The organism is Rhodoplanes tepidamans (genome assembly GCF_030813915.1).
GTDB lineage: Bacteria > Pseudomonadota > Alphaproteobacteria > Rhizobiales > Xanthobacteraceae > Rhodoplanes > Rhodoplanes tepidamans.
Window position 1 is genome coordinate 1 of sequence record NZ_JAUSUJ010000006.1, and the last position, 55,095, is coordinate 55,095.

55 protein-coding genes (1 of these 55 only partly in view) are annotated in these 55,095 nt (G+C 71.2%); 23 read left to right on the plus strand and 32 right to left on the minus strand.

The window, feature by feature from the left end:
- Positions 1–112 precede the first annotated feature (112 nt).
- The 9 genes from J2S22_RS08830 to J2S22_RS08870 all read right to left on the minus strand — a co-directional run bounded on the left by J2S22_RS08830 (position 113) and on the right by J2S22_RS08870 (position 7,261).
- Positions 113–796, minus strand: a complete 684-nt coding sequence (locus J2S22_RS08830) for a hypothetical protein (protein ID WP_272776866.1) — start codon at positions 794–796, stop codon at positions 113–115.
- Between the two features lies 1 nt (position 797).
- Positions 798–1,655: a DUF2092 domain-containing protein gene (locus J2S22_RS08835; RefSeq protein WP_272776867.1), complete on the minus strand. Its 858-nt coding sequence runs from the start codon at positions 1,653–1,655 to the stop codon at positions 798–800.
- A gap of 176 nt (positions 1,656–1,831) precedes the next feature.
- The gene (locus J2S22_RS08840; RefSeq protein WP_272776868.1) at positions 1,832–2,080 is read right to left on the minus strand and encodes a hypothetical protein; all 249 of its coding nucleotides are present in this window, start codon (positions 2,078–2,080) and stop codon (positions 1,832–1,834) included.
- A 69-nt stretch (positions 2,081–2,149) separates the two neighbouring features.
- On the minus strand, positions 2,150–2,539 hold the full coding sequence (locus J2S22_RS08845; RefSeq protein ID WP_272776869.1) for a VOC family protein: 390 nt from the start codon (positions 2,537–2,539) through the stop codon (positions 2,150–2,152).
- 64 nt (positions 2,540–2,603) lie between these two features.
- Positions 2,604–3,386, minus strand: coding sequence for a succinate dehydrogenase iron-sulfur subunit (locus tag J2S22_RS08850; RefSeq protein WP_272776870.1), 783 nt, complete (start codon positions 3,384–3,386; stop codon positions 2,604–2,606).
- A gap of 2 nt (positions 3,387–3,388) precedes the next feature.
- Entirely contained in the window at positions 3,389–5,224 is a 1,836-nt protein-coding gene (gene sdhA / locus J2S22_RS08855; RefSeq protein ID WP_272776871.1) for a succinate dehydrogenase flavoprotein subunit, read from the minus strand.
- A gap of 3 nt (positions 5,225–5,227) precedes the next feature.
- A complete protein-coding gene (sdhD, locus tag J2S22_RS08860) occupies positions 5,228–5,617 on the minus strand; it encodes a succinate dehydrogenase, hydrophobic membrane anchor protein (protein ID WP_272776872.1) in 390 nt (129 codons plus the stop codon).
- The gene (gene sdhC, locus J2S22_RS08865; RefSeq protein ID WP_272776873.1) at positions 5,614–6,024 is read right to left on the minus strand and encodes a succinate dehydrogenase, cytochrome b556 subunit; all 411 of its coding nucleotides are present in this window, start codon (positions 6,022–6,024) and stop codon (positions 5,614–5,616) included. Before sdhC ends, sdhD begins: the two co-directional genes overlap by 4 nt.
- A gap of 187 nt (positions 6,025–6,211) precedes the next feature.
- On the minus strand, positions 6,212–7,261 hold the full coding sequence (locus tag J2S22_RS08870) for a MaoC family dehydratase (protein ID WP_272776874.1): 1,050 nt from the start codon (positions 7,259–7,261) through the stop codon (positions 6,212–6,214).
- A gap of 303 nt (positions 7,262–7,564) precedes the next feature.
- Between J2S22_RS08870 and J2S22_RS08875 the strand changes: the two genes are divergently transcribed.
- Both J2S22_RS08875 and J2S22_RS08880 read left to right on the plus strand, forming a co-directional pair.
- Positions 7,565–8,071: a retropepsin-like aspartic protease family protein gene (locus tag J2S22_RS08875; protein WP_272776875.1), complete on the plus strand. Its 507-nt coding sequence runs from the start codon at positions 7,565–7,567 to the stop codon at positions 8,069–8,071.
- A gap of 105 nt (positions 8,072–8,176) precedes the next feature.
- Positions 8,177–8,917, plus strand: coding sequence for a GntR family transcriptional regulator (locus J2S22_RS08880; RefSeq protein ID WP_272776876.1), 741 nt, complete (start codon positions 8,177–8,179; stop codon positions 8,915–8,917).
- Here the strand turns inward: J2S22_RS08880 and J2S22_RS08885 are convergent.
- The 4 genes from J2S22_RS08885 to J2S22_RS08900 form a co-directional block, all read right to left on the minus strand.
- Complete coding sequence (locus tag J2S22_RS08885) at positions 8,876–9,616, minus strand: sulfite exporter TauE/SafE family protein (RefSeq protein ID WP_272776877.1); 741 nt, start codon at positions 9,614–9,616, stop codon at positions 8,876–8,878. The two genes, J2S22_RS08880 and J2S22_RS08885, sit on opposite strands and share 42 nt — an antisense overlap.
- Positions 9,617–9,735: 119 nt before the next feature.
- Positions 9,736–10,611, minus strand: coding sequence for an ABC transporter permease (locus J2S22_RS08890; protein WP_272776878.1), 876 nt, complete (start codon positions 10,609–10,611; stop codon positions 9,736–9,738).
- Positions 10,601–11,383 (minus strand): ABC transporter ATP-binding protein, encoded by a 783-nt coding sequence (locus tag J2S22_RS08895; protein ID WP_272776879.1) that lies wholly within the window; start codon positions 11,381–11,383, stop codon positions 10,601–10,603. Before J2S22_RS08895 ends, J2S22_RS08890 begins: the two co-directional genes overlap by 11 nt.
- 24 nt (positions 11,384–11,407) lie before the next feature.
- Positions 11,408–12,403, minus strand: a complete 996-nt coding sequence (locus J2S22_RS08900) for an ABC transporter substrate-binding protein (RefSeq protein WP_272776880.1) — start codon at positions 12,401–12,403, stop codon at positions 11,408–11,410.
- Positions 12,404–12,598: 195 nt separating this feature from the next.
- Here J2S22_RS08900 and J2S22_RS08905 point away from each other — a divergent pair, with 195 nt between their 5' ends.
- From J2S22_RS08905 to J2S22_RS08915, 3 genes are all read left to right on the plus strand, one after another.
- Positions 12,599–13,294, plus strand: a complete 696-nt coding sequence (locus J2S22_RS08905) for a cysteine hydrolase family protein (protein WP_272776881.1) — start codon at positions 12,599–12,601, stop codon at positions 13,292–13,294.
- Positions 13,295–13,416: 122 nt separating this feature from the next.
- Positions 13,417–15,075: a phosphoglucomutase (alpha-D-glucose-1,6-bisphosphate-dependent) gene (gene pgm, locus J2S22_RS08910; protein ID WP_272776882.1), complete on the plus strand. Its 1,659-nt coding sequence runs from the start codon at positions 13,417–13,419 to the stop codon at positions 15,073–15,075.
- Positions 15,076–15,281: 206 nt separating this feature from the next.
- Positions 15,282–16,781, plus strand: coding sequence for a phosphomannomutase/phosphoglucomutase (locus J2S22_RS08915; protein WP_272776883.1), 1,500 nt, complete (start codon positions 15,282–15,284; stop codon positions 16,779–16,781).
- A 132-nt stretch (positions 16,782–16,913) separates the two neighbouring features.
- On the opposite strand, the gene J2S22_RS08920 is transcribed toward J2S22_RS08915, so the two are convergent.
- Entirely contained in the window at positions 16,914–17,681 is a 768-nt protein-coding gene (locus J2S22_RS08920; protein ID WP_272776884.1) for a DUF429 domain-containing protein, read from the minus strand.
- A 161-nt stretch (positions 17,682–17,842) separates the two neighbouring features.
- Here J2S22_RS08920 and J2S22_RS08925 point away from each other — a divergent pair, with 161 nt between their 5' ends.
- Positions 17,843–18,718: an HpcH/HpaI aldolase/citrate lyase family protein gene (locus J2S22_RS08925; protein ID WP_272776885.1), complete on the plus strand. Its 876-nt coding sequence runs from the start codon at positions 17,843–17,845 to the stop codon at positions 18,716–18,718.
- A gap of 21 nt (positions 18,719–18,739) precedes the next feature.
- On the opposite strand, the gene J2S22_RS08930 is transcribed toward J2S22_RS08925, so the two are convergent.
- The 3 genes from J2S22_RS08930 to J2S22_RS08940 all read right to left on the minus strand — a co-directional run bounded on the left by J2S22_RS08930 (position 18,740) and on the right by J2S22_RS08940 (position 23,543).
- Positions 18,740–20,518 (minus strand): ATP-binding protein, encoded by a 1,779-nt coding sequence (locus J2S22_RS08930; RefSeq protein WP_272776886.1) that lies wholly within the window; start codon positions 20,516–20,518, stop codon positions 18,740–18,742.
- 4 nt (positions 20,519–20,522) lie between these two features.
- Positions 20,523–21,353 carry a substrate-binding domain-containing protein gene (locus J2S22_RS08935; RefSeq protein ID WP_272776887.1) on the minus strand — a complete coding sequence of 277 codons (831 nt, stop codon included), beginning with the start codon at positions 21,351–21,353 and terminating at the stop codon, positions 20,523–20,525.
- 129 nt (positions 21,354–21,482) lie between these two features.
- Positions 21,483–23,543: a hypothetical protein gene (locus J2S22_RS08940; RefSeq protein WP_272776888.1), complete on the minus strand. Its 2,061-nt coding sequence runs from the start codon at positions 23,541–23,543 to the stop codon at positions 21,483–21,485.
- Between the two features lie 202 nt (positions 23,544–23,745).
- On the opposite strand from J2S22_RS08940, the gene J2S22_RS08945 reads away from it, so the two are divergent.
- The gene (locus J2S22_RS08945) at positions 23,746–25,398 is read left to right on the plus strand and encodes an MFS transporter (protein ID WP_272776889.1); all 1,653 of its coding nucleotides are present in this window, start codon (positions 23,746–23,748) and stop codon (positions 25,396–25,398) included.
- Here the strand turns inward: J2S22_RS08945 and lepB are convergent.
- From lepB to J2S22_RS08975, 6 genes are all read right to left on the minus strand, one after another.
- Positions 25,395–26,615 (minus strand): signal peptidase I, encoded by a 1,221-nt coding sequence (lepB, locus tag J2S22_RS08950; protein WP_272776890.1) that lies wholly within the window; start codon positions 26,613–26,615, stop codon positions 25,395–25,397. The two genes, J2S22_RS08945 and lepB, sit on opposite strands and share 4 nt — an antisense overlap.
- A 60-nt stretch (positions 26,616–26,675) precedes the next feature.
- Positions 26,676–27,692, minus strand: coding sequence for an NADPH:quinone oxidoreductase family protein (locus J2S22_RS08955; protein ID WP_272776891.1), 1,017 nt, complete (start codon positions 27,690–27,692; stop codon positions 26,676–26,678).
- 124 nt (positions 27,693–27,816) lie between these two features.
- Positions 27,817–27,993 (minus strand): HepT-like ribonuclease domain-containing protein, encoded by a 177-nt coding sequence (locus J2S22_RS08960; RefSeq protein ID WP_272776892.1) that lies wholly within the window; start codon positions 27,991–27,993, stop codon positions 27,817–27,819.
- 172 nt (positions 27,994–28,165) lie between these two features.
- Positions 28,166–28,591: a response regulator gene (locus J2S22_RS08965; RefSeq protein ID WP_272776893.1), complete on the minus strand. Its 426-nt coding sequence runs from the start codon at positions 28,589–28,591 to the stop codon at positions 28,166–28,168.
- A 276-nt stretch (positions 28,592–28,867) separates the two neighbouring features.
- Positions 28,868–29,512, minus strand: a complete 645-nt coding sequence (gene fixJ / locus J2S22_RS08970; RefSeq protein ID WP_272776894.1) for a response regulator FixJ — start codon at positions 29,510–29,512, stop codon at positions 28,868–28,870.
- Complete coding sequence (locus J2S22_RS08975) at positions 29,502–31,037, minus strand: sensor histidine kinase (RefSeq protein WP_272776895.1); 1,536 nt, start codon at positions 31,035–31,037, stop codon at positions 29,502–29,504. The genes fixJ and J2S22_RS08975 overlap by 11 nt, the downstream gene beginning before the upstream one ends.
- 134 nt (positions 31,038–31,171) lie before the next feature.
- Between J2S22_RS08975 and J2S22_RS08980 the strand changes: the two genes are divergently transcribed.
- The 6 genes from J2S22_RS08980 (at position 31,172) to J2S22_RS09005 (ending at position 35,531) form a co-directional block, all read left to right on the plus strand.
- Complete coding sequence (locus J2S22_RS08980; protein WP_272776896.1) at positions 31,172–31,858, plus strand: helix-turn-helix domain-containing protein; 687 nt, start codon at positions 31,172–31,174, stop codon at positions 31,856–31,858.
- Positions 31,859–31,923: 65 nt separating this feature from the next.
- Positions 31,924–32,379 carry a phasin family protein gene (locus J2S22_RS08985; RefSeq protein WP_272776897.1) on the plus strand — a complete coding sequence of 152 codons (456 nt, stop codon included), beginning with the start codon at positions 31,924–31,926 and terminating at the stop codon, positions 32,377–32,379.
- Positions 32,380–32,627: 248 nt separating this feature from the next.
- Entirely contained in the window at positions 32,628–33,179 is a 552-nt protein-coding gene (locus tag J2S22_RS08990; RefSeq protein ID WP_272776898.1) for an Hsp20/alpha crystallin family protein, read from the plus strand.
- A gap of 132 nt (positions 33,180–33,311) precedes the next feature.
- On the plus strand, positions 33,312–34,136 hold the full coding sequence (locus J2S22_RS08995) for a universal stress protein (protein WP_272776899.1): 825 nt from the start codon (positions 33,312–33,314) through the stop codon (positions 34,134–34,136).
- Between the two features lie 57 nt (positions 34,137–34,193).
- A complete protein-coding gene (gene pncA, locus J2S22_RS09000; protein WP_272776900.1) occupies positions 34,194–34,820 on the plus strand; it encodes a bifunctional nicotinamidase/pyrazinamidase in 627 nt (208 codons plus the stop codon).
- A gap of 69 nt (positions 34,821–34,889) precedes the next feature.
- Positions 34,890–35,531 carry a phosphoribosyltransferase gene (locus tag J2S22_RS09005; protein ID WP_272776901.1) on the plus strand — a complete coding sequence of 214 codons (642 nt, stop codon included), beginning with the start codon at positions 34,890–34,892 and terminating at the stop codon, positions 35,529–35,531.
- Positions 35,532–35,552: 21 nt separating this feature from the next.
- On the opposite strand, the gene J2S22_RS09010 is transcribed toward J2S22_RS09005, so the two are convergent.
- Complete coding sequence (locus J2S22_RS09010) at positions 35,553–36,119, minus strand: TetR/AcrR family transcriptional regulator (RefSeq protein WP_307155817.1); 567 nt, start codon at positions 36,117–36,119, stop codon at positions 35,553–35,555.
- A 135-nt stretch (positions 36,120–36,254) separates the two neighbouring features.
- Between J2S22_RS09010 and J2S22_RS09015 the strand changes: the two genes are divergently transcribed.
- Together J2S22_RS09015 and J2S22_RS09020 are read left to right on the plus strand one after the other, a co-directional pair.
- A complete protein-coding gene (locus tag J2S22_RS09015; RefSeq protein ID WP_370878190.1) occupies positions 36,255–37,481 on the plus strand; it encodes an efflux RND transporter periplasmic adaptor subunit in 1,227 nt (408 codons plus the stop codon).
- Positions 37,482–37,708: 227 nt separating this feature from the next.
- Positions 37,709–40,912 (plus strand): efflux RND transporter permease subunit, encoded by a 3,204-nt coding sequence (locus J2S22_RS09020; RefSeq protein ID WP_272776903.1) that lies wholly within the window; start codon positions 37,709–37,711, stop codon positions 40,910–40,912.
- Positions 40,913–41,020: 108 nt separating this feature from the next.
- Here the strand turns inward: J2S22_RS09020 and J2S22_RS09025 are convergent, their stop codons facing one another.
- Complete coding sequence (locus J2S22_RS09025; protein WP_272776904.1) at positions 41,021–41,209, minus strand: hypothetical protein; 189 nt, start codon at positions 41,207–41,209, stop codon at positions 41,021–41,023.
- A gap of 248 nt (positions 41,210–41,457) precedes the next feature.
- Between J2S22_RS09025 and J2S22_RS09030 the strand changes: the two genes are divergently transcribed.
- The 4 genes from J2S22_RS09030 to J2S22_RS09045 all read left to right on the plus strand — a co-directional run bounded on the left by J2S22_RS09030 (position 41,458) and on the right by J2S22_RS09045 (position 45,545).
- Positions 41,458–42,615 (plus strand): alpha/beta fold hydrolase, encoded by a 1,158-nt coding sequence (locus J2S22_RS09030; protein ID WP_272776905.1) that lies wholly within the window; start codon positions 41,458–41,460, stop codon positions 42,613–42,615.
- A gap of 106 nt (positions 42,616–42,721) precedes the next feature.
- Positions 42,722–44,110 carry an ABC1 kinase family protein gene (locus J2S22_RS09035; RefSeq protein ID WP_272776906.1) on the plus strand — a complete coding sequence of 463 codons (1,389 nt, stop codon included), beginning with the start codon at positions 42,722–42,724 and terminating at the stop codon, positions 44,108–44,110.
- Positions 44,111–44,216: 106 nt separating this feature from the next.
- Positions 44,217–44,897 carry a TetR/AcrR family transcriptional regulator gene (locus tag J2S22_RS09040; RefSeq protein WP_272776907.1) on the plus strand — a complete coding sequence of 227 codons (681 nt, stop codon included), beginning with the start codon at positions 44,217–44,219 and terminating at the stop codon, positions 44,895–44,897.
- Between the two features lie 63 nt (positions 44,898–44,960).
- Complete coding sequence (locus J2S22_RS09045; protein ID WP_272776908.1) at positions 44,961–45,545, plus strand: DUF2478 domain-containing protein; 585 nt, start codon at positions 44,961–44,963, stop codon at positions 45,543–45,545.
- A 27-nt stretch (positions 45,546–45,572) separates the two neighbouring features.
- Here the strand turns inward: J2S22_RS09045 and J2S22_RS09050 are convergent, their stop codons facing one another.
- The 6 genes from J2S22_RS09050 to J2S22_RS09075 form a co-directional block, all read right to left on the minus strand.
- The gene (locus J2S22_RS09050) at positions 45,573–46,268 is read right to left on the minus strand and encodes a TerC family protein (RefSeq protein ID WP_272776909.1); all 696 of its coding nucleotides are present in this window, start codon (positions 46,266–46,268) and stop codon (positions 45,573–45,575) included.
- Positions 46,269–46,529: 261 nt separating this feature from the next.
- The gene (locus tag J2S22_RS09055) at positions 46,530–46,874 is read right to left on the minus strand and encodes a hypothetical protein (RefSeq protein WP_272776910.1); all 345 of its coding nucleotides are present in this window, start codon (positions 46,872–46,874) and stop codon (positions 46,530–46,532) included.
- Positions 46,875–47,158: 284 nt separating this feature from the next.
- Positions 47,159–47,776: a response regulator transcription factor gene (locus J2S22_RS09060; protein WP_272776911.1), complete on the minus strand. Its 618-nt coding sequence runs from the start codon at positions 47,774–47,776 to the stop codon at positions 47,159–47,161.
- Between the two features lie 13 nt (positions 47,777–47,789).
- Positions 47,790–49,496, minus strand: coding sequence for an ATP-binding protein (locus tag J2S22_RS09065; protein WP_272776912.1), 1,707 nt, complete (start codon positions 49,494–49,496; stop codon positions 47,790–47,792).
- A 10-nt stretch (positions 49,497–49,506) separates the two neighbouring features.
- A complete protein-coding gene (locus J2S22_RS09070; RefSeq protein WP_272776913.1) occupies positions 49,507–49,923 on the minus strand; it encodes a carboxymuconolactone decarboxylase family protein in 417 nt (138 codons plus the stop codon).
- 143 nt (positions 49,924–50,066) lie between these two features.
- The gene (locus tag J2S22_RS09075; protein ID WP_272776914.1) at positions 50,067–51,215 is read right to left on the minus strand and encodes a zinc-dependent alcohol dehydrogenase; all 1,149 of its coding nucleotides are present in this window, start codon (positions 51,213–51,215) and stop codon (positions 50,067–50,069) included.
- A gap of 219 nt (positions 51,216–51,434) precedes the next feature.
- Here J2S22_RS09075 and J2S22_RS09080 point away from each other — a divergent pair, with 219 nt between their 5' ends.
- The 4 genes from J2S22_RS09080 to J2S22_RS09095 all read left to right on the plus strand — a co-directional run bounded on the left by J2S22_RS09080 (position 51,435) and on the right by J2S22_RS09095 (position 54,713).
- On the plus strand, positions 51,435–51,680 hold the full coding sequence (locus tag J2S22_RS09080; protein ID WP_272776915.1) for a hypothetical protein: 246 nt from the start codon (positions 51,435–51,437) through the stop codon (positions 51,678–51,680).
- 72 nt (positions 51,681–51,752) lie between these two features.
- On the plus strand, positions 51,753–52,232 hold the full coding sequence (locus J2S22_RS09085) for an MmcB family DNA repair protein (protein WP_272776916.1): 480 nt from the start codon (positions 51,753–51,755) through the stop codon (positions 52,230–52,232).
- A gap of 124 nt (positions 52,233–52,356) precedes the next feature.
- On the plus strand, positions 52,357–53,619 hold the full coding sequence (locus tag J2S22_RS09090; RefSeq protein ID WP_272776917.1) for a DUF898 family protein: 1,263 nt from the start codon (positions 52,357–52,359) through the stop codon (positions 53,617–53,619).
- 5 nt (positions 53,620–53,624) lie between these two features.
- Positions 53,625–54,713 carry a M48 family metallopeptidase gene (locus J2S22_RS09095; protein WP_272776918.1) on the plus strand — a complete coding sequence of 363 codons (1,089 nt, stop codon included), beginning with the start codon at positions 53,625–53,627 and terminating at the stop codon, positions 54,711–54,713.
- A gap of 130 nt (positions 54,714–54,843) precedes the next feature.
- On the opposite strand, the gene J2S22_RS09100 is transcribed toward J2S22_RS09095, so the two are convergent.
- Positions 54,844–55,095 carry the final stretch of an ActR/PrrA/RegA family redox response regulator transcription factor gene (locus J2S22_RS09100; protein ID WP_272776919.1) on the minus strand. 321 nt of this gene lie beyond the right edge of the window, so only the last 252 of its 573 coding nucleotides appear in the window; the start codon falls outside the window, past its right edge; the stop codon is at positions 54,844–54,846.

Below are 55,095 nucleotides of genomic sequence, written 5' to 3' on the forward strand. Positions count from 1 at the left end.
CCGCCGCGACCGCCTCTACCCCACCACCAGACCCCCGCCCCCCCCGCCCCCCCCCGCCCCCCCCCCCGGCCCCCCCCCCCCCCGCCGCGGGCTCGTTCGGCCGCGGGAGGGGTCAGCGCGGCGGCGGGGCGACCACCACCCAGACGGTGCGGTTGCCCTGGAACTGCGGCTGGTACCAGGTCGCGCCGCACTGCTCGTAGGTCACGCCGCCGATCACCACGGTCTGGCACCCGGTCGGCAGGGTGGCCGCGATGGTGCCGATCGCCAGCGCCTCGCCGACCAGCGGGGCCACCCAGGCTCCCGGCGGGTAGGCCGGGTAATAGGGCGGCGGCAGGTAGCCGGGATGCGGCGGGAAGGGCGGCGGCGGAGGCGGCCCGGGCGGTCCCGGCGGATGCGGACCGGGGCCAGGGCCGGGACCGGGGCCCGGTCCGGGATGCGGACCAGGACCGGGACCAGGACCGGGGTGCGGACCGGGACCAGGGCCCGGGCCGGGATGCGGACCCGGACGCGGGCCGGGGCCGGGGCCGGGTTGCGGCTCGGGGCGGAATTCCGCCGGCCGCATCTCGGGCGGCCGCATCGGCGCATTGAGATGCGGGCCGAAATTCATCGGCGCGCCGTGGAAGGCGCGGTCGCCGCCGCCGAATCCACCGCCCCGGAATCCGCCGAAGCCGCCGCCGAAATGCTCGATGCCGCGGGCCGTCGCGAGCGACGGGGCGAGCGCGAAGCCGAGGACGGAAGCGCCGAGCAGGACGGCGCGAAGCATCCCGCGGCGCGGGCCGATCATCGTGGTGGGCATGTCAGTTGCTCCCCTGGGTCCGGCCGAGCCGCAGGATGGCGATCGGCGTCTGGTCGGGCCGGGGTGTGAAGACGAACGCCTGGTCGGGAATGTCGGTGCGCTCGGTCCAGGCGAGCGTCGCGGTGTAGCGGGGCCGCGACGGCTGGGCGCGGTCGATCAGCGTGAGCTTGAGCGGCCGCGGCGTGTCGCCGGCGGCGATCCAGACCTCCCAGTCGCGGTCGCGGCTGCGGAAGGCGTAGTGCTCGGCGGCGACGCCGCCGACCGTGGCAGTGCCGACCCGGAACGCGCCGGTGATCCCCTTCGACGGCGGCTCCGCGGTGCCGAGGTCGACGAGGTCGGCCGACGGCAGCTCGATCGCGTGCTCGGCGGCGACGCCGGCCAGCATGTCCCGCAGGGTCGGACGCGCCGGCACCTGCGCATAGTAGGGCTCGGCCGGCGACGCGATCGTCAGGGTCTTGCCGTCGTAGAGATAGGTCCGGGCGAACAGGTCGTTAGCGACGGTGGCGGCGAGCCGATCGGGGCGGCGGACCAGGTAGCGCACGGTGCCGTCGACCGTCACGGTCTGGCCGGTGCGGGCGACGATGTCGAACGCATAGGTCGCCTCGACCTCGAAGGCGCGGAGGCCGGCGAGATGCGCCGCCATCCGGTCGAGGGCGGCGAGCGCCGCCGGGTCGACCGGGTCAGCGGGCGGCGCGGTCCCGCTCGGCGGGGCGGCAGCGGCCGGCGGGGCACCGGGAGCGGCACCTGGCGATGCGGCGCCGGCCGGCGCCACACCCGCGACGACCAGCAGGACGGCGGCGAGCGCCGCGAGGTCGGGACTGAACCGCCTGGGAACCAGGCGTCTGAACATCGGAATCATGCAACGACGTCCGCACTGAAATGGGCCGGGGGCGGCCCATTCAGACTCCGGAACGTGAAGAAATCGCGTATTTCTCCGAAATACTTAGTAATATGGCACCGCTACGTGTCCGGAAGACAGAAACAGCGGTGCGCGGCCGCTCGCGGCTGCGGCCATGTGGTCCGCGGCCGGCGCGGTCACATCTGCCCGGGCCCGCCGGGCGGGACCGGCGGCACGTAGTCGGGCTCGGCGCCCGGCTTGGTCGGGTCGGCGATGCCCGGGTCGTTCACCGGGTAAGGGCTGCGCGGGCCGGTCGGACCGGGCACCGGCGGCTCGCCCGGATCGGGCGGAACCGGCTGCGGGTCCGGGCCCGGCGGAATCTTCGGCCCGGTCGGGTCGGACGTGCCATGGGCCGGCCCGGGCCGGCCCGAATCGATCGTCTGCATGCGCACCTCGTTCGTGTTCCGGGAGAACCCGGCGCCTTCGCACGAGGTTCCAGCGCTGTGCGCGCGCCGTCACGCCGGCGCGTGGCAGACGGCCTCGATGTTGTGGCCGTCCGGATCCAGCACGAAGGCCGCGTAGTAGGTCGGATGATAGTGCGGTCGCAGGCCCGGCCCGCCGTTGTCGCGACCGCCGGCCGCCAGTGCGGCGGCGTGGAAGGCGTCGACGGTCGCGCGGTCCGGCGCCGCCAGTGCGACATGCAGCACGCCGGTCAGGCCGCCTTCGCCGCCGATCCAGAAGTCCGGCTTGCCGTCGCGGCCGAAGCCCGCCGCGGCGTGCCCCATGTCGGTCTCCTCGGGACCGAACTCCATGATCACCGAATAGCCGAGCGGCGCCAGCGCCGCGGCGTAGAAGGCCCGCGAGCGGGCGAAGTCGGACACCGGGAAGCCGACATGATCGATCATGGTTTGTTCTCCTTAATACTTCGGGGCGGCCGACGGGCCGCCCCGGAAACGGGATCGCGCCGGATCAGGTCTTCTGGCGCTCGACCATCAGCTTCTTCAGCTCGGCGATCGCCTTGGCCGGGTTGAGACCCTTCGGGCATGCCTTCGAGCAGTTCATGATGGTGACGCAGCGGAACAGGCGGAACGGATCCTCGAGCTGGTCGAGCCGTTCGCCGGTCCCCTCGTCGCGGCTGTCGATCACCCAGCGATAGGCGTGCAGGAGCGCGGCGGGACCGAGATAGCGGTCCGGGTTCCACCAGTATTCCGGGCACGAGGTCGAGCAGCAGGCGCAGAGGATGCACTCGTAGAGACCGTCGAGCATCTCGCGGTCGTCTTTGCTCTGAATCCACTCCTTCTCGGGCGCCGGCGTGACGGTCTGCAGCCACGGCTGCACCAGCGCGTGCTGGGCGAAGAAGTTGGTGAGGTCGGGCACCAGATCCTTGGCGACCGGCTGGTGCGGCAGCGGCAGCACCTTCACGGACCCCTTGATCTCGCCCATGTCCTTTGTGCAGGCGAGCGTATTGACGCCGTCGATGTTCATGGCGCAGGAGCCGCAGATGCCCTCGCGACAGGAACGCCGGAAGGTCAGCGTCGGGTCGACCTTGTTCTTGATCCACAACAGGGCGTCGAGAACCATCGGCCCGCAGTCGTCGAGATCGACCGTGAAGGTGTCGATGTGCGGATTCTTGCCGTCGTCGGGATTCCAACGGTAGACGCGGAACTCACGCGTGTTGGTCGCGCCCTCCGGCTTCGGCCACACCTTGCCGTCGGTGACTCGCGAGTTCTTTGGCAGGGTGAATTCGACCATGTTCAGTAGACCCTCGCCTTCGGCTCGATGTACGACACGTCGTTCGTCATCGTGTAGGTGTGCACGGGCCGGTAGTCGATCGACACCTTGCGGGTGTCGAAATCGAGCCACGCCAGCGTGTGCTTCATCCACACCTTGTCGTCGCGGTCCGGGAAGTCTTCGCGGGCATGCGCGCCGCGGCTCTCGGTGCGATTGACGGCGGAGTTCATGGTGACGACCGCCTGGGCGATGAGGTTGTCGAACTCCAGCGTCTCCATCAGGTCGGTGTTCCAGATCAGCGAGCGATCGGTCACCTTGACGTCGGCGGCGCCGGCCAGCACCTCGTCGATCAGCTTGACGCCCTCGGCCAGCACCTCGCCGGTGCGGAACACCGCGCAGTTCGACTGCATCACCCGCTGCATCCGCGAGCGCAGCTCGGCGGTCGGCGTGCCGCCATTGGCGTTGCGGAAGCGGTCGAGACGGGCGAGCGCCTTCTCGGTCGACTGCGCGGACGGGGTCGGCTGGCTGGCACCGGGCTCCAGCAGCTCGGCGCAGCGCAGCGCCGCGGCGCGGCCGAAAACCACGAGGTCGATCAGCGAGTTGGAGCCGAGCCGGTTGGCCCCGTGCACGGAGACGCAGGCGGCCTCGCCGAGCGCCATCAGGCCGGGCACCACGTGGTCCGGGTTGCCGTCCTTCCTGATCACCGCCTCGCCGTGATAATTCGTGGCGATGCCGCCCATATTGTAGTGGACGGTCGGTATGACCGGGATCGGCTCCTTGGTGACGTCGACGCCGGCGAAGATCTTGGCGCTCTCCGAGATGCCGGGCAGGCGCTCGTGCAGGATCTTCGGGTCCAGGTGGTCGAGGTGCAGGAAGATGTGGTCCTTGTTCTTCCCGACCCCGCGGCCCTCGCGGATCTCGATCGTCATGGCGCGCGAGACGACGTCGCGCGACGCCAGGTCCTTGGCGGAGGGCGCGTAGCGCTCCATGAAGCGCTCACCCTCGGAGTTGACGAGGTAGCCGCCCTCGCCGCGCGAGCCTTCGGTGATCAGGCAGCCCGAGCCGTAGATGCCGGTCGGGTGGAACTGGACGAACTCCATGTCCTGCAGCGGCAGGCCGGCGCGCAGCACCATGGCGTTGCCGTCGCCGGTCTGGGTGTGGGCGCCCGTGCAGGAGTAGTAGGCGCGCCCGTAGCCGCCGGTCGCCAGAATCGTCATCTGGGCGCGGAAGCGGTGCAGCGTGCCGTCGTCCATGTTGAGCGCGACGACGCCGCGGCAGGCGCCCTCGTCGTCCATGATCAGGTCGAGCACGAAGTACTCGACCAGGAACTCGGCATTGTGCTTGAGGGCGGCGCCGTACAGCGTGTGCAGCATGGCGTGGCCGGTGCGGTCGGCGGCCGCGCAGGTGCGCTGGGCGATGCCCTGGCCGTAGTTCGTCGTCATGCCGCCGAACGGGCGCTGGTAGATCCGGCCTTCCTCGGTGCGCGAGAAGGGCACGCCCCAGTGCTCGAGCTCGTAGACGGCGGCCGGGGCGTTGCGGCACATGTACTCGATGGTGTCCTGGTCGCCGAGCCAGTCCGACCCCTTGACGGTGTCGTACATGTGCCAGCGCCAGTCGTCCGGCCCCATGTTGCCGAGCGCCGCCGAGATGCCGCCCTGCGCCGCCACGGTGTGGGAGCGGGTCGGGAACACCTTGGTCAGGCAGGCGGTGCGGAGCCCCGCCTCGCTGCAGCCGACGACGGCGCGCAGGCCGGCCCCGCCGGCGCCCACGACGACGACGTCGTAGGTGTGGTCTTCGAGCGGATAGGCCCGGCCGTTGACCGCCGGCGCTCCGCCGTTTCCGGAACCGTTGACGGCCATCGGTCAGACTCCGAACGAGAGCTTGAGAATCGCGTAGGTGCAGGCGAGCCAGAGCACGATCGTCAGGAACGTGTTGCCGATCAGGAGGCCCGTCTTCATCGCCTTGCCGTGGATGTAGTCCTCGATCACCGACTGCAGGCCGAGACGCATGTGCAGCGTCACGGTGTAGACCCACAGCAGCATCGTGATGGCGACGAGCGGCGACCCCAGGATCTGGACGACGGCGGCGTGGTTGCGGCCGATCAGCGAGATCACGATGACGATCGCGGCGAGCGTCAGCGGCAGCAGCGCGATCGAGGTGAGCCGCATCTCCCACCAGTGCTCGGTGCCGGACTTGGCCGAGCCGAGGCCGCGCACCTTGCCGATCGGGGTGCGGATGCTGGTCGACTTCATCGCAGGCCTCCCATCACGAAGCCGCCGATGATCCAGGCGAGCAGGGTGAGCGAGATCGAGCCGATCAGGGTCATGCGGGCGAGCCACTCGCGCTCGTTCGGCGCGAAGCCCCGGCCGGTGTCCCAGATCAGGTGGCGGACACCGCCGAGCGAGTGGTGGATCAGGCCCCACGAGAACCCGAGCAGCACGAGCCGCCCGATCCACGTGCTCATGAACCACTGCACCCACGCATAGGCGTTGGGGCCGGAGGCGGCGGAGAGCAGCCACCATGCGACGAGCAGGAAGCCGAGATACAGCACGATCCCGGTGACCCGGTGGAAGCCGGACATCAGGAACGTGAAGGTCAGACGATAGATTTGGAGGTGCGGCGAAAGCGGCCGCTCGACCCGCGCCGGGCGTTCAGCCATGGAATTACTCCAATGAAGGCCGTTTCCTTGAAGCAGAAGCGCGTGTGTTGTGCAACGCCGAATCACGGCTTGCGGTGGATGCCGGGGTTCACAACTTTGCATGCCCGACGGCCCGGCGAACAGCCCCCTGCGGCGCGAGGCCGGCGGCCGCGCGCCCGGCAGGGTTGGTCCGGCCGGACGGGCCCGCTCAGCGCGGAATCAGCGCCCAGTAGTCGAGGTCGAGGATGACCCCCGGCTCGTAGTCGTGACCGGCCCGCAGCGGGTGCTCCTCGCAGGTGCGGTCCTTGGTCGCGACGAGCCGCAGGCGCAGCGCGCCGACGTCGTCGCGGCCGGGAAGATCGGCCTTGGCCAGCACCTCCGACCAGGCGAACACGGTGTCTCCGGCGAACAGCGGTGCGACATGCGCGCCGCTGTTGATTCCCGCGATGTGGAAGACGTTGGCGAGGCCGTTGTAGGACAGCGCCCGGGCGAGCGAGATGACGTGGCCGCCATAGATCAGCCGCCGCCCGATCCGGGTGCGCACCTGGACGAAGTGGTTGAAGTGCACCTTCGCGGTGTTCTGGAAGAGTCGTGTCGACAGTTGGTGCTCGGCGTCCTCGACCGTCATGCCGTCGACATGGTCGATCCGTTCGCCGACCTCGAAGTCGTCGAACCGATGCGGCGCGCCCGACAGGCCGAAATCCCACCCGGCGAGATGCAGCGGCGGGCAGGCGGCGCCGAGATCCGCCGGATCGACGGTCGGCGCCAGCTCCGGCACCAGCTCGGCATGCGGCTTCGCCGCCTCGTCGCGCTTGTTGACCATCACCCAGCGCACGTAGTCCAGGACCCTGGTCCCGTCCTGCCGCCAGCCGGTCGAGCGGACATAGACGACGCCGGTGCGGCGGCTGGAGTTCTCCTTGAGGCCGATGACCTCGGAGGTCGCCGTCAGGGTGTCGCCCGGATACACGGTGGCGAGGAAGCGGCCCTCGGCGTAGCCGAGATTCGCCACGGCGTTGAGCGAGATGTCCGGCACGGTCTTGCCGAACACGATGTGGAAGACGAGCAGGTCGTCGATCGGCGACTGCGGATAGCCGACCGCCCGGGCGAAGGCCTCGGAGCTCTGGACCGCGAAGCGCGACCCGTACAGCGCCGTGTACAGCGCGACGTCGCCCGTCGTGACGGTCCGCGGCACCGCGTGCCGGATCACGTCACCGATCCTGAAGTCTTCGAAGAAGCGCCCCGAGCTGGTCTTGGCCATCGGCTGGTCGGACTGGGGGTCGGTGGCTTTGGGCTTTCGCGAGTCGTACCGCGCCGGACCGGCTCTGGCAATCGTCCGAAAGGCGGGTCGCGGCCGGCGATGGCGCTCCCCCTGGAAAGGTGCGAACCAGGATTCGGTTGATCGCGGCCCGCCCGAGGCACGGCGATCGGGCAGGCGCCGCAGGATTGTCGTCCCGGGGGAAACCTCCCGTTCGCCATCGCATCGGAATCCGGCCGGGCGTTAGGGCGCTGCTCGCCTCCGGCGTGCTGGACTGGCGGCGGTTCGTCCCGAGGCTCGTCCGCGATGCGCAGCATCATCGTCTTCGCTCTCCTCGCCCTCGCTCTCGGCGCCACGGTGCCGCGGCTCTACCTGGACGCGACCGCCCGCACGCCTCCGGCCGCACAGGCCGGCCCGCAGGCGCCGGCTACGCCGGCCGGAGGGTATCGCAGCCTGACGCTGCGCAAGGACGACCGCGGCCACTTCCAGACCGAGGCCTCGCTGGACGGGCGCCGCGTATCGGTGCTGGTCGACACCGGCGCCTCGGTGATCGCGTTGCGGGCCAGCGACGCCGCCCGGCTCGGGGTCCGGCCGCAGGCGCGCGACTACACGGCGCGGGTCACCACCGCGAACGGCACCGTGATGGCGGCGCCGACCGAGATCGGGCGGGTCGACGTCGGCGGCATCGTGGTCCACCACGTCGCCGCTCTGGTGCTGCCCGACGAGGCGCTGTCGCAGAACCTGCTCGGCATGTCGTTCCTGTCGCGCGTCCGCTTCGAGCACCACGGCGGCCGGCTGATGCTGGAGCAGTGAGCGTCCCGCGGCGCGCCGCTGCACATTGTAGACAGTGAGCGAGCTTTCCTCGGCCCGGCGGATCGTCTAGGCGTAGAGACGCGCTGGACGACGGAAGAGACAGCCATGGCCAGAGACAGCCGGACGGCCGGGAAACGGCTCGGCGAGCAGCACGACTCGCTCCACAACCTGATCTATCAGGAGATCAGAAGCGCCATCGCGGACGGCCGGCTGAAGCCGGGCGAGCGGCTGGTCGAGGAGCGGCTCGCCGAGGAGTACGGCGTGTCGCGCAACCCGATCCGCGAGGCCATCCGGGCCCTGCACGCCGACGGGCTCGTCGACGTGTCGAGTCGCCGCGGCGCCCACGTCGCCGGTCTGGCCCCCGACACGGTGCGGGAGATCATCGAGATCCGTGCGCTCCTCGAATCGCACAATGCGCGGCTCGCGGCGCGCAACCGCAACGCGGTCCTGCTGAAGAACGCCGAGGCGATCCTGACCCGCGGGCGGACGGCGTTGACGTCGGGACGGCGGCGCGGCCTGCGCGAGCTGAACGAGCAGTTCCATCGCGCGCTGGCCGAGGCGGGACGCAACCAGCTGCTGTCCGACATGCTGGAGTCTCTCAGGACGCGGAGCGCGCTTCTCTTCTCGCCCGACGATCCCGCCCGCCAGGAGGTGAGCTGGCAGGAGCATGCCGGAATCCTGCAGGCGATCGTGGACGGCGACGAGGAGCTCGCCGCCAAGCGCGCGATGGCCCATGTGCTCGGCGCCGGCGAGGCACACCTCCAGTCGACAGGCGCGGCGGCCACAGCGGCCGGGGCGCGCGACTCAGCCGGCGAGCTGCCGCAGAAGAAGCAAGAGCGCCGCTAGCGCCGACAGGCCGAGGACCGTGAGCCGGACGGCCTTGGCCGGGAGCCTCCGGGCCAGCGGCGTCGACAGCCAGAAGCCGAGCCACAGAGGCGCGATCAGCCAGGTCCCGAGGACGACGTCGTGCACGCCGAAGCGCCCCGTGACGGAGAGCGCGGCGATCGAGACCAGCGATCCGAGAAACAGGAAGCCGCCGAGCGATGCCCGCAGGGTCGCCTTCGGCGCGTTCTGGTACATGAGCGCGATAGGCGGGGTTCCCACCGACGTGATCGTTCCCATGAAGCCGGAAATGCACCCGGCACCGAACATGGTCGCGGGGGAGACGCGCGGCGCGAAGCGGGCGAGGCTCATGGCGACGCCCGCCAGGATGAGCAGCGCGAACACGATGGAGACCTCGCGCACCGGCAGGGCGGTCATCATCGCGGCGGCGGCGACCGAGGCCGGCACCCGTCCCAGCATCGCGAAGCCCACGCCTCTCGTGTCGAGACCGGACCGCTCGCGGCGGACCGCGAGGACCGCGATGACCAGACCGAGGAACAGCATCGGCCCGGGCACCAGCTCGGGATCGATGATCGCCAGGATCGGCGCCGCGAAGACGCCGAAGCCGACCCCGCTCACCCCCTGCATACAGGCGCCCGCGAGCACCAGCAGGCTCGCCGCGCCCCATCTGACCACCACGTCGGCGAGCACCGGATCCATCATGACGGCGAGACCTTGTTTTCGTCCACTGTATACAATTTCGGGGGACAGGGAAGGGCGTCGGAGGGCCTCGCTCGGCGGCCCGGGCCGCGGCGGCCCGGCGGGACGGCCGGCGGGCGGCGTCAGCCGCCGCGCTTCGCCGGCCGGGTGATGCGGAACTCGGCCCACTGGATGAGGGCGTAGATCGCCAGCGACATCAGCCCGAGGATGACGATCGCCGCCATCACCATGTCCATCCGGAAGATCTGGCTGCCGTAGACGATCAGGTAGCCGAGCCCCGCCTTGGACGCCTGGAATTCGCCGACGATGACGCCGACCAGCGACAGACCGGCATTCGCCTTGAGCGTGGCGATGAACGTGTGGACGTTGCTGGGCAGCACGACCTTGGCGAGGATCTGCCGGCGCGTCGCGCCGAAGGTGCGGGCGAGCTTGATCTTGTTCGGATCCGACTGCCGGAAGCCGGTGTAGAGCATCAGGATGGTGATGAAGAGCGCCACCGCCACCGCGACCGCATAGATCGAGCCCTCGGCGCCGAGCCAGATGTAGAAGATCGGCACCAGGGCGATCTTCGGCAGGGCGTTGAGCACGACCAGGAACGGATCCAGCACCCGCTCCAGCCGCGGCGACATCCACAGCAGGATCGCGACCGCGGTTCCCAGCACCATGGCGAGCAGGAAGCTGACGACCACCTCGACCAGCGTGACGACGATGTGGTTGCCGAGCTCGCCGCCGCGGACCATCTGCACGAAGGCCTGCCAGATGGCGCTCGGGTAGCTGGTCAGCATCGGGTTGACCCAATGCATGCGCGGCGCGACCTCCCACACGACGAGAAACGCGACGACGAGCCCGATCTGCGCCGCGACGATCTGCAGCTTCTCGCGGCGGCGGGCGGCGAGCCACGCGTGGTACTGGCGGCTGTGCGGGACGACGGCCCGCTCGGTCCGGGCAGGCGCGGCGGAGGCGGCCGGCGCCGCGGCGATCGACGTGTCACTCGACATGGACTTCCAGCTCTTCCCAGACGGTTTTGAAGTAGGACGGGAATTCCACGGCGTCGCGGGCCGCGAAGCTGCCCGGGCGGCGGTCGCCGTGGCTGGGGAAGGCGATCGGGTGGATCGACTTGATGCGGCCGGGCCGGCGGCTGAGCACGATCACCCGGTCGGCCATGGCGATCGCCTCGGGGATGTCGTGGGTGACGAGAATGGCGGTCTTGCCCTCGTTGCGGATGATCCCGCCGATCTCGTCGGCGATCGACAGCCGGGTCTGGAAGTCGAGCGCCGAGAACGGCTCGTCGAGCAGCAGGACGTCGGGCCGCAGGCACATGGTGCGGGCGAGCGCCGCCCGCTGCCGCATGCCGCCGGAGAGCTCCGACGGCTTGCTGTCGAGGAAGTCCCCGAGCCCGTAGCGCTTCAGCAGGCCCTCGGCCCTGACGCGTGCCTCGAACCGGTCGTCGCCGCGGATCTCCGGCCCCAGCACGCAGTTCTCGGCGATGGTCCGCCATTCGAACAGGCTGTCCTGCTGCAGCATGAAGCCGACCTGCGGCGACGGCCCCGTCACCGGGACGCCGTCGATCAGCACCTCGCCGTCGGTGGGCCGGATGAGCCCGGCGAGAAGCGACAGGAGCGTGCTCTTGCCGCAGCCGGACTGGCCGACGATGCTGACGAACTCGCCCTGCGCCACCGTGAAGCTGATGTCGGCGAGCGCCTGCGTCTCCCCCTTCGGCGTGAAGTACCGGAGGCCGACGTCGCGGAACTCGATCTTCGGCGTGGTCATCTCATGCTCCGACGCGGGACCGGATCACTTCGCTGCCTTCGCGAAGGCCGGATCGACGACCTTCTCGTAGGCCACCTTCTCGCCGGCACCGAGAACGCCGGAGGCGACCAGGAGGTCCTGGAGCGCGCCGATCGCCTCGGCCGAGACGAGCGGCGACGCCTTCCAGACGCCGGCCTCGCGATGGCGGGAGACGGAGGCGGCGAGCTCGGCGGCGGAGACGCCGGGGAAGTAGGGCGCCAGCGTCTTGGCGGCCTCCTGCGGGTCGGCCGTCTGCAGCCACCGCTCGGCCCTGGCGATCGCGTCGGTGAAGCCCTGGATCACCTTGGGATTCGCCTTGATGTAGCTTTCGCGGGCGGTGAACACCGTGTAGTCGATCTTGCCCGCGGCGACGCCGACATTGGCGAGCGAGTAGCCCTTGCCGGACGCCTCGATCTTGGTGACGTCGGGCTCGAAGAAGGTCCCGTAGTCCGCCGTGCCGGCCATGAACGCGCCGAGGCGGGCCGGGATCGCCACGTTGGTGACGATGGTGACGTCCTTCTCCGGGTCGAGGCCGTGATCCTTCAGCACCTTGTCGAGGAAGATCGCCGGCGCCGACCCCTTGCGCCAGCCGAGGATCGTCTTGCCCTTCAGCGACGCCCAGGAGAAGCCGCTCTGCTTCTCGCGACCGACCAGGAAGGAGCCGTCGGTGGCGGTGAGGCCGGCGAAGATCCGGATCTTCTCCGGCGACTGGCCGTTCTGGATGTAGACGGCGGTCTCGGGGCCGACCAGGACGACGTCGGCGGCCCCCGACAGCAGCGCGGCCGTCGCCTTGTCGCTGCCCTGCGCGGCGACGAGGTCGAAATCGATCCCCTCCTGCTTGAAGTAGCCGAGCCCGTGGGCGACGTAGAGGGGCGAATAGAACAGCGAGTGGATCACCTCCATGAACTTGATCTTCTGCACCGGCTCGGCCGTCGCGGCCGGCGGTGCAAAGGCGATTGCGGCGGCGCAGAGCACGCCGGAGATGATCTTGCGACAGCCCATCTTTGAAGCCCTCTCCACTCGAACGCGCCGGCGTCGGCGCGACGTCCGCCGCCATGCAACGCGCGTGCCAGCATTGCATTCGGTGGATTGTCTGCTGTATACAATGGCCGATTTCCCGGATCCGGCGACGGGCGCCGGCGCGGCCGGGCGACGGCGCGGGAAAACGGTCCGCCGGTGCACAAAAGGAGAGCAGACATGCACCCCTTCGAGATGCCCGAATGGGCGATCGACCGCGTCCGCGCCCGGCAGGGCTGCGCGCTGGCGCATCGCGACGTCGCGCCCGGGCGGACCGCGCTCGTGGTCGTCGACATGCAGACCTACTTCATGGCGCCGGGGGCCGGCGGAGAGACGCCGCCGGCGCGCGCCATCGTGCCCGCCGTCAACCGGCTGGCGCGCGCGCTGCGCGACGCCGGCGGCCTGGTGGTGTGGATCCGCACGCTGTTCACCGACGGCGCCCTGCACACGATCCCGCACTTCCACCGCACGCTGCTGACGCCGGCCCGCTTCGACGCCCGCGCGGCGGCGCTCGCCGAGCACGCGCCGGGCTCCGCTCTGTGGCCGGAGCTCGACGTCCGCGCCGACGACCTCGTCGTCGGCAAGACGCGCTACAGCGCCTTCATCCAGGGCGCCTCGGATCTGGACGGCATCCTGCGGGCGCGCGGCATCGAGGCCGTGCTGGTTGCCGGCACGATGACCAATGCCTGCTGCGAATCCACGGCGCGCGACGCGATGATGCTCAACTACCGCACCACCATGGTGCACGACGCCAATGCGAGCCTGCGCGACGACGAGCACGCCGCCGCCCTCGTCAACTTCTACCTCTTCTTCGGCGACGTCACCGACGTGGCCGAGATCGAGTCCCGCTGGGCCGAGGCCCGGGCGACGGCCTGACCTCGACCGGCGGCCCGGCCGCCCCGCGCGACGCCGCGAAACGACGTGCCAAGCCGGGCGCGTCGCAGTAGATTGGCAGGCATTTCCGCCGGACCCCGTCCGCGCAGAGCCAGGGACACCCGATGACGATTTCGCCCCTCGCCGGCAAGCTGCCGCCCGCGGAGCTGCTGGTCGACCTCGACCGCCTCGACCGCGCCTATTACGAGCGCGTCCCCGACGTCGCCGACCCGACCCAGAAGGTCGCCTTCGGGACCTCGGGCCATCGCGGCACGTCGCTTCACGGCTCGTTCAACGAGGCGCACATTCTCGCCATCTCGCAGGCGATCTGCGAGTACCGGGCCGGACAGGGCATCGACGGTCCGCTCTACATGGGCAAGGACACGCATGCGCTGTCGCGCCCGGCCGAACGCAGCGCGCTGGAGGTGCTGGCGGCCAACGGCGTCACGACCGTGATCCAGGCCGGCGACGGCTACACCCCGACGCCGGTGATCTCGCGCGCCATCCTGGTCCACAACCGCGGTCGCGCGGAGCACCTCGCCGACGGCATCGTCATCACGCCGTCGCACAATCCGCCCGAGGACGGCGGCTTCAAGTACAACCCGCCGCACGGCGGCCCGGCCGACACCGACGCCACCAAGTGGATCGAGAACCGCGCCAACGCGCTGCTGCGCGACGGCAATCGCGACGTGAAGCGGATCCCCTTCGAGCGTGCCCTGAAGGCCGAGACCACGCGGCAGGAGGACTACGTCCATCCCTACGTGAACGACCTCGACGCCGTGATCGACATGGCGGCCATCAAGGCGGCCGGCCTGAAGCTGGCGGTCGACCCGCTGGGCGGTGCCGGCCTGCCCTACTGGGAGCCGATCAACGCGCGCTGGGGCCTCGACATCGACATCGTCAACAAGGCCGTCGACTTCCAGTTCGCGTTCATGACCGTCGATCACGACGGCAAGATCCGCATGGACTGCTCGAGCCCGCACGCGATGGCGAGCCTCGTCGGGCTGAAGGACAAGTACCAGGTGGCGTTTGGCAACGACACCGACGCCGACCGCCACGGCATCGTGGTGCCGAGCGCCGGCCTGATGAACCCCAACCACTATCTGGCGGTCGCGATCCAGTACCTGCTCGGTCACCGCGCGGACTGGCCGGCCGACTCCGCGGTCGGCAAGACGCTGGTGTCGTCGAGCATGATCGACCGGGTGGTCGCGAGCCTCGGGAGAAAGCTCTCCGAGGTGCCGGTCGGCTTCAAGTGGTTCGTGCCCGGCCTGGTCGACGGCTCCTATTGCTTCGGCGGCGAGGAGAGCGCCGGGGCGAGCTTCCTGCGCCGCGACGGCACGACATGGACGACCGACAAGGACGGGCTGATCATGGATCTGCTCGCCGCCGAGATCACGGCCGTCACCGGCAAGGATCCGGGCGAGCACTACCAGGCGCTGACCCAGGAATTCGGCGCGCCGTACTACACGCGCATCGACGCGGCGGCGACACCGGGCGAGAAGGCGCGACTGGGAAAACTGTCGCCCGCCGCGGTGAGCGCGAGTGCGCTCGCCGGCGACCCGATCACGGCGAAGCTGACCAACGCGCCCGGCAACGGCGCGGCGATCGGCGGCCTGAAGGTGACGACCGACGCCGGCTGGTTCGCGGCGCGCCCGTCCGGCACCGAGAACATCTACAAGATCTACGCCGAGAGCTTCCGCAACACCGTGCACCTGCAGGCGATCGTCTCCGAGGCCAAGGCGATCGTCGCCGCCGCGCTGGCCGGCGCCCCGACGCCGGCGTGATTTCGATCTGCACCGCGCGCTCTCCCATGACGCCGGTGATCGAGAAAGACCCGCTCCCCGCGGCTCCCTCCCCCCTCGTGGGGGAGGGACAGGGAGGAGGGCAAGCCACACGCACCGGGCAAGCTCGCCCGCTCCCCTCCCCCACACGGGGAGAAGGAGCAGGTCGCGGCGAGTGGCGCGGTGAGCATGCGAGCAAGGAGGTCCCCATGTTTCCTATTCCACAGCCCGCCCTCTCGCCCAACACCTACGCCTACGAATCGCTTCCCCTGGTGAAGCCGACCGGCTTCCGCGAGTACGACGCGCGCTGGCTGTTCGAGAAGGAGATCAACCTGATGGGCGTGCAGGCGCTGGGCATGGGGCTCGGCACGCTGATCCGCCGCTCGGGCGTCGCGCCTTCTATCGTCACCGGCCACGACTTCCGCAGCTACTCGGGGTCGATCAAGACGGCGCTGGTCTCCGGCCTGCTCGCCGCCGGCTGCACCGTGCACGACATCGGGCTCGCCATCACGCCGATGGCCTATTTCGCCCAGTTCGATCTCGACGTGCCCTGCGTCGCCATGGTGACGGCCTCGCACAACGACAACGGCTGGACCGGCGTCAAGATGGGCATGGCGCGCCCCCTCACCTTCGGCCCCGATGAGATGACCCGGCTGAAGGAGATCGTGCTGGCCGCCGACTTCGATCTGTCCAGCGGCGGGTCGTACCGCTTCGTCGAGAATTTTCCGCAGCGCTATATCGCCGACCTGACGAACCGGGCGCCGCTGACGCGAAAACTCAAGGTCGTCTGCGCCTGCGGCAACGGCACGGCCGGCGCCTTCGCACCGACCATTCTCGAGAAGATCGGCTGCGAGGTGGTGCCGCTCGACACCGCGCTCGACTTCACGTTCCCACGCTACAATCCGAATCCCGAAGACCTGGAGATGCTGCACGCGATCCGCGACGCGGTGCTGGAGAACGGCGCCGACGTGGGGCTCGGCTTCGACGGCGACGGCGATCGCTGCGGCGTGGTGGACGACAAGGGAGAGGAGATCTTCGCCGACAAGATCGGCGTGATGCTGGCGCGCGACATCTCCGCCCGGCACCCGAACGCGAAATTCGTCGTCGACGTGAAGTCGACCGGCCTGTTCTCGACCGACCCGGTGCTGATCGCGAACGGCGCCAAGACCGAGTACTGGAAGACCGGCCACTCCTACATGAAGCGGCGCACCCACGAGCTCGGCGCCCTGGTCGGCTTCGAGAAGTCCGGCCACTTCTTCTTCAACACGCCGTTCGGCCGCGGCTACGACGACGGCCTCGTCTCGGCGCTGGCGGTCTGCGACATGCTGGACCGCAATCCGGGCAAGCGCCTCTCCGAGCTGAGGGACGCGCTGCCGAAGACCTGGTCGTCTCCGACCATGTCTCCGCACTGCGCCGACGAGACGAAGTACGGCGTGGTCGACGCCGTGGTGAAGCATTTCTTGGACGCACAGGCGAAAGGCGTTCCGGCGGCGGGCCAAAGCATCCGCGACGTCGTGACGGTCAACGGCGTCCGCGTCACGGTCGAGGACGGCACCTGGGGGCTGGTGCGCGCCTCCTCCAACAAGCCGGAGCTGGTCGTCGTCGTCGAGAGCCCGGTGTCGGAGGCCCGCATGCACGACATGTTCAAGGCCGTCGACGCCGTCCTGCGCATGCACCCGGAGGTCGGGGCGTACAATCAGACGATCTGAGCAGGCCGCCACATGCCCTGACTCGTCATGCACGGCCTTGTGCCGGGCATCCACGTCCTTACTGAACGTCGGCGAACAAGAGCGTGGATGGCCGGGACAAGCCCGGCCATGAGGAGGAGAATGGCTCTGGCCTCACGCCCAGATCGCCATCCTCAGCCCATGAGCATCGCGAGGCGGCGGATTGGGGAAGGACGTCGCGACACCGGCACGGATCCGGCGTGCCGTGACGGCGCAGGCGAGGGCGTCGAGGAGATCGTCCGGCCCGGCGCCCTTGGGAGGCGACTCGTTCACGACCGTCACCGGCAGGCCGGCGCTCTTGAGGAGGTGTCGGCGCTCGTCCAAACCCGGCGGGTGAGGCCTGCCTTTCACTTTCTTGGGCGTGTCGAGAGGCTTTTTGCCATTCATGTGCCAGAACGCCACCTCGGGGTGGGTCTCGAACACCCGCGCCGCGAGGCTGGCGTCGGCCTTTAGCAACCCATCGATACAGCGGATCTTCGGAAACAGGCAGAACGCCTGGAGGGCGATCTTCTTCGGCGGATCAGAGGTCGCGAGAGCAACTTTTGAGGCTCGCTTGTGGGCGGCGAGCAGCGCGGCCCAGTCCGCTGGAGGTTCGATCTCCGCATACACGGCCGCCCGCGACGGCACCGAGAACACCGACGACTGCCGGGCCCCGAGCAGCGGCCGCACGGCGGCCTCGGCCGCCCGTCCGCCGGGGCCGACCCGATCGGGCAGGCCGATCGGCATGTCGACCGCGATCACGGCCGGCCGCTCGGGCGCGAAGACGACCTCGGCGACGGTGCGGACGATCCGCACCCGCACCTCTCCACCCGCCGGCGCCACCAGGGCGACCACCCAGCCGCCCGGGCAGCCGTCCACCCCGGCCAGCCATTCTGTACCCATCGGAGTCCCCCCACCTCGGCAGGCCCGCGCGCCCGGGGCGATGCCCGCAGCGCGGACCGAAGCGTTCGGCAGGGTCCCACAACGGCGAAAAATGCTCTAGGCTCGTCGCGCCGCTCCGCCCCCGCCCCCAGGCGTGAGCCGACCCTTTCCGGAGACAGACAATGACCATCCGTCCGCGCCGCAGCGTGCTCTACATGCCGGGCTCGAACACCCGCGCCATGGAGAAGGCAAAGACCTTGCCGATCGACGCCGTCATCCTCGACCTCGAGGACTCGGTCGCGCCGGACGCCAAGGCCGAGGCCCGCAAGCTGGTGGCCGCCACCGTGAAGGCCGGCGGCTTCGGCCGGCGCGAGGTGTTCGTGCGGGTGAACGGCGTCGACACGCCGTGGTTCGGCGAGGACTTCGAGGCCGTCGTGCCGGCCAGGCCGGACGTGATCCTGGTCCCCAAGGTGTCGAGCCCCGACACGCTGGAGATGATCAGCCAGCGGCTCCTCGACATGCATGCCGACGCCCGCACCCGCATCTGGATCATGGTGGAGACGCCGCTGGCGATCTTCGGCATCCGCGAGCTCGCCGCCTGCGCCACCGACAGCGAGACGCGGCTCGGCGGCTTCGTGATGGGCACCAACGACCTCGCCAAGGAGACGCGGGTGCGCCTCGTGCCGGGCCGGGCGCCGATGACCGGCTGGCTCGCCGACTGCGTGCTCGCCGCCCACGCCTACGGGCTCGACATCGTCGACGGCGTCTACAACAACCTCTCCGACCTCGAGGGCTTCAAGCGCGAGTGCCTGGAGGGCCGCGACCTCGGCTTCGACGGCAAGACGCTGATCCACCCGAACCAGGTCGAGCCGTGCAACGAGGTGTTCTCGCCGAGCCCCGAGGAGGTCGCGCTGGCCAGGAAGATCATCGCCACGTTCGACCTGCCGGAGAACAGCGGCAAGGGCGTGGTGCAGATGGACGGCCGCATGGTCGAGCGCCTGCACGCCGAGATGGCGAAGCGCACCGTCGCCATCGCCGAGGCGATCGGCATGGCGTGACGCTCTGCGGCGCCGCGGCCGTCACGCCGCCGCGGTGTCGTGCCGTTCGGCCGGAGCGGCTGCCGCACCGGCGGTCGTCCCGGGCGCCACCAGCGCGAGTCGCTCGAGCAGAGCCGCCTTGCGCAGCGGCTTGGCGATGAAGTCGGTCATGCCCGCCGCGCGGCAGGCGGCGACGTCCTCGGCAAAGGCATTGGCGGTGAGGGCGACGATCGGGACACCGCTCCAGGCGCCGCCGAGCGCCCGGATCGCCCGGGTCGCCTCGAGCCCGTCCATCTCGGGCATGCGCATGTCCATGAAGACGATGTCGAACGCGCGGCTGCGCGCCAGTGCGACGGCGTCGCGGCCGTTGGCGGCGACCGTCAGCCGTGACGGCACCCCCTGCAGGAGCTTCGAGAAGACGAGCTGATTGGTCGGGTTGTCTTCGGCGAGCAGCACCGCGAGGGGCCGCGCCGGGAGGACCGGATCGGCGGGTGCGACGGCGGTCTCCTCGGCCCGTGGCAACGCCGAGCCGGCCGCGGCGGGCAGCGGCAACGTCACGGTCGCCGTGAAGGTGCTGCCGGCGCCGAGCGCCGACTCCACCCCGAGGGCGCCGCGCATCTGCTCGACGATCCGCTTGGAGATGGCGAGGCCCAGCCCGGTGCCGCCGAACTGCCGGTTGATCGAGCTGTCGGCCTGGGCGAACTCGCCGAACAGTCGCCCGATCTGGTCGGGCGCGATGCCGATGCCGGTGTCGCGGACACGGAATTCCAGCGTCGCCGCGGCCTCGGTCCGCCCGGTGCAGCGGATCGCGAGCTCGACGGTCCCGGCCTGGGTGAACTTGACGGCGTTGTCCACCAGGTTGAGCAGGACCTGCTTCAGCCGCGCCGGGTCGCCGACCACCTGCTCGGGCAGGTCCGGATCGACCTGGATCCGCAGCACGAGCCCCTTCTCCTGCGCCCGCGCCTCGACGATGCCGACGACCTTGGCGGCCACCACGGCCGGCGAGAACGGCACCGCCTCGAGCTGCAGCTTGCCGGCGTCGAGCTTGGAGAAGTCGAGGATGTCGTTGAGGAGCCGCAGCAGGTCGTTGCCCGAGCTCGCGATGGTGTCGGCGAGATGGCGCTGCTCGGGATCGAGCCGGGTGTCGAGCAGCGCCGACGACAGGCCGATCACGGCGTTCATGGGCGTGCGGATCTCGTGGCTCATCATGGCGAGGAAGGCGGACTTCGCCGCGGTCGCCTCGCGCGCGAGCTGCAGGGCGTCGCGGGTCTGCCGGATCTGCTCGCGCAGGCTCCGCTGCACCGCCTCGTGCTCGGCGACGGCGCGCCGGATCGCCCGGCGCGGCACGAGATAGGCGCAGACGAACACGGCGGCTCCCGCCGTCAGCCCGAGCAGGCCGATCAGCCCGACCCGCAGCAGCAGCGGCGTCGGATCGATGGCGGCCCGGACGGTGCCGATGGTTTCGCCGCGCACCACGATCGGCGACTCGACCCGTAGCGCCGGCCCGTCGATCGGGTCGCCCGCCTCGGCGACGAGCCGCCCCCCGGAATCGAAGACCGCCTGATGCTCGTCGAGCCGGTAATAGTCCACGAAGCCGGCGACGCGGTGCTCGGCGTAGCGCCAGACGTCGCCCTGCAGATAGGCGTATTCGGCGACACGGCGGGCAGCGAGCTCGGTGCGATAGCCGAGCCGCGCCTCCTCGGTCCGCCAGGCGTTCACCCCGAAGGCGAGCGGGCCGCACACCCCGGCGAGCACGCCGACCATCACGGCCACGGCGAGCACGGAGCGATTGAGGCGCGTGAACGACCCGGCTTGCGTCATGGGGCTATTCGGCCGGGACCGCCCCCATCGTTCCGACGAGCCGGAGGCCGGTCTCGGAGCGCAGATGCGCGAGCAGGGCGGCGACCGGGTGGGGCGGCGACTCGCCCTTTACCACGGTGCAGACCGAGACCCACAGCGGATAGGTGTCGGCGACGGCGCCCGGCTCCGGCTGAATGCCGTCGAGGGCCACCACCCGGAGATCCAGCTTCTCGGCACGGAGCTGCAGCAGGGTGATCACCGCGAACGAGCCGTCGGTGCGCTGGGCCAGCTCGGCATTGTCCTGGTCGGTGGTGGCGACCGGAACGCCGGGACGGCCGTAGGCCTTCTCCAGCGCCACGCCCATGGCGGGCATGAAGGCGAGCAGATAGCCGTTCTCCGAGCCGGCCCGCGAGCGCATCAGGATCTTCAGCGGGCGCCCGTCCGGCCACACCGGGCCCGGGTCGGAATAGAGCCGCGGCAGGTCGACGGCGCGGATGCCGCCCGGAGCCGGATGCGACGAGGCGAACAGCAGCGGCGTCCGGAGGCACAGCGTCTCGACGAAGCCCTTGGCCCGCTCCTCGGCCTTCAGGCGCCGACCGGTGACGGCGACGTCGATGGCGCCCTCCTGGAGGGCCCGCAGCGCGCCGGACGTGCCCAGGCTGGGCAGCACCTCGACCACGATGTCGGGCCGAACCGCGCGCAGGCTGTCGCCGAGGTGCCGCATCGCCGCGAGAGCCATGCCGGTGCCGCCGACCCGCACCGGCTCGGCCGCCGCCGCGAGGGGCGTGACGAGCGAAGGCGAGAGCAGCAGCCCGGCAGCTACGAGCGTACCGCGGACCACTCCGGTGACAGACAATGCCTCCTCCTGGAACGGCGGCTGGCGAGCCTCGCGTTCCAGTTGAGCACGGGAGAGTAAAGTCTTGCTTAGGGCGATCCACCACGCCCGCGTCGGACGTGAAGCGTTCTCCCCGAGCCCGCCCCCGGCTCAGGCGCCCGGCCGGGCCTGCTCCAGCGCCGCGCTGACGAAGGTCACGGCCTGCGGCGCCGTCACGGCGGCGAGGAGCTTCTCCATGATGCGGAGATAGCCGAGATCGACGGTGCCCTCCGCCGTCCCCTCGACGGTGCCGGCCGGATCGGCGGGATCGAGGGTAAGGTCGAAGCCGTCTCCGGCGTAGCGGACCCGCACGCCGTCACGCGCGACCTCCAGCCGGACCACCCGCCCGGCGAAACGGCCGTGCATCCGCACACCCGCCGCGGTTCGCTCCAGCACGAAGCCGTCGCGCTGCGGGGCCTCCGCGAAGGCGGAGAGGCTGCCGAAGAACATCGGCTTGACGAGATACGGCCCGCCGTCCTCCGGGCACAGCACGTCGCAGGTGCCGCACTCGTTGCAGGCGTCCGCGAAGGTGCCGATCTGGTGCGGCTTCTTCAGCACCAGCGTGCCGATCGGCGCGGCCGTCCAACCGTCGCCATTGCGTTCGAGCCGCTCGATCGCCGTCTCGCCCGGCGGGATCGCGAACGAGAAGTTCGCGTCGTTGGGGCAGACCGGGATGCACTTGTCGCACGTGAGGCAGTCGAACAGCACGAGGTTCGAGTTGATCTTCTTGGGCGGCGTCGAATGCTCGGCGGCGTCGTAGCGCCGGCTCGCCGCCACCTGGGCCGCATAGGCCACGGTGTTCTCCAGCCGCGCCGCCGAGACCCAGGCGTCGAACGCGTCGCCCGCCGCGGCGCGCAGGTCCGAGCCGCCGGCCAGCGCCGCCCGGCAGGCGGCCGCCCGTTCGGCCGGCAGACCGAGCCGGTCCAGCGCCGCCTCGGCCCGGCCGAACGCCTTGACCACGTAGGTGTCGATGTCGGCGGCGCCGAGCTCGGCCATCTTCGCTGTCAGCGTCTGGAAGAACCGGAAGCCGCGGCGATAGCCGCCGGGCTTGAGGAAATTGGTGCACACCGTAACGGGCTTGAGCCCCAGCGCCACGGTGTCGGCGAAGTTGCCCTCGTCGATTCCGGCCGAGAACGAGATCGGGAAGCGGTCGCCGAACTCCTCGCGGAAGCGGTCGACCAGCGCGATCGCGATCGGATGGAGAGGCGGGCCGGACAGGTACATCTCCTTCTCGGCGGCCGAGAAGAAGCTCTTGTGGTTCTTCACCACCAGCGTGTTGGAGAACTTGACGCCGAAGCGTCGCCCGCGCTGTTCGGCGAGCCGCCCGAGCCGGTCGACGAAGCCGGTCACCTGGGTCCAGGTCGCATCCTTGTCGAAGGCGGCGTCCGGCACGCTCAGCTCGGTGTAGCCGAGCCGGTCGCGCAGGAGGCTGGTGAGCTGATCACGTCCGAGCAGGGTCGGGTTGAGCTTGACGACGACGTCGAGCCCGATCTCCTCCAGCAGGAACGCCGCGATCTTCTCGATCTCCTCCGGCGGGCAGCCGTGGAAGGTCGACAGCGTCAGCGTGTCGGACAGACGCGTCGGGAAGTCGAGCCCGCGGTACTGCGCCCACTCGTCCGGGATGTCGGCCCGCAGCCTCTCGACGATGGCGCTGGCGTCCATCATGCCGGCCATGAAGGCGCGGACCCGCTCGGACCGGATGCCGGCGAGATCGTAGCCGACGCTCATGTCGAACACGGTCTCGTCGAGCCCGGTGACGACGCCGGCCGCCTTCAGCATCTCGATCAGCATCGACGCCTTGACGTACTCCTCGAGCGACTGCTCGAGGGTGAGCTCCTGCGACCACTCGACGTTGAAGCCGACCGTCGCGACGTCGATGCAGGGCCGCGACAGCTCCAGCCGGTCCTTGATCTGGACGGTCTTCAGCTCGATCACGCGCCCGCCGGCGAGCCAGGACGAGACGATGTTCTGGGCCATCTGGGTGTGCGGACCGGCGGCCGGCCCGAACGGCGTCGCGACGCGGCGGCCGTGGAAGCTCGTCGACACGTCGCGTCCGGGCGTCGCCTGCACGAAGAACTTCTGGGGCAGATCGAACGCGGAGCGCTTGTGGGCGAGTTCGCGGAAGAGACGCGTGACGAGCACGCCGAGCGGAATGGGGACCAGATCGACCATGGCCGTGAAGCTCGCCGCGGCGCGGCCGGATCGCAAGTCAGGCGGACTACGGACCGGGAAAATCTCGTAGCCTGAAGGAGTTCGCGGCAGGCGCGAGGGACGCGGTCCGGTATCGGAGGGTGGCGCATGACGGCCGTCGGAGCATGCCGGCCGGGCGCGGCGCCGTGTTGATGGCGTGCCGGTGCACCGCTAGCGTGCCCGGATGACCGCGCCCGCCCCCGTCCCGCCGCCGGCCGCAGCTCCGCACGGCGCCTTCGCTCCGTTCCGCCACCGCGACTTCACGGTCCTGTGGAGCGCGACCGTGATCAGCAATGTGGGCGTGTGGATGTACAACGCCGCCGCCGGCTGGCTGATCGCCGTGCTGGATCCGCGCCCTCTCACGGTGTCGCTCGTCCAGGTGGCGACCATGCTGCCGATGGCGCTGGTCGCGCTGCCGGCCGGGGCACTCGCCGACATCGTCGACCGGCGCCGGCTGCTGATCGTCGTGCAGGCGGCCACCATGGCGGCCTCGGCCCTGCTCGGCCTGATCGTGCTGGCCGGCATTGCGACGCCGACGCTGGTGCTCGCCTTCACGTTCGCGGCCGGAGTCGGCGCTGCCATGGTGGCGCCGGCCTGGCAGGCCGTGGTGCCGCAACTCGTCCCGAAAGCCGACCTGCCCGGCGCCGTCGCGCTCAACAGCGTCGGCATCAACATCAGCCGGGCGCTCGGGCCGGCGCTGGCCGGCCTCGCCATCGCGGCCCTCGGCCTCGCCTCGCCGTTCCTGATCAATGCGGCGGGCTTCGTGCTGGTGATCGGTGCGCTCGTCTGGTGGCGCCGAAAGCCGGCCCGCACCAGCCAGCTCCCGGCCGAGCGCTTCGGCAACGCGGTGCGGATCGGTCTCCGCCATGCGCGGCGCAACCCGCACCTGCGCGCGACGCTCGCTCGCAGCCTCGGCTTCTTCGTCTTCGCCAGCGCCTACTGGGCGCTGCTGCCGCTGATCGCCCGCGACCTGGTCGAAGGCGGCCCACAGCTCTATGGCCTGATGCTGGGCGCGATCGGCGCCGGCGCGGTGCTCGGCGCCCTCGCGCTGCCGCGCCTGAAGGCGCGGCTCGGGGCCGACCGGCTGGTCGCGGCCGCGACCGGGACGACGGCGGCGGCGCTGCTGCTGTTCGCGGCGGCCCGCCACCCCGCCGTGGCGCTCGCCGCCAGCGTGCTGGCCGGCGCCGCCTGGATCCAGGTGCTGTCGAGCCTCAACGTCTCGGCCCAGGTGGCGCTGCCCGACTGGGTGCGGGGCCGCGGGCTCGCCGTGTTCGTCACCGTGATGTCGGCCGCCATGACGCTCGGCAGCCTGCTGTGGGGCAAGCTCGCCGGCCTGATCGGGCTGCCCCTCGCCCTGGTCGTCGCGGCGGCGGGGCTGCTCGCGGCCGTTCCGCTCACGCGGCGCGCGAAGCTGCAGACCGGGCTCGGCGTGGACCTCTCGCCCTCGATGCACTGGCCGCAGCCGGTGCTGTCGGGCGAGGTGGCACCCGACCGCGGCCCCGTGATGGTGAGCATCGAGTATCGCATCGACCCGACGGACCGCGACGCGTTCCTCGAGAAGCTCGCCGTGATGGAGCACGAGCGCCGCCGCGACGGCGCCTATGCGTGGGCCGTGTTCGACGACGCCGCGACCGAGGGACGCTACGTCGAGACGTTCATGGTCGAGTCCTGGCTGGAGCATCTGCGCCAGCACGAGCGCATCACCCGGGCCGCTCGCGTGCTCCAGGACGAGATCCGCACGCTGAACCAGCCCGGCTTCCCGAAGGTCACGCATCTGATCGCGACCGATCTTCCGCGCGGCCGGGCGCAGCCGGAGGAAGACGAGGCGGCGGCCTAACGGAGCACGAGGCCGAGCCGCTCCGGCCGCATCCGACCGCCGCGCGCCCCGTCGAACGACGCGTAGATGATCCACACCCGTCCGACGAGATGATCGAACGGGACGGGACCGACCCGGCTGGACACCCGGCTGTCGGTCGCATTGTCGCGGTTGTCGCCCAACATGAAATAGTGGCCCGGCGGCACCTCGTAGACCTGGGTGTGGTCGAGAAAGCCGTTGTCCAAGAGGTCGAGCGTCTCGTAGCTGACGCCGTTCGGAAGAGTCTCGCGCCAGCGCTTAATCGTCACGATCCGTCCGCCGTCATCGCTGACGAAGTCGTCGACACGCTCGCGTTTCACCGGCTGGCCGTCGATGTGCAACACGCCCCCGATCATCTGGATGCGATCGCCCGGAAGACCGACGAGCCGGTGGATGTAGTTGGTCGAATCGTCCTTGGGAAGCCGGTACACGACGAGGTCGCCACGCTCCGGTTCCCGGCCCATCAGCCGCCCGTGAAACGAGGTGATCCCGGCCGGAAAGGAATAACGGCCGTAGCCGTAGGTATACTTGGTCACGAACAGATGGTCGCCGATCTCCAAGGTCGGCATCATCGACCCGCCCGGGATGTTGAACGGCTGGACGACGAAGGTGCGGATCGCAAGGCCGAGCGCAAGCGATATCAGAGTGAGCACGAGCCAGAACAGCCCGATGCCGAGGAGGGTGCGCCAGACGCCGAAGCCCTGCACGCGGCCGAACATCGCGGCCAACACGACCCACGACCACAGCGTGGCGACGATCACGGCGGCCTGCAGCGCCAGCGCCACCGACGCATCCCATGCCGCCGGCAGGCCGAGAAGTGCGGCGAGGCAGATCGACACGACGAGGATGCTCGGGACACCGCTCCAGGCCAGTACGGCCCGCAGGTCGCGCGCGCTCGCCCGGCCGCCGAGCAGCCGGCCGACGGCGCGGAAGATCACGCTGTTGAGATAGAGGGCGAGCACGCCGAGCCCGCCGCCGGCCACGGCGATGAAGGTCGCAACACGCCAGTCGAGCAGAACGTGCCAGACGTCGGCCCCGATCAGCTGCCCCGTGGCCGACGCGATGGCGCCGACCGCCGCGATCAGCAGCACGTGGCGGGTCGGACGCTGAGCGACGATCCGCTCGATGGTGTCGCGGGGCGAGAGCCAGACGGTCAGCCACGGCGAGGGCGAAGGCGGCTCAGTCGGCGCGACCGTCATGAATCTCCCCATCGGCAAGGAAACTAGCCCATACCTACCATCCGGAGTATTATGACACCATCATGACTGTTGAAGCACCTCGTTCGGCGGCCGGGCGACCTCCGCTACCACCCGCAAGATCACCTTGCCGGTGGTGGCGCGGTCGCGGAGCGCCGCGAGCGCCGCCGGCAGGCCGTCGAAGCCGAACACGGCGCCGACATGCGGCCGCACGGCACCGCGCGCCGCGAGATCGGAGAGGCGCGCGAAGACCCGCGCCAGCATGGCGGCGTCGTGGTCGGGATGAAAATAGACGCCGATCGCCGACAGCCTCCGCAGCAGCAGCCGGTTGGCCGGAATCTGCGGAATCGTGCCGCCCGAGAAGCCGGTCACCAGCAGCCGCCCGCCCCAGGCGAGCAGGCGAAGGAGACCTTTGCCGTCGCCGCCGACCGAATCGAGCAGCACGTCGACGCCCCGCCCGTCGGTCGCCGCCGTCACGGCGCCGGCGAGAGGCGTCTCGCGGTAGTCGATCGCGACGTCGGCGCCGTGTTCCCTGACGAGCGCACATTTGTCGGCGCCGCCCGCCGCCGCGATCACCCGGGCGCCGAGATCCTTCGCGACCTCGATCGCCGCGAGGCCGACGCCCCCCGCCGCGGCCGTGATCAGCACCGTCTCGCCGGGCCGGACGAGCGTGCTCTCGGTGAGCGCGACGAGCGCCGTGGTGGTGACGATGGGCAGCGCCGCCGCGGCCTCTGGTGCAAGGTCGTCCGGTACCCGCATCGCGAGGTCTTCGCGCAGCACCGCGTAGTCGGCGAAGGCGCCGGTCTCGACCTTGCCGGCGACGCGCGCGCCGGGCGGGATCGTCACGCCCTCCCCGACCGCCACCACGGTGCCGGCGAGCTCCTGACCCATGGTGAAGGGCCGCTCGGGCCGCACCTGATAGCGGTCGTCCGCCATCAGGAGGTCGGCGAAGTTGAGCGCCGCCGCCGCGACGCGCACCAGCATCTCGCGCGGTCCCGGCTCGGGCCGCGGCACCTCGGCCATCGCCAGCCCGTCGAGCCCCGGCGCGAGCGAGCGCCAAGCCCGCATGGTCGATGTCATGCGACTGTCCCTCGTCCGTCGCGTCCGCGGCGATCGCCGCCGGGTCGCGACGGCGCGATGATCGCGCGTCCCACGGGTGGCCGACAAGGGGCCGTCCGGCCCGGATCGGCGCGCGCCGCCCCGGTCACCCGTCGAGCGATGCCCTGATCGCCACCAGGGCCCGCTCGAGGATCGGCAGGTCGTGGGTGACGGCCTTCCAGATGATCAGGCTGTCGGCCGTCTGATACTCGTGCCCGAGGATGGTCCCGATCCCGGCGACGTCTTGCCACCACACCTCGGGGTCGTGAGCCTTGACGACCACTCCGGCATCAGAAAACGCGGTTCGCCGTCGCCCCGACGCGGATCCCGAGCGCCTGGACGGCGCTCGCCTGGGCTCGCAGCTTCTGCAGGACCTCGTCTCTGCTCATGCAGCAGCTTCGCATGGCGGCCCGGGTCGGGCCAAACCGCCGGACGCGAGATCGCCTCCGCCCCGCTCACGCCTTCGCGTGGCGGCCGCGCGGATCCGTGCCGCCGCGGCCGGTGAGCAGGGCCAATACGCCGTTGACCACGCTGTCGCCGCGCAACGGCTGCTCGATCAGCGGCACGCCGGCATCCTCCGCCTCGCGGCGCAGGCGCAGGCTGGGATCGCTCGTGATCAGGATGGCGGGCAGGCGGGCACGCCGGCGCCGCAGGCGGGCTACCAGATCGAGGCCGGCCATGTCGGGAAGCCGCGCTTCGGTCACCACGCAGGCGAGGTCGGGAAGATCGGGCGCGTCGAGCAGCTCCGCGCCGCGGGCGAAGGTGCGCACCGCGAAGCCCTCGACTCCGAGCGCGAAGCGCAGCGCGTGCCGCAGGCCCGGGTCGTCGTTGACGACCACGATGGTCGGAAGCGACAGCTCGTTCCGTCCGTTCCGCGTCATGGCGCTGCACCACGGTGTCGCAGAGTGCAGACGGCAGGTGGCACGACGTGTCTCCGGCCCGCCGTCGCGCGGGGTTGCGCGAACACGATCCCGCGTGCCGCGCCCGCCGTCCGGCCGCATGTCGGGACGGACCGCCGGTGTGACGGCCGGCCCGTGGCGGCCGTCGACGAGGAAAGCGCAAAGGAGAGGCGACGCTTTGACGCCGCTCAAAATCGCAGCGCTGCGCCGCCGCAGTCCCGCCGGTTCGTCGGGCCGTCGCGTGCCGCGTCGGCGGTCTCACCCGGCCAGGTCGTCGGTGCCGACCGGCTGGTCGGCGAGCTCGGCCAGCATGGTCATCCGCACCAGCTCGGAGAGGCTGACGGCGCGCATCTTGGTCATCACGTTGGCCCGATAGATCTCGACGGTGCGCGGGCTGATGCCCAGGTCCCAGGCGATCGTCTTGTTCGGCTTGCCGGCGACGAGCCCGTCCAGCACCTCGCGCTCGCGGCGCGACAGCGTGGCGATGCGGCTGCGCAAGTCGTGCCGCGCCGCCTCGCGCTCGGCCGTACTCTCGGCGGCGGCGAGGGCGGTGCGGACCGAGGCGATCAGCACCTCGTCGTCGAACGGCTTCTCCAGGAAGTCGACGGCGCCGCTCTTCATCGCCTCGACGGCCATCGGCACGTCGGCATGGCCGGTGATGACGATCACGGGCATCCGCACGTCGAGGGCGCGCAGGCGCTTCAGGAGGTCGACGCCGCTGACCTCGGGCATCTTCACGTCGGTGACGACGCAGCCCGGGGCGGCCTCCGCCAGCCGCTGGAGAAAGGCGCCGGCGCTGTCGTAGGTGGCGGTGCGGAAGCCGGCGGCGCGCAGCAGGAAGTCGAGCGACTTGCGCACCGATTCGTCGTCGTCGATGACATGAACGACCGGGTCAGCCGACATCGCCGAGATCCTCACCCACCACGGACGGCAGTGTAAACCGGAACGACGCCCCCCCGCCAGGGCAGGGCTCCGCCCAGATGCGGCCGTCGTGGCCCTCGACGATGGTGCGCGAGATCGAGAGGCCGATGCCCATGCCGTAGGTCTTGGTGGTGGCGAAAGGCTGGAACAGCTGTCCGGCGATCTCGGCGGCGATGCCGGAGCCGGTGTCGGACACCTCGATCGTCACGTGGCGGTCCGGACCGGGCGAGGTCGCGACCGTCAGGATGCGCTGCGGCGAGGCCTCCATGGCCTCGATGGCGTTGCGCATCAGGTTGAGCAGCACCTGCTGGATCTGGACCTTGTCGACGAAGACGCGGTCGACCGCCGGATCGAGCAGCAGGCGCACCCGCACGCCGCTCTCCTTGGCGCCCACCAGCGCCAGCGCGCTGGTCTCCTCGATGAGGGTCTTGAGACTCTCGATCCGCTTCTCGGGCTCGCGGTTGGCGACGAAGTCGCGCAGGCGCCGGATGATCTGGCCGGCGCGCAGCGACTGCTCGACGGCCGCGTCGATCGCCTCGCGCACCATGGCGAGGTCGTCCTCGCCCGGCACGACGAGGAGGCGGCGCGAGCCGGCGAGATAGTTGGCGATCGCCGACAGCGGCTGGTTGAGCTCGTGGGCGAGCGCCGAGGCCATTTCGCCCATGGCGGTGAGGCGCGACACGTGCAGGAGCTCGGACTGCAGGCGCTGGAGCTGCGCCTCGGTCTCCTGCCGCTCGGTGAGGTCGCGCACGAAGCCGGTGAAGAAGCGGCGGCCCTCCGACGTCATCTCGCCGACCGAGAGCGCGATCGGGAAGGTGGAGCCGTCCTTGCGCTCGCCCACCACCACCCGGCCGGTGCCGATGATGTGCCGCTCGCCGGTGCGCATGTAGCGGTCGACATGGTCCTGGTGAGCGTCGCTGTAGGGCTGCGGCATCAGCACCCCGAGGGGGCGCCCGATCACCTCGGCGGCCCGGTAGCCGAACAGCCGCTCGGCCGCCGGGCTGAACAGCTCGATCCGCCCGGTGGCGTCGGCGATGATGACGGCGTCCGGCACGTTGGAGAGGATCGACTGCAGGTGGGCCTCGCGGGCCATCAGGCCGCGGGTGCGGGCCGCCGCCTCGTCGCGGGCGAGGCGCAGCCGCTCGCCGAACACCGCCATGCCGACGCCGATCAGCCCGAAGGCCGCGCCGGTGACCAGCGCCGGGCCGGGCGCCCCGAGCGGCGGGCCGAACGGAAACAGGTGAAGGGCCAGCGCCAGAACGGTGGCCAGGAGCCCGGGGCCGAGCCCGCCGAGGCCGCCCACGATCAGCACCGGCGGCACCATGAAGACGAGGTCGGCCTGCGCGGGGCTGAGTCCGACGACCGCCCGATGCAGCACGAAGGCGAGCCCCGGCAGCAGCACGGCGGCAGCGTACCAGAAGGTCCGCTCGACCGCCGGCCGCGCCGGCTCGGCCGACGGCGTTGCCGCGGCCCGCGCGTCCGACGAACGCAGCTCCACCTCCGCCATGATCCGCTCTCGCGGCGCGTACCGGAGCCCGGAGCTCCGGGACAGCCCTTAGGGACCATACCCGAATTTCGTTGCCGCGTCCGGGTCCCTACGTTGGGTTGGCAGCATCCCGTCCTCGATGCGAGCCCGCGCCCATGTTGATGCAGAACGCGCAGACCCTCAGCCCCACCCATCCGGCCAAGCCGGTGGACCGGTGGGCCGCGGAGCAGAACGGCGCCGGGACGGCAGGCCTCGACGCGCTCGGCGTCCGCATGGCCTTCGCCCGCAACGCGGAGATCTTCGGCGAGGGCGAGCCGACCTCCTACGTCTACAAGGTGGTGGCGGGCGCCGCCCGCACCTACAAGGTGCTTGACGACGGCCGACGGCAGATCAGCTCGTTCTACCTGCCCGGCGAGGTGTTCGGCCTCGAGGCGACGGAGACCCACCATTGCTCGGCCGAGGCGGTGACCCGATCGGTGCTTCTGGTGATCAAGCGGAGCGCCCTCGTGTCCCATGCCGAGGCCGAGCATCGGACGGCCCACATGCTCTGGGCCCTGACCGCCCGCGAGCTGCAGCAGGTGCGCACCCACATGCTGGTGCTGATCCGCAGCGCCCAGGAGCGGGTCGCCTGCTTCCTCCTGGAAATGGCGGATCGGATGGGTGTGACCGACCAGATCGAGCTGCCGATGTCGCGCCAGGACATCGCCGATTATCTCGGGCTGACGATCGAGACGATCTCGCGCACCCTGACCCAGCTCGAGGGCACCGGCGCCATCGCGGTGCCGACCTGCCGGCGCATCCTGCTGCGCGATCGCAAGGCGCTGAAGCGGCTGCATGCCTGACCGCCCTCGGCGGGACCGAGGGCCGTTCGCGAAGACCCCAGTCTCGAACATGCGAGGAGGTTGCCATGCCAGCAGTGCCCCCGCCCGGATCGTCCGCCCGCCAGCACACCGGGCTGCCGCCGATCGAATTCCCCTCCGGCTTCCAGTTCGTCGCGGCCGACGGCCTCGCGCAGATGAAGGAGCGCTGCGAGACGATCGCCGAGACCACCGAGGCGACCGAGGCGGTGCTCGAGCAGAGCTACGCGACCGCCGTGCAGGGCAGCGCCGAGTTCGGCCTCAAGATGATCGCGGCGATGCAGGCCAACATCAATGCCGGCTTCGACTTCGCCGCCGCCATGGCGGAGGCGCGGTCGCTGCCCGACGTGATCGAGCTGTCGAGCCGCTTCGCCGCGCGCCAGATCGAGACCGCGGTGGCGCAGGGCAAGGATCTCTGGTCGGCCGGCCAGAAGCTGATGAGCGAGACGGCGCGGCCGCTCGCCACCGGCTTCTCGGCCGGCGTCGATCGGGCCGGCTCGACCTGATCACGACGGCGCACCGAACCGGCACACCGATCGGCCGCGCGTAGGCAGCCTTGTACCGACGACCGTGCGCGGCCGACCTGCGCGGCCTTCTTTATCCTCGTGATCAGCTGCCGTTCCAACGCGCCGGAACCGCCGGAATTGACCGCCGTCAACACCACCGGACCGCGCCGGCCTATCCTGTCGTCGTAACCCCGCCGATGCAGGGCGGGGCCGGAAAGGAGACCACCGAAAGCCGAAAGGAGACCGTCATGGCCGAGGCCGAGAAAGTCGTCGCGACCGCTGCGACACCGCCCGCCGAGACGAAACCCGCCACCCGCGCGATGCGCGAGTGGGAGCCCTTCGAGACGCTGCGGCGCCAGATGGACCGCCTGTTCGAGGACGTCGGACGCGGCTTCGGGCTCGCACCGTTCGGCAGCAGCTTCTTCGCCATGCGTCCGTCGCTGCTCGCCGACGAGGCGGCCGCCCGCCGGCCCGCCGTGGATCTGGTCGAGACCGAGAAGACCTACGAGATCACGGCCGAGCTGCCCGGCATCGCGCCGGAGGCCGTCGAGGTGAAGCTCGCCGACGGCATCCTCACCATCAAGGGCGAGAAGAAGGAGGAGCGCGAGGAGACCCGCGAGGGCCGGCACGTCGCCGAGCGCCGCTTCGGCTCGTTCCAGCGCGCCTTCCAGCTCCCCGACGGCATCGAGGAGGACGCCATCGCGGCGACCTTCGCGAACGGCGTGCTGACCGTCACGCTGCCCAAGGCCGCGGAACCCGCGAAGGCCGCCAAGACGATCGCGGTGACGGCCAAGGAATGAGCCCCGCCGGCGCGCTCGCGCGCCGGGACGCAGGCAGGGCCGAGGCGCCGGCCGGCCGTCGGTGGCGGCCGCCGGCGCGGGGAGGCGGGACGCCGGGTCGCCGAAGAAGTCCAACGAGGCGAGGAGCGAGCCATGTCCTATGCGACCGTGATGGTTCATGTCGGCATCGACGAGGCCTCGGACGCCCGCGTGCGTCTGGCGAGCGGCCTCGGCGAACGTTTCCATGCGACGCTGGTCGGGGTCACCGGCTGGGGGCCGCGTCCGCCCTTCGCGGCGGAAGGCCTGGTGGTCGACTTCGGCCCGTCGGACGCCGAGCGGGAGGCGATGACCGAGGAGCTCGGCCGGCTCGGCGCGCACTTCCGTGAGATCGTCGGCCCGGGCAACCGGCCGGTCGAATGGCGCGCCACCCTCGACTTCCCGCTCGAGGTGGTGGCTCATGCGGCGCGGGCCGCCGACCTGATCGTGATCGGCGGCGGCCCGCAGCCCGACGACGTGTTCCGGTCTCTCGATCCGGGCAGCGTCATCCTGCGGGCCGGACGTCCCGTCGTGCTGGTGCCCGACAGCATCGACTCGCTGGTGCCGAGCAAGATTCTCATTGCCTGGAAGGACACGCGCGAGGCGCGGCGGGCCCTCGTCGACGCCCTGCCGTTCCTGCACGAGGCCGACAAGGTGATGGTGGCCGAGGTCTGCCCGGAAGGCGGCGAGGCCGCCGCCCGCCAGGATCTCGACGACGTGACGCGGCATCTCGCCCGCCACCGGATCGCCGTCGCCGCCGCCATCACGGTGCACGGCAGCGGCACCGCGACGGACGAGATCATCCGCATCGCCCGCGAGGAGCGCGTCGACCTGATCGTCGCCGGCGGCTACGGCCACAGCCGGCTCGGTGAATGGATGTTCGGCGGCGTGACGCGCGGACTGCTCGGCCACAGCCCGGCCTGTTGCCTGCTGTCGCATTGATTCACGCGGCGCACCGGCGCATCGTCCGCGCGACGATGCCCGGTGCGGAGAGGCGAGATGGGTTCGGGTCCGGCGATCGACGATCGCGACGTCCTCCTTGTGGTGGACGTCCAGAACGACTTCTGTCCCGGCGGCGCGCTGCCGGTTCACGACGGCGACGCGGTGGTGCCGGTGGTCGTCCGGCTGGCCGAGCGGTTCCGCCACGTGGTGCTGACCCAGGACTGGCACCCGTCGGCCCACCACTCCTTCGCGTCGGTGCACGGAAAGGCGCCGTACGATCAGGTGACGCTGTCCTACGGACCGCAGATCCTGTGGCCGGACCACTGCGTGCAGGAGACCGGCGGCGCCGCGTTCCACCGCGACCTGAGCATCCCGCACGCGGCGCTGGTGCTGCGGAAGGGCTTCCGCCGCGAGATCGATTCGTACTCGGCGTTCTTCGAGAACGACCGGACGACGCCGACCGGGCTGGCCGGCTATCTGCGCGAGCGCGGCTTCGCGCGGGTCGTCGTGGTCGGCCTCGCCTTCGACTTCTGTGTCCGCTTCTCGGCCGAGGACGCCCGCCGGCTCGGCTTCGACGTGACCGTGGTGGAGGACGGCTGCCGCGGCATCGACGTCGGCGGCTCGGTGGCGGCGACCCGCCGCGAGCTCGCCGAGCAGGGCGTTCGTCTACTCGACACGTGGTGACGGGCGGGTGACCGCAGACGAGGCGTCGAGATCGTCGGAACGAGGAGCAGCCGAGCGCGGGAGGATCGCATGTTCACCGATCGTCGCGACGCCGGACGCCGCCTCGCCGCCGCCCTGCGCGACCTGAAGAACGAGTCCCCGGTGGTGCTGGCGCTGCCGCGCGGCGGCGTGCCGGTCGCGGCCGAGATCGCGATCGCCCTCGGCGCGCCGCTCGACCTCGTCGTCGCCCGCAAGATCGGCCTGCCCGAGCAGCCCGAGCTCGCCATGGGAGCGGTCGTCGAGGGCGATCCGCCGATCGTGCTGCGCAACGAGGACGTGATCCGGTCCGCCGGGATCGATTCGACGACCTTCAACGCCGCCTGCGCCGCCGAGCGGGCCGAGATCGCCCGGCGGCGCGCCCGCTATCTCGGCGGGCGGCCCCGGATCGAGATCGCCGGACGCACCGCGATCCTGGTCGACGACGGGCTGGCGACCGGTGCCACCGCCCGGGCGGCGCTGCGCGCGGTGCGGCGCCGGCGACCGGCCCGGCTGGTGCTCGCGGTGCCGGTGGGGGCCCCGGAGACGATCACCGCCATGCGGGACGAGGCCGACGCCATCGTGTGCCTCGAAGAGCCCGAATGGATGCCGGCGATCGGCGCCTTCTACCGGGACTTCGACCAGGTCGCCGATGCCGAGGTGATCGCGGCCCTCGCCCGCGTGCCGGCCGCCTGAGCCCGTCGGCAGCCCCGCCGGCTAACCGGCCGGCGCCGGCCAGACCCGCAACGCCACGTCGGCGACGGTATGAAGGTCCTCGCGCGTCGCGCCGCCGGCGGCGTGCACCGACATGCCCTCCAGCACGGTGGCGAAGAAGCAGGCCAGGTCGGCCGCATCGACGTCGGCCGGCAACTCGCCGGCATTCTTGGCGGCGAGCAGACGCTCGCACACCATGCGCTCGCCCTCGCGGCGCCGCGCGATCAGCTCCTGGTGGACGTCCTGGGCCATGTCGCTGCAGGCGACGGTGCCGCGCACCAGAAGGCAGCCGGGCGGATTGCAGGCGTCGGTCATGAAGTCGGCCGTGCCGTGCAGGAGCCGCTCGATCATGCCGCGGGCCGTCGGCGCCGCGAGCGCCTCGTCCCAGAACTTCGTGCGGACCGTGATGTAGCGCTCCAGGACCTTGCGGAACAGGCCTTCCTTGTTGCCGAAGGCGGCATAGAGACTCGGCGGGGCGATGCCCATCGCCTGGGTCAGCTCGGCGATCGAGGCGCCCTCGTAACCGCGCCGCCAGAACACCTGCAGGGCCCGATCGAGGGCTTCGTCCATGTCGAATGCACGCGGGCGTCCCAGGGCCAAGGCAGCACACCTTCTTGTTTTTTACTGACCGCTATATAAGTCTCTTGACGCGGCCCGTCCAGCGCTTTATGTAGCGATCACTAAATAAGTTGGACGGAGCGCCACATGACCCCCAATCGTACCATTTTCATCGGAGCTGCGCTGGCCGGGGTCATCGCGGCCGGCACCGTCGGCGTGATGCATCTCGGCATCGGCGAAGCCCGCTCCAGCGCTCCGCCCGCCGCCGCGGCCCCGGCGGCCGTGCCGGTGTCGGTCGCCGTGGTCGCCCGGCGCGAGGTCGCGCTCTACGACGAGTTCTCCGGGCGGCTCGAGGCGATCGAGCGGGTCGAGGTGCGCCCCAGGGTGGCCGGCGCCGTCCAGGACGTCCATTTCGTCGAGGGCGCGCTGGTCCAGAAGGGCGACCTCCTGGTCACCATCGACCCCGCGCCCTACGCGGCCGAGGTGGCCCGTGCCGAGGCGCAGGTCGCTGCCGCCGAGGCGCGCCTGGCCCTGGCCCGCAGCGACCTCGAACGCGGCCAGCAGCTGTTCGGCTCCCGCACCGTGTCGCAGCGCGATCTCGACCAGCGCGTCAACGCCGAGCGCGAGGCGGCCGCCAATCTCGCCGCCGCGAAGGCGGGACTGACCACGGCGCGCCTGAACCTCGCCTGGACCGAGGTCCGCGCCCCGGTGTCGGGCCGGGTCGGCCGGCAGGACGTCACGGTCGGCAATCTCGTCGCCGCCGGCGCCGCCGCGCCGGTGCTGACCACGCTGGTCTCGATCGACCCGATCTATGCGAGCTTCAATGCCGACGAGACGGCGGTGCGGCGCGCCCTCGCGAGCCTCGCGGTCGACGGCCGGGACGATGGCGACGCCCACACGGCGATCGACCGCATCCCGGTGCTGCTCGACCGCGCCGCCGGCGAGCCGCTGCACGGGTACATGCAGCTGATCGACAATCAGGTCGACGGCCGCACCGGCACGGTGCGAGTGCGCGCCGTGTTCGACAATCCGCGCGGCACGCTGATGCCGGGCCAGTTCGTGCGCCTGCGCATGGGCCAGCCGAAGGCGGAGCCGGCCCTGCTCGTCAACGAGCGCGCCGTCGGCACCGACCAGGACAAGCGCTTTGTTCTCGTCGTCGGCGACGACAACAAGGCCGCCTACCGGGTGATCGCCCTCGGTGCCGCGACGGACGGCTTGCGGATCGTCACCGACGGCCTCGCCGAAGGCGAGCGCATCGTCGTCAACGGCCTGCAGCGCGTCCGCCCCGGCGCCGTCGTCGCCCCGAAGACGGTCGGCATGGACACGGCCTCGTGGACGAAGGGCGACGCCGTGAAGGTGAGCGAGGCGCAGTAAGGCGCACGCATCGTGACCTGCGCCGTCGGTCGTCGACCGACGAGCACAAGCCCGACTTCCGCTCATCCCCGCGCAGGCGGGGATCCAGAGGCCGCGTGCCGTGTCGCCTCTGGGTCCCCGCCTTCGCGGGGACGAGCGGACAATCTCCGGCGTAGCGAGCGGCCGCGCCTGTCGCTGCGCGGCGCTCCGGAATGACAGATCCGAACGGCTCGTCGAAAGAACCCCCGATGTCCTTCTCCCGCTTCTTCATCGATCGCCCGATCTTCGCCGGCGTCCTCTCGGTGCTGATCTTCCTGGCCGGTCTCCTCGCCATGCGGGTGATGCCGATCTCGGAGTATCCGGAGGTCGCCCCGCCCTCCGTCGTGGTGCGCGCCACCTATCCGGGCGCCTCCCCGCGGGTGATCGCCGAGTCGGTGGCGACGCCGATCGAGGAGGCCGTCAACGGCGTCGAGGGCATGCTCTACATGGCGAGCCAGGCGACCACCGACGGCCTGATGACACTGACCGTGACGTTCCGGCTCGGCACCGATCCGGACAAGGCGCAGCAGCTGGTCCAGAACCGCGTCTCCCAGGCGGAGCCGCGGCTGCCCGAGGACGTGCGCCGGCTCGGCATCACCACGGTCAAGAGCGCGCCCGATCTCACCATGGTGGTGCACCTGCTCTCGCCCAACGACCGCTACGACATCACCTATCTGCGCAACTACGCGGTGCTCAACGTGCGCGACCGGCTGAAGCGCATCGAGGGCATCGGCGACGTGCAGATCTTCGGCGGCGGCGACTACGCCATGCGGGTGTGGCTCGATCCGCCGAAGATCGCCGAGCACGGCCTCTCGCCGGGCGACGTGGTGCGCGAGATCCGCGCCCAGAACGTCCAGGCCGCCGCGGGCGTGATCGGCGGGCCGCCCAACGCCGCCGGCCTCGACTATCAGCTCTCCGTCAACGCCCAGGGCCGCCTGGAGAACGAGGAGGAGTTCGGCGAGATCATCGTCAAGACCGGCGCCGACGGCGCCGTGGTGCGGCTGCGCGACGTCGCCCGCATCGAGCTCGGCGCCTCCGAATACGCGCTGCGCTCGCTCCTCAACAACAAGGCGGCGGTGGCGCTCGGCGTGTTCCAGTCGCCCGGATCGAACGCGCTCGCGATCTCGGACAACGTCCGCCGGACGATGGCCGAGCTGCAGGGCGCCATGCCCGAAGGCGTCGAGTACTCGATCGTCTACGACCCGACCCAGTTCATCCGCGCCTCGATCGAGGCCGTGGTGCACACCCTGCTGGAGGCCATCGCGCTCGTCGTGCTGGTGGTGATCGTCTTCCTGCAGACGTGGCGCGCCTCGATCATCCCGCTGCTCGCCGTGCCGGTGTCGATCGTCGGCACCTTCGCGGTGATGTACGCCTTCGGCTTCTCGATCAACGCGCTCACGCTGTTCGGCCTGGTGCTGGCGATCGGCATCGTGGTCGACGACGCGATCGTCGTGGTCGAGAACGTCGAGCGCAACATCGAGGCCGGCCTGTCGCCCCTGGAGGCGAGCTACAAGGCGATGGAGGAGGTGTCCGGCCCGATCATCGCCATCGCCCTGGTGCTGGTCGCCGTGTTCGTGCCGCTCGCCTTCATCTCCGGCCTCACCGGGCAGTTCTATCGGCAGTTCGCGCTGACCATCGCGATCTCGACCGTCATCTCGGCGATCAACTCGCTCACCCTGTCGCCGGCGCTCGCCGCCCTGCTGCTGAAGGGCCACGACGCGCCCAAGGACGCGGTGTCGCGCGTTCTCGAAAAGGGACTGGGCTGGTTCTTCCGTGGCTTCAACGCGGCGTTCCGCCGAAGCTCGAACATGTACGGCAGCAGCGTCGGCCGGATCATCTCGCATCGCGCCGTCGCGATGGGCATCTACCTCGTCCTGGTCGGCGTGACGTACGGCCTGTTCCAGGTGGTGCCGGGCGGCTTCGTGCCCGGCCAGGACAAGCAGTATCTGGTCGGCTTCGCGCGGCTGCCCGACGGCGCGACGCTCGACCGCACCGAGGAGGTGATCCGCGAGATGAGCGACATCGCCCTGAAGACCGAGGGCGTGCAGGACGCCATCGCGTTTCCGGGCCTGTCGATCTCGGGCTTCACCAACTCGTCCAATGCCGGCATCGTCTTCGTCGGCCTGAAGCCGTTCGAGGAGCGCACCAGCCCGGCCTTGTCGGGCCCCGCCCTGGCGATGGAGCTGAACAAGAAGTTCGCCGTGATCGAGGAGGCGTTCGTCGCCATGTTCCCGCCGCCGCCGGTGTCGGGGCTCGGCACCATCGGCGGCTTCAAGCTGCAGATCGAGGACCGGACCGGCCAGGGCTACGCCGCCCTGAAGGCCGCCGTCGACGCGTTCACGGCCAAGGCGATGCAGACGCCGGAGCTCGCCGGCACCTTCTCGAGCTTCCAGGTCAACGTGCCGCAGCTCTTCGCCGACATCGATCGCACCAAGGCGCGCCAGCTCTCGGTGCCGGTCGCCGACGTGTTCGAGACCCTCCAGGTCTATCTCGGCTCGGTCTACGTGAACGACTTCAACAAGTTCGGCCGCACCTACTCGGTCCGGGTCCAGGCCGACGCGCCGTTCCGGGCACGCCCGGACGATCTCGGCGCCCTGAAGGTCCGCTCGACCACGGGCGAGATGGTGCCGCTCGCCGCGGTGCTGCGCGTCAACCCTTCGGCGGGACCGGAGCGCGCCATGCGCTACAACGGCTTCCTGGCCGCCGACATCAACGGCGCGGCCTCGCCCGGCTTCTCCACCGGGCAGGCCCAGGACGCGATCGCCCGGATCGCGGCCGAGACGCTGCCGAAGGGCTTCGACTTCGAGTGGACCGAGCTGACCTACCAGGAGATCCTCGCCGGCAACTCGGGCGTGATCGTCTTCCCGATCGCGATCCTCCTGGTGTTCCTGGTGCTGGCGGCCCTCTACGAGAGCCTGACCCTGCCGCTGTCGATCATCATGATCGTGCCGATGGGCCTGCTCGCCGCCATGACGGGCGTGTGGATCGCCGGCGGCGACAACAACATCTTCACCCAGATCGGGCTCGTCGTGCTGGTCGGCCTGTCGGCCAAGAACGCCATCCTGATCGTCGAGTTCGCCCGCGAGCTGGAGTTCTCCGGCCGCTCGCCCGTGCAGGCGGCCATCGAGGCGAGCCGGCTGCGGCTGAGGCCGATCCTGATGACGTCGATGGCGTTCGTCATGGGTGTGCTGCCGCTCGTCACCTCGACGGGCGCCGGCGCCGAGATGCGCCGCGCCATGGGCGTCGCGGTGTTCTCCGGCATGATCGGCGTCACGCTGTTCGGCATCGTGCTGACGCCGGTCTTCTACGTGCTGCTGCGGGCGATGACCGGCAACCGCCCGCTCAAGCACACCGGCGGCGCACCGGCGCAGGCCTCGACCGTACCCGCCCCGCATGGCGCGCCGGCGGAGTGACGGCGAGGGAATCGCCTCGCCGTGCTTCTGTCGTTCACGCTCCGCACCGTTCGCGCGGTCGTGGACCTGCGAGGGTGCCGCTCGGTCGGCAGAGCGGCCTGCCGATCCTCACACCCGTTCGGCGTGACGCGCGGCGAACTCGGCGGCGGTGTAGCGGCTGCCGTCCGGATCAGTGATCTCGATCTCGGTGACGCCCTCCGCCAGGAGCTCGCCGGCCTTCTTGATGGTGGCGGCCGGCGTCTCGCGCTTGAGGGTCAGCGCGCCAGCCGTGTCGTGTCCGGTGATGGTATAGGTCATGCCGTCTCGCTCCTGGACCATGAACGAAGCATACAGGGTTCGGCGGGCGGAGGCGATCGGGGCGAGTCCGCTCTTGCCGGGCCGACGGCGTCCTTGTAGGGGCCGGTCGGAAGGCGTACCCTTTTCCGGCGTGCCCCGGACATGAGGTGGCCCGCGTTCCTGGCCCCCTCAGTCCCTGCAGATCAGTGCAGGCATCGCGGCGCGCCCGCCATGCGATGCGGCGGGGCCGTCCGTACAGGGGGACGTCCATGCCGGGTCCGTCATTCCCCTCCGCGTTGCTGTGGCCGATGCTGGCGGCCGTGTCTGCCAGCGAGGCGACGGCCGCCTTCGTGCACGAACTCGCCCGCATGACGGCGACCGAGGAGGGCCTGCGCCCGCCCCTCGTCCGCCCGCCCTGGACGACGCCGAACCGGGCCGAGCTCGAGCTGACGACCCTCTCGCTGCTCGACTTCTCGACTGCCGCGGCGAGCCCGAACGGGCGCGGTGCGGTGCCGCCGACCGTCATCTGCGCGCCCTATGCTCTGCACGGGGCGACGGTGGCCGACTTCGCCCCCGGCCACAGCCTGGTCGAGGCGCTGCTGGCGGCCGGCCGCCGCGACCTGCATCTCGTCGAGTGGCGCTCGGCGACGCCCGGCATGCGCGACTTCACCATCGACACGCTGATGGCCGACCTCAACGTGGCGATCGACGACCTCCCCGGGCCGGTCGACATGATCGGGGTGTGCCAGGGCGGCTGGATGGCGCTGCTGTTCGCCGCCCGGTTCCCGACCAAGGTCCGGCGGCTGGTGGTGGCCGGCGCGCCGCTCGACCTCGAGGCCGGCGATTCGGGCCTAGCCCGGATCGCCGCGGCCACCCCGCTGGCGCGCTTCGCCGAGCTGCTGCGCCTCGGCGACGGGCGGCTGCTCGGGCAGCTGATGCTCGGCCTGTGGGGTGCCCCGCCGAACACCCCGGAGGCGATCCGCCGCGAGCTGCAGCTTCCCGAGCCGCATCCCGATCTCGCCCCCGAACCGGACGAGGAGCCGCTGATGCAGCGGTTCCGCGAGTGGTACGATTGGACCATCGACCTGCCGGGCCCGTATTACCTCCAGGTCGTCCAGTGGCTCTACAAGGAGAACCGGCTGGTCCGCGGCACCTTCACGGTGCTGGGCCGCCGCATCGACCTGTCCGCCGTGCGGCTGCCGGTGCTGCTGCTCGCCGGCGGGGACGACACCGTGGTCGGTACCACCCCGGTGCTGGCCGCCGCCGCCGCGCTCGGCACGGCCGCCGGCGATCTCGCCGCCGTGGAGGTGCCGGCGACTCATCTGGGCCTTTTCATGGGCCGTCGCAGCCTGACCGAGACCTGGCCCCGGATCGTCGCCTGGCTCGACCGGCCCGAGCCCCGCAGCCCCGCCCCCCGGCCGGCCTGACCGGCCGACCGGCCATTCGTTCACCTTGCGGGGCGCCGATCCGGCGCGCCCCGGTGGCACTTGCCGGCCGGCCACCCTATATCGGACACTCCGGTCGATGGGTGTCATGAGCGATCTCGAAAAAGCCGACGATCTCGAAAAGAACCGCTTCTCGGCCCGGGCCCGGCGCTATGCCCGGGTCGGAGCCAATGTCGGCGGCGTCGCCGCCCGGCTGGCGGCGAACCGCATCCTCAGCGGCAGCCACGACCGCGAGAGCGGCGCGGCCGATCTGGCCGCCGCGCTGGGCGGCCTGAAGGGCCCGATCATGAAGGTGGCCCAGCTGATGGCCACCATCCCGGACCTGCTGCCGCCCGAATACTCGGCCGAACTCGCCAAGCTGCAGAGCGAGGCGCCGCCGATGGGCTGGGCCTTCGTCAAGCGGCGCATGCAGGCCGAGCTCGGGCCGGACTGGAACGAGAAGTTCGCGGATTTCGAGCACAAGCCGGCGGCCGCCGCCTCGCTCGGCCAGGTTCACCGCGCCACCTCGCACGACGGCGCGCGGCTCGCCTGCAAACTGCAGTATCCGGACATGCAGTCGGCCGTGGAGGCCGACCTCCAGCAGCTCGGCTGGCTGTTCGCCCTGCATCGCCGCATGGACCCGGCGATCGACACCACCGAGATCGCCAAGGAGATCGCCGCGCGGGTGCGCGAGGAGCTCGACTACGTGCGCGAGGCCAAGCATGTCCGGCTGTACCAGACCGTGCTGGCCGACGTGCCGTCGGTGCGGGTGCCGGGCGTCTGGCCGGAGCTGTCGACCAAGCGCCTGCTCACCCTCGACTGGCTCGAGGGCCAGCGCCTGCTGACCTACAAGACCGCCGACATCGAGATCCGCAACCGCCTCGCCACCGCCCTCTATCGTGCCTGGTGGCTGCCGTTCAGCCGGTTCGGCGTCATCCACGGCGATCCGCATCTCGGCAACTACACGGCGTTCCTGGAGAACGGCGAGCCGGCCGGCATCAACCTGCTCGACTACGGCTGCATCCGCATCTTCCCGCCGCGGTTCGTGTCGGGCGTCGTCGACCTCTATCACGGCCTGCTGAAGAACGACCGCGACCAGACCGTCCAGGCCTACGAGGCCTGGGGGTTCCGCGACCTCACCCACGACGTCATCGACATCCTCAACATCTGGGCCCGCTTCATCTTCGGGCCCGTGATGGAGGACCGGGTGCGCACCATCGCGGACGGCGTCAAGCCGGGCGAGTACGGCCGCCGCGAGGCCTTCGTGGTGCACCGGGCCCTGAAGGAGAAGGGGCCGGTGACGATCCCGCAGGAATTCGTGTTCATGGACCGCGCCGCCATCGGGCTCGGCGGCGTCTTCCTGCATCTCGATTCCCGCCTGAACTATCATCGTCTTTTCAACGAGGCGATCGAGCATTTCTCGGTCGATCAGGTGGCCGGGCGGCAGCGCGAGGCCCTCACCGGCGCCGGCCTGCGGCCGCCGGCGGCAAAGAGCTAGTCCGACGTCGTCTCACCGGTCGTGTTGCATCACGACGGAAGTTCTCTAAACCGGTGCGGACCGTTTCAGCCGCGAGTCGGGGGTCATGGCGACGTCGAGGAGGTCGGTGTCCACGCGCGAGCAGCTCGGCCGCTCGCCTGCCGATCCGTCGGCCCGCCTCACCGACCGCATCATCGACGTCGCGACCACGCTGTTTCTCGGCGTCGGCTACGAGAAGACCAGCATCGAGACCATCGTGGCCAAGGCCGGGGTCTCGAAGCGGGCCTTCTATGCACGCTTCGGCAGCAAGGCCGATCTGTTCGCCGGCGTCGTCATCCGGCTCGCCGAATTTCATTTTCCATGCATGGATGCGATTGCCTCTTCGACCGGTCCGGTCGAGCGGCAGCTCGAGCGGGTCGCCGCCGAGATCCTGCGCATCACCGGCAAGCCGGAGGCGATCGCGCTCGACCGCATCGTGACCGCCGAAGTCGGCCGCTTCCCGGAGCTCGGGCGGATTCTCATCGACTTCGCCGCGTCCCGCACCATGGGGGCGGTCTGCAAGATCCTCGATCAGGCGGTCGCCCGCGGCGAGATCGGGCCGCTCGACACCCGTTTCGCGGCCCAGTACTTCCTCCAGGCGACGGTGGCCGGACCGCGGCGCATGATCGTGCTCGGCCTGGAGGACAATCGCGTCACCGGCAAGAAGCTCGAGACCCTGCGGCGGGCCATCCGGCTGTTCCTCGACGGCGCCCGCGGCACGCCGCACGGTGCCCGCCACGCTTCCCGGCGACCGCCGTCACGGTCCTGAGGGCGTCGCGGAGCCCGGCGCGACATCTTGAAGCTGTCTCCTCAGCGATATAGGATCGCGTCCATGTCGACGGACCTCCGAGAGCTGGACGTGATCGCGGCCGAACCGGCCGTCGCGGAAAGCGATCCGCCGGTTCCGGTGGCCGCGCTCACGGGGGCGACCAGCGCCGAGATCCAGCGCCTGCTGCTCGACTTCGCGGTGCGGCGCGCCCGCGAGGGGGTGCGGGTGGTCGGCGTGATCGAGGAGGCGACCTGCAGCGACGGCGTGTGCGGCAGCCTGGTTCTGCGCGACCTCGCCGGGACGCGGCGGATCCCGATCAGCCAGAACCTGGGCCGCGAGTCGACCGCATGCAATCTCGATTCGAGCGGTCTCGCCGAAGCGTGTGGCCTCGTCCAGGCCGCCATCGCGGCCGGGGCGGACCTCGTGATCCTGTCCAAGTTCGGCAAGGTCGAGGCCGACCGGCACGGCCTCGTCGAGGCGTTCCAGGACGCCATCGCGGCCGAGCTGCCGGTCGTCACCTCGGTGGCGCCGCCGCTGGCCGCGGCGTGGGCGGCCTTCGCGGGGCCGCTGTCGGCCCCGGTCGCGGCCGATGCGGCCGCGCTCGAGGCCTGGTGGACCGCGCAGGTCCGGGCTCGCGCCGGCGTCTAGCGTCCGGCGCGAGGCTGCTGCCGGCGCTCAGCCCGCGGCGTCCTCGAGGCCGAGCAGTCCACCGACCATCGGCCAGACCTCGTGGCCGCCACGCCAGATCATCTCCAGCGAGACGTAGAGGATCACGGCGAGGCCCACATAGGCGATCCAGCGGTGCCGCTGCAGCAGCGAGGCGATGTAGTTCGCCGCGATGCCCATCAGGGCGATCGACAGGCCGAGGCCGAACACCAGCACCCACGGATGCTCTCGCGCGGCGCCGGCCACCGCTAGCACGTTGTCGAGCGACATCGAGACGTCGGCCACGACGATCTGCCAGGCCGCCTGGGCGAAGGTCTTCTGCCGCGAGACCGCCGTGAGGGTGCCGTCGGAATTGATCCGCACGTCGTCGATGCGGCCGCTGGCGTCGCTCGACACCACGTGCTGGGCGCGCAGCTCGCGCCACATCTTCCAGCACACCCACAGGAGCAGCAGCCCGCCCGCCAGCAGCAGGCCGACGATCTGCAGGAGCTGCGTGGTGACGGCGGCAAAGCCGATGCGCAGGAGGGTCGCCGCGGCGATGCCGAGCAGGATCGCCCGGGCGCGCTGTTCGCGCGGAAGCCCTGCGGCTGCGAGGCCGATGACGATGGCGTTGTCGCCGGCCAGCACCAGGTCGATCATCACGACCTGGGCCAGCGCGGTGAGCGCGCTGCTCGTCAGGAACTCGGAGGTCAAGGTCTCCCACATGCAGTCGGTCTCCTGCTGCTGCCGCGCCCGTGCGGGGCGCCCGGTTTCGAGCGGGAGGAGACCGGCGCCATGGCAACGCGCCGACGCCACGGAGAGCGAGACTCACCGCGGCGTGTGCACACGCCGAAGGACGAAACCGACAGCACCGGGCCACTCCCAACGACTTCCAGTCCGACATCGCAGCAGGACGCTGCCAGAGGGGCCCGGACCGGCCGGAACGCGACCCGCACGCGGATCGCGGCCGAACACTTGAAAACGCGACTACGGCGCCATCGCCACCAGGGTGTGACCGAACGCCGTCGCCACGTGCTCGGCCTCGCTCAGCATCGCGGCCGAGAAGCCGAGGAGCGCCAGCACGCCGGCGACATCCCAGCTCGAAACGTCACCGCCACGCGCTTCGTTCCGCAGCGTCGCGACGAGTGCGAACAGCGCGGCACCGGCGAGCGCCGCGAGGCTGAGCGCCGGCAGCGCCATCGCGCTCGGCACCAGACGGGCGGCGAGGACGATCAGCAGCACGCCGGCGAGCGCATAGACCCCGAACATGCGGGGGCCGGTGCGTTCGCGGCGGAACGGTGCGTGGTCGAGAGACGGGTGGAGAAGCGACATCTGGCTCTCCCTCGAGGGAACGCGGCGCTGGCGCCGTTCCGACCCGGAACCGCGCCGCCGTTCTCCTAGAGTTAGGCAGAGCACCGGCAGGCGAAAATCCGCATCGGCCGGGGTGTAGATCTACGGGGAGGTCGTCGGGAAGGCGGTCGCTCGAACCAGTCCTTGCGGGCCGATGCGCAGCATCGGACCCCGACTCCAGCCCCGACCGCCGGCTCTGCCGCGGCAACTCCGGATCCGCGCCACGCGGCGCGCCGGTGCGGAAGGCCTGGTCTTCGCGCGACAGCTCACGGCGCCAGCCGCCCGAGGCGGATCGCCTGGCGGACCAGCACGGCGACGCTCTCGGCCTCCATCTTGTCCATGATCTCGGCCCGGTAGCTCTCGACCGTGCGGCTGCTGATGGCGAGCTTCGCCGCGATGGCGTGGCTGGTATAGCCCTCGACGACCAGATCGAAGATCTCGATCTGGCGCGGCGTGAGCCGGTTGAAGCGGACGACCAGCGACTCCTTGGCCCGCTGCGCCGCGAACTCCTCGAAGGTGCGGGCGAGGGCCCGGTTGATGGCGGCGACGAGCGCGGTGTCGTCGATCGGCTTCTCGATGAAGTCGTCGGCACCGGCCTTGATGGCGGCGACCGCCATGGCGACGTCGGCGTGACCGGAGATCAGCACGACGGGAAGCCGGATGCTGCGGCGGGCGAGCTCGCGCACCAGGGCGATGCCGTCGGTGCCCGGCATCCGCACGTCGGCGACGACGACGCCGATGCGGCCGGCCTCGAGCCGGGCCAGGAACTCGTCGGCGGACGCGAAGGTCTCGACCGCGAAGCCGAAGACGCTGAGCATCTCGCCGAGCGAGTGGCGGACCGACTCCTGGTCGTCGACGACGAAGATGGTGGCGGTGCGGGTCATGGCGCGGAGCGGGTCATGGCGACGAGGCGAATCCTTCGATCGGCAGGGTGACACGGAACTCGGTCGTGCCGGGGGCGCGCGAGGCGAGCGCGATACGGCCGCCATGCTGCTCGACGATCGAGGCGCAGATCGCGAGCCCGAGCCCGAGGCCGTCCTCCTTCGAGGTGGTGAGCGGCTCGAACAGGACGTCGGCGAGCTCGTCGGGCACGCCCGGGCCGTTGTCGACGACGGCGATCTCGACCCCGGGCGGGTCGTGGCGCCACGCCGCCGTGATGCGGACCTGCCCGGGCGGGAGGCCGGCGGCATCCCGCCGGGCCGCCGAGATCGCCTCGACGGCGTTGCGCACGAGATTGAGCAGCACCTGCTGGAGCTGGACGCGGTCGCCCGTGACGGGCGGGAGGCCGGCCGGCACCTCGGCGACCAGCCGCACCGCATGGGCCCGCGCATCGGCCCGGGCGATGGCGACCACGTCGTCGACCAGCCCGTCGATCGCGATGGGCTCGCGCACCGGCGCGCCGCGGCGCAGGAAGTCGCGCATCCGGCGGATGACGGCGCCGGCATGGTCGATCTGGGCGACGGCATTGCCGAGATTGGCCTCGGCGCGGGCGAGGTCGCCGCCCGGGGTCTGCAGGATGTGCTGGGCGGCACGGGCGAGCGCGCGCGCCGCCGTCATCGGCTGGTTGATCTCGTGGGCGAGCGCGGATGCCATGCCGCTGACCAGATGGAAACGCCCGGCCTGCGCCGCCTCGGCCTCCTTGTCCTTGGCGCGGGCCTCGGCGGCGCGGGCGAGCCGCTCGGCGGAGCGGCGCTCGCTCACCACCACGCCGACCACGAGGCCGGTCGCGGTGAGCACCAGCATCAGGGCCTGATACTCGGTGAAGACGCGGATGTCGTGGCCGTGCAGATGCAGCAGCGCGACCAGCCCGAGCTGCACGCCGGCGAGCGACAGGCAGGCGCCGTCGAGCCCGTGCCGCACCGCGGCCGTGACCACCGGCAGCGCGAGGAGATGGAAATACTTGAATCCTTCGGGGCCCGGGCTCGCGGTGACCAGCCACAGGCAGGCCCCGATCGCCGCGGCGCAGGCCGCCGCCTCGGCGGCCAGCGCCGGACCGAAGCGCAGGCCGCCGCTGCGCCACGCAGCGGCGAGGCGCAGCACCAGCGGCGTGATCACGGCGATGCCGATCACGTCGCCGACCAGGAGCGGCACCGTGGCGGCGAGCACGTCGCGGGTGCCGAGATCCCCGAAGGCGATCAGGAGCGCGGTGAGCAGCAGCGCCACCAGGCAGGCGCCGGCGAAGCCCGCGGCGAGCAGCAGCAGGACGTCGCGCAGATGGCCGAGCGCGACGTCGAGCCGGAAGGCGCGCAGCGCCACGGTCCCGGCCGCCGCGTAGCAGGCGGTCTCGATCGCCGCCACGGCCAGCACGAGCGGCCAGGACAGCGCCGTGTCGACGACCAGCACCTCGGCCAGCACGATGCCGGCGAACAGCACCGCGGCGGCGAGCGGACCGTCGACGGCGATGAGGGCGAACACGACTCCGAGGCCGGGATTCCACGGCGTCGCCGGCAGGCCCTTCACCTCGTGGATGAAGCCGAGCCATTCGAGCGCCACGTAGACGGCGAGCGCGGCGAGCCCGGCCGGCACGGTGCGCAACGCTGCGATCACGGCGCGCGACGATCCGCTCGGCGGGTCGGTCGGTCCGGGATCGCGCGGGACGTCCATGCGGCAGCGGTCAGGGCGAGGGCGTGGTCGGGCCGGCAGGGTCGGGAAGGAGGCCGAGCTCGCGCAGGATGCCCTCGGCCTCGCCGATCGCATGATTGCCCGCCGGGACGCCGCAATACAACGTCGACTGCAGGATGATCTCCTTGATCTCCTCGACCGTGAGCCCGCCGGCGAGCCCGGCCCGCACGTGCAGCTTGAACTCCTCCCAGCGGCCGAGCGCGATCATGGTGGCCAGCACCATGCAGCGGCGGGTCTTCTGGTCGAGCCCCGGCCGGGTCCAGATCTCGCCCCACACGATGCGGGTGATCATCTCCTGGAACTCGGTGTTGAAGGCGTTGCGCCTGGCGATCGAGCGGTCGACCCAGGCGTCGCCCAGCACGGCCCGGCGGGCGGCCATGCCCTGCTCGTAGCGGTCGTCGGCGGTCATGCGGGGGTCCTCCTGCGGATCGTCCCGCGACGGCCGGGCTCGTCCCCGCCGTCCACGATCCTGTTTCGAGGAGGCCTACAAGACGTGGATGCCCGCGACAAGCGCGGGCATGACGACGCGGGAGGAGGTGCAGCTCCCCGCACCTACTCCGCCGCGACGCGCCCCGCCGCCACGCCGCGCGCCTTCACCACCACCTTGATGGCGCCGTCGAGCTTGTCCTTGGCGTAGTGCAGCGCGGTCGGCAGGTCGTCGAGGGCGAAGGTGTGGGTGTGCAGCGGGCGGGCGTCGAACTTCCCGTCGCGCATCAGGGCGCAGGCGCGGTGAACGGCGCGCTTGCCCTCGCCCCGGATGCCGAACAGGGCGATGTTGTCGCGCACCAGCCGGCCGACGTCGACCTGGGTGCTCTCGGCCGGGAACGCGGCGAGGCAGACCCGGCTGCCGCGGCTCGCCATGGCGATCGCCTGGCCGATGGCGACCGGTGCGCCCGAGCACTCCACCACGTAGTCGGCGCCGAGTTCGCCGACGATCGCCTTGACGGCCGCGACCGCGTCGGTGTCGCGCACGTCGATCACGTGGTCGGCGCCGAGTCCCTTCGCGATCGCCAGCCGCTGCGGCGACAGGCCCGTCACCACGACGGGCGAGGCGCCGAGCGCCTTGCCGACCGCGGCGACGAACAGGCCGATCGGCCCCTCGCCGATGACCACCAGGCTCTCGCCGGCGATCAGCCCGCCGATCTCGGTCAGCGCATACATGGCGGTGCCGGCCGTGACGACGAGCGTGCCGAGCTCGTCGGAGATGTCGTCCGAGAGCCTCGCCATCGTGTTCACGTGATTGACCTGGAACTCGCAGAAGCCGCCGTCGGTGGTGAAGCCGTTGGCGCGGTGGCCCTTGGCCCGGTTGCCGTAGTTGAGGCACGAGGTATAGAGGCCGGCCCGGCAGCGCCGGCACTGGCCGCAGCCGGCATGGATCTCCACCGCCACGCGCTCGCCGATCGCGAATTCGTCGACGGCGGGGCCGAGCGCCACCACGGTCCCCATGTACTCGTGGCCGGGGGTCCAGTTCTTGTTGAAGGGCGGGCCGCCGTCGACGATCGCCGGCCAGCCGTACCAGATGTTGTCGATGTCGCTCGGGCAGATGGCGACGGCGTCGATGCGCAGCAGCACCTCGGCGCGGCCCGGCACCGGCACCGGCTTCTCGGTGAGCCGCACCTCGCCCGGCCCGTCCAGCACCCAGGCCTTCATGCGCTCCGGAATCGGAAAGGCCGCGCTCGTGGTCACGCCGTCCGGTGTCATCTCGGCTCTCCTGAACCCGCGTTGCACCGGCTGAAAAGCTAGCCGAAACAGCCGCCCGGGACGATCCGCGATCGGGCCCGGGCAGGCCTGCGGGAGAGGCGGAGCGGCACCGGGGCGCCGCCGCCCGGCACGTTGCGTGATGCGCCTCACAGAGCATGGCCGGGCGCCGCCCTATCCGGGAGGCCGGCGGGCCCTGCGGCCCGCCCCTGGAGTCCGCAGATGCCGCATGCCCCGGATCAGACCACACCGACGCGCCGCTTCACCATGCTGTACAAGACCGCCGCCGCCCTCACCCAGGAGCGCGAGATCGTCGGGACGCTGGAGGAGGCGCTCGCCGCCGCCTGCGCCATGCTGCGCGACGGCCGTGCCCGCCACGTCAACCTGATCGAGGTCGGCCGCATCGACGGCGTGGTGCCGCACAGCCGCATCGTGCGCTGGTGCGCCGGCCGCGAGACGGCGCCGTGAAGCGCGGCGGCCCCGCGCGTCCCCTCCCCGCCACGGGTTTTCCGGCCGGGCGGCGCATGGCATCCTGCCGCCATGCTGCCCGCAACCGCTCCGATTCTCCCGATCGACGGCCGCCAGTCCCCCGTGGCGCTCTCGGTCTCCCGCGGCACCCAGCGGCTCCTGCACGCCATGGGCTTCGCCTGCGTCTGCGAACTGCCGCTCGCTTCCGGCCGCCGGGCCGACCTGGTGGCGCTCGGCGGCGAGGGCACGGTGTGGATCGTCGAGATCAAGTCCTCGGTCGAGGACTTCCGGGCCGACCACAAATGGCCGGACTACCGGCTGCACTGCGACCGGCTGTTCTTCGCCACCGCGCCGCACGTACCGGCCGCGATCTTCCCCGAGGAGGCCGGCCTGATCGTCGCCGACGGCTTCGGGGCGGAGCTCCTGCGCGACGCGCCGGAGCACCGGCTTCATGCCGCGACCCGCAAGAGCATGACGCTCGCCTTCGCCCGCGCCGCCGCCCTGCGCCTTCAGGCGCTCGCCGATCCGCACGGCCGGTTCGTCGAAGGCTGACCGCCCTCCGCGCCCCGACCGGAATCCGATCCGGCGGCGACTCGCGCCGGAGGCCGCGTCGCGCACGCGGACTCGTCCGTTTCATGGTATCTTTCTACTAGGAGGCGCCACCAGGCGAGCCGGCATGGACATGCGCACGAACCCCGACCACCCTGTGCTCACCAGCGATCACCCGTCCGCCCCGGCTCCCGCCCCCGTCGGGGTCGAGGCCCAGGTGGCGTTCACGGGGCTGCGCGGCGACTTCTTCGGCCTCGTGCTGGCGGGCGGGCTCATGCAGCTCGTCACGATCGGCTTCTACCGGTTCTGGCTGGTGACCGACATCCGCCGGCACCTGTGGCGGCACACCCGGATCGGCGCCGACGCGCTCGAATACACCGGCACGGCGCGCGAGCTCCTGATCGGCTTCCTGGTGGCGCTCGCCATGCTGGCGCCCGTCTACGTCCTGTACTTCCTGGGCGGCCTGATCGCCGAGGAGGTCGAGACCTTCGCCAGCGTGCCGCTGGTGCTGGTGCTCTACGTGTTCGGCCATTACGCCGCCTACCGGGCGCGGCGCTACCGGATGACCCGCACCTCGCTGCGCGGCCTGCGCTTCTGGATGACCGGCTCGGCCTTCGCCTATGCGGGGCGCGCCGCCTGGTGGGATCTGCTCACCGTGCTCACCCTCGGACTCGCCTATCCGTGGCGGGCCGCGGCGCTCGAGCGCTACCGCATGCGGAACACCCGCTACGGCGACCTCGAAGCCCGCTTCGTCGGCACCGGCGGGCGGCTCTTTCTGCGCGGCGGCTGGATGTGGGGCATCGGGCTGCTGGGGCTCGCCGCCATCGCGGCCGGCCTCGCCGTCGCCCACCGGTCCGGCCTGTTCGAGGGCGAGGGCATGGAAACGGTGATCGGCGCCTTTGTCCTGGCCGGAGCGCTGCTGGTCTTTCTCCTGATCCCGCTGTGGCCGATCTTCCGCGCGACCGAGCTGCGCTGGCGGCTGGAGGGCGTGCGCTTCGGCCCGGTGTCGCTGCGCTCGACGCTGCGGCGCCGCACCGTCTTCGGCTGCTACGCCGCCGCGTTCGGCGTCTCGACGCTGGTCGGCTCCGCCGGCGGCGTGCTGTTCGGCACCGCCGCCTACGTCATGAAGGACCGGTTCGACCGGCTCGCCGAGGGCGACGTGACCGGCCAGCTCGCGGCCTTCGCGGTGATCGCCGTGATCTATCTCCTGGTGCTGTTCGGCTTCGGCGTGGTGAAGCGCGTGTTCGTCGATCGTGGCGTCTGGGCGGCGGTCGCCGCCAGCACCACGGTCGTCGGCGTCGAGGCGCTCGATCACGTCAAGGCGGCCGGGGCGGCGGCGAGCTCCCTCGGCGAAGGCCTCGCCGACGCGCTCGACGTCGGCGCCGTGTGACCGCCATGAGCGAGCCGCGTCCGACCGGCGGCCCCGCCGTCTACTGGGACGGCGAGACCGCGCGCCGGCGCGGCGTCGATCTGCAGCTCGATGCCGCGACGCTGGTGATCCTGGAGGATGGCGCCGCAGTCGCGCGCTGGCCCTTCGCCGATCTGCGGCGCCGCGACGGCGGCCCCGACGCCACCCGGATCGGCAGCGTGTCGGCCCCGGACCTCGCCCGGATCGAGGTCGCCGACCCGGCGCTGGCCGCCGCGATCGTCGGGAAGGCGCTCCACTTCGACGCGGCCGCCGCCGGAGTGCGGCGGTTCCGCACCAAGGTGGTGGTCGGCTCGCTCGCCGTCGCCGTGTCGCTGGTCCTCACCACCCTGTTCCTGGTGCCGCTGGTGGCCGAGCGGCTGGTGCCGTTCATCCCGGCGACCTGGGAGGAGCGGCTCGGCGGCGTCGCCGACAAGCAGGTCAAGGCGCTGTTCGGCGGAGAGGTCTGCGAGGCGCCGGCCGGCAAGGCGGCGCTCGACCGGCTGGCGCAGCAGCTCGTCGGTGCGGCCGCGGTCGACCAGCCGGTGCGCATCGCGGTGCTGCGCACCGACACCAAGAACGCCGTCGCGCTGCCGGGCGGCCGCATCTACCTGCTCGACGGCCTGCTGCAGGCGGCGCGCAGCCCCGACGAGATCGCCGGCGTGCTGGCCCACGAGATCGGCCACGTGACGGGCCGCGACGGCCTGAAGAGCCTGATCCAGGCCGGCGGCACCTCGTGGCTGCTCGGCCTGCTGTTCGGCGACGTGACGGGATCGTCCGCCGTGGTGTTCGCGGCGCGCCTGATGGTGGACGGCTCGCATTCGCGCGAGGCGGAGCGCGCCGCCGACCGCGAATCGGCCCGGATCATGACCGCGCTCGGCCGCCCCGCCGCCCCGATGGCGGCGTTCCTGCTGCGGGTCACCGGCGAGAACGCCGGCAAGGGAGTCAGCCTGCTGCTCAGCCACCCGCTCAGCGAGGAGCGCCTGCAATCGCTGAAGGCGCTCGACCGCGGCACGAGCGGCCCGCCGCTGCTCGACGACGACCAGTGGAAGGCGCTGCGGGGAATTTGCCGGGGATGAGGAGTACCCGCTCGGGCCTCGTCATGGCCGGGCCCGTTGTTCGGACCGACGAAGCTCGCCGATCGGCACCGAAAACGTGCATGGCCGGGACGAGCCCGGCCATGGCGAATTCAGGTCCTCTCGCCTTCCCCTACTTCGGCGCGCGCTTGGCCAGGATCCGCTGCAGGGTACGGCGGTGCATGTTGAGGCGGCGGGCCGTCTCGGAGACGTTGCGGCCGCACAGCTCGTAGACGCGCTGGATGTGCTCCCAGCGCACCCGGTCGGCCGACATCGGATTTTCCGGCGGCTCGGGCTTCTTGCCGTCGCCGGCCAGGAGGGCGGCCGCGACCTCGTCGGCGTCGGCCGGCTTCGACATGTAGTCGAAGGCGCCGAGCTTCACGGC

Coding starts and splice junctions, on each gene's coding strand:
- J2S22_RS08830 (WP_272776866.1), bottom strand. CDS start 796: ATGCCCACCACGATGATCGGCCCGCGCCGCGGGATGCTTCGCGCCGTC.
- J2S22_RS08835 (WP_272776867.1), bottom strand. CDS start 1,655: ATGATTCCGATGTTCAGACGCCTGGTTCCCAGGCGGTTCAGTCCCGAC.
- J2S22_RS08840 (WP_272776868.1), bottom strand. CDS start 2,080: ATGCAGACGATCGATTCGGGCCGGCCCGGGCCGGCCCATGGCACGTCC.
- J2S22_RS08845 (WP_272776869.1), bottom strand. CDS start 2,539: ATGATCGATCATGTCGGCTTCCCGGTGTCCGACTTCGCCCGCTCGCGG.
- J2S22_RS08850 (WP_272776870.1), bottom strand. CDS start 3,386: ATGGTCGAATTCACCCTGCCAAAGAACTCGCGAGTCACCGACGGCAAG.
- sdhA (WP_272776871.1), bottom strand. CDS start 5,224: ATGGCCGTCAACGGTTCCGGAAACGGCGGAGCGCCGGCGGTCAACGGC.
- sdhD (WP_272776872.1), bottom strand. CDS start 5,617: ATGAAGTCGACCAGCATCCGCACCCCGATCGGCAAGGTGCGCGGCCTC.
- sdhC (WP_272776873.1), bottom strand. CDS start 6,024: ATGGCTGAACGCCCGGCGCGGGTCGAGCGGCCGCTTTCGCCGCACCTC.
- J2S22_RS08870 (WP_272776874.1), bottom strand. CDS start 7,261: ATGGCCAAGACCAGCTCGGGGCGCTTCTTCGAAGACTTCAGGATCGGT.
- J2S22_RS08875 (WP_272776875.1), top strand. CDS start 7,565: ATGCGCAGCATCATCGTCTTCGCTCTCCTCGCCCTCGCTCTCGGCGCC.
- J2S22_RS08880 (WP_272776876.1), top strand. CDS start 8,177: ATGGCCAGAGACAGCCGGACGGCCGGGAAACGGCTCGGCGAGCAGCAC.
- J2S22_RS08885 (WP_272776877.1), bottom strand. CDS start 9,616: ATGATGGATCCGGTGCTCGCCGACGTGGTGGTCAGATGGGGCGCGGCG.
- J2S22_RS08890 (WP_272776878.1), bottom strand. CDS start 10,611: ATGTCGAGTGACACGTCGATCGCCGCGGCGCCGGCCGCCTCCGCCGCG.
- J2S22_RS08895 (WP_272776879.1), bottom strand. CDS start 11,383: ATGACCACGCCGAAGATCGAGTTCCGCGACGTCGGCCTCCGGTACTTC.
- J2S22_RS08900 (WP_272776880.1), bottom strand. CDS start 12,403: ATGGGCTGTCGCAAGATCATCTCCGGCGTGCTCTGCGCCGCCGCAATC.
- J2S22_RS08905 (WP_272776881.1), top strand. CDS start 12,599: ATGCACCCCTTCGAGATGCCCGAATGGGCGATCGACCGCGTCCGCGCC.
- pgm (WP_272776882.1), top strand. CDS start 13,417: ATGACGATTTCGCCCCTCGCCGGCAAGCTGCCGCCCGCGGAGCTGCTG.
- J2S22_RS08915 (WP_272776883.1), top strand. CDS start 15,282: ATGTTTCCTATTCCACAGCCCGCCCTCTCGCCCAACACCTACGCCTAC.
- J2S22_RS08920 (WP_272776884.1), bottom strand. CDS start 17,681: ATGGGTACAGAATGGCTGGCCGGGGTGGACGGCTGCCCGGGCGGCTGG.
- J2S22_RS08925 (WP_272776885.1), top strand. CDS start 17,843: ATGACCATCCGTCCGCGCCGCAGCGTGCTCTACATGCCGGGCTCGAAC.
- J2S22_RS08930 (WP_272776886.1), bottom strand. CDS start 20,518: ATGACGCAAGCCGGGTCGTTCACGCGCCTCAATCGCTCCGTGCTCGCC.
- J2S22_RS08940 (WP_272776888.1), bottom strand. CDS start 23,543: ATGGTCGATCTGGTCCCCATTCCGCTCGGCGTGCTCGTCACGCGTCTC.
- J2S22_RS08945 (WP_272776889.1), top strand. CDS start 23,746: ATGACCGCGCCCGCCCCCGTCCCGCCGCCGGCCGCAGCTCCGCACGGC.
- lepB (WP_272776890.1), bottom strand. CDS start 26,615: ATGACGGTCGCGCCGACTGAGCCGCCTTCGCCCTCGCCGTGGCTGACC.
- J2S22_RS08955 (WP_272776891.1), bottom strand. CDS start 27,692: ATGACATCGACCATGCGGGCTTGGCGCTCGCTCGCGCCGGGGCTCGAC.
- J2S22_RS08965 (WP_272776893.1), bottom strand. CDS start 28,591: ATGACGCGGAACGGACGGAACGAGCTGTCGCTTCCGACCATCGTGGTC.
- fixJ (WP_272776894.1), bottom strand. CDS start 29,512: ATGTCGGCTGACCCGGTCGTTCATGTCATCGACGACGACGAATCGGTG.
- J2S22_RS08975 (WP_272776895.1), bottom strand. CDS start 31,037: ATGGCGGAGGTGGAGCTGCGTTCGTCGGACGCGCGGGCCGCGGCAACG.
- J2S22_RS08980 (WP_272776896.1), top strand. CDS start 31,172: ATGTTGATGCAGAACGCGCAGACCCTCAGCCCCACCCATCCGGCCAAG.
- J2S22_RS08985 (WP_272776897.1), top strand. CDS start 31,924: ATGCCAGCAGTGCCCCCGCCCGGATCGTCCGCCCGCCAGCACACCGGG.
- J2S22_RS08990 (WP_272776898.1), top strand. CDS start 32,628: ATGGCCGAGGCCGAGAAAGTCGTCGCGACCGCTGCGACACCGCCCGCC.
- J2S22_RS08995 (WP_272776899.1), top strand. CDS start 33,312: ATGTCCTATGCGACCGTGATGGTTCATGTCGGCATCGACGAGGCCTCG.
- pncA (WP_272776900.1), top strand. CDS start 34,194: ATGGGTTCGGGTCCGGCGATCGACGATCGCGACGTCCTCCTTGTGGTG.
- J2S22_RS09005 (WP_272776901.1), top strand. CDS start 34,890: ATGTTCACCGATCGTCGCGACGCCGGACGCCGCCTCGCCGCCGCCCTG.
- J2S22_RS09010 (WP_307155817.1), bottom strand. CDS start 36,119: ATGGACGAAGCCCTCGATCGGGCCCTGCAGGTGTTCTGGCGGCGCGGT.
- J2S22_RS09015 (WP_370878190.1), top strand. CDS start 36,255: ATGACCCCCAATCGTACCATTTTCATCGGAGCTGCGCTGGCCGGGGTC.
- J2S22_RS09020 (WP_272776903.1), top strand. CDS start 37,709: ATGTCCTTCTCCCGCTTCTTCATCGATCGCCCGATCTTCGCCGGCGTC.
- J2S22_RS09025 (WP_272776904.1), bottom strand. CDS start 41,209: ATGACCTATACCATCACCGGACACGACACGGCTGGCGCGCTGACCCTC.
- J2S22_RS09030 (WP_272776905.1), top strand. CDS start 41,458: ATGCCGGGTCCGTCATTCCCCTCCGCGTTGCTGTGGCCGATGCTGGCG.
- J2S22_RS09035 (WP_272776906.1), top strand. CDS start 42,722: ATGAGCGATCTCGAAAAAGCCGACGATCTCGAAAAGAACCGCTTCTCG.
- J2S22_RS09045 (WP_272776908.1), top strand. CDS start 44,961: ATGTCGACGGACCTCCGAGAGCTGGACGTGATCGCGGCCGAACCGGCC.
- J2S22_RS09050 (WP_272776909.1), bottom strand. CDS start 46,268: ATGTGGGAGACCTTGACCTCCGAGTTCCTGACGAGCAGCGCGCTCACC.
- J2S22_RS09055 (WP_272776910.1), bottom strand. CDS start 46,874: ATGTCGCTTCTCCACCCGTCTCTCGACCACGCACCGTTCCGCCGCGAA.
- J2S22_RS09060 (WP_272776911.1), bottom strand. CDS start 47,776: ATGACCCGCACCGCCACCATCTTCGTCGTCGACGACCAGGAGTCGGTC.
- J2S22_RS09065 (WP_272776912.1), bottom strand. CDS start 49,496: ATGGACGTCCCGCGCGATCCCGGACCGACCGACCCGCCGAGCGGATCG.
- J2S22_RS09070 (WP_272776913.1), bottom strand. CDS start 49,923: ATGACCGCCGACGACCGCTACGAGCAGGGCATGGCCGCCCGCCGGGCC.
- J2S22_RS09075 (WP_272776914.1), bottom strand. CDS start 51,215: ATGACACCGGACGGCGTGACCACGAGCGCGGCCTTTCCGATTCCGGAG.
- J2S22_RS09080 (WP_272776915.1), top strand. CDS start 51,435: ATGCCGCATGCCCCGGATCAGACCACACCGACGCGCCGCTTCACCATG.
- J2S22_RS09085 (WP_272776916.1), top strand. CDS start 51,753: ATGCTGCCCGCAACCGCTCCGATTCTCCCGATCGACGGCCGCCAGTCC.
- J2S22_RS09090 (WP_272776917.1), top strand. CDS start 52,357: ATGGACATGCGCACGAACCCCGACCACCCTGTGCTCACCAGCGATCAC.
- J2S22_RS09095 (WP_272776918.1), top strand. CDS start 53,625: ATGAGCGAGCCGCGTCCGACCGGCGGCCCCGCCGTCTACTGGGACGGC.